Origin of the sequence: Streptomyces lincolnensis (assembly GCF_021173675.1) — a bacterium.
Taxonomy (GTDB): Bacteria; Actinomycetota; Actinomycetes; order Streptomycetales; family Streptomycetaceae; genus Streptomyces; species Streptomyces lincolnensis_B.
Genome location: NZ_JAIHON010000030.1, coordinates 1 through 44198 on the forward strand (window position 1 = coordinate 1; position 44198 = coordinate 44198).

Genomic DNA, 44198 nt, shown 5'->3' on the forward strand with positions numbered 1-44198 from the left:
CCTCACCCGCCGCCGCGTCGACGTCCTGCACGCCATGCTCAAGCACAGCACCCTCTACCAACCCGGGCACCAACAAACAGCCTGACCAAGCCCACAGACCTTGACCGAACAGATAGAAGCACCCCCCATGCTCATTCCGATCTGAGCGGATGCCTGTGCCGTCATGCAGAGGAGCATCGTCGCCATGCCGACCGCGATACCCGAACGCAGTGCGAGCTCCACATGGCTGCCCAGCAGTGCGTCCGCTACGAAGGCGGCTGAGGGCAAGAGGGCGAGGAAGCGTCGTTCGCCGGGCCGCGAGACAGTCGATCCCGACGACGAACCACCCACAGAAGTGCGAAGAACGCAGTGGAGACGACATCGGTACGGAACCCCACCGAGGACAGACCGTTTCCGGGGATGCCACCGTTCCCGCCGCCCGAACCACCCGTTCCCGTCCCCATGCTCTGCATCAAGCCCTTGGGCAGACGTACGGTGCCGTGGCCGAGCAGCGCCGATGCCGTGAACAGGACCAGGGTGGCGGCGAGTGCCCCGCCGAACCGCGCCCAGAGCAGATCGGGTGTCGGGCGGGCCCGGCGACGCAAAGGCCGGAGGAAGCCGACCGCGAGCACTATGGTCTCCAGGAACGTCAGGGGCAGTGGTAGCGCGGACACCTGCCCGCCCAGTTCGAGGGTGAGACCATCACCTGGCATATCGCCCGGCGTCCCGGTCTGACCTCCGCTGGTCGCGGCCGAGCCGGAGTCGAGTGTGAGGTGACCGCCGACGGCCATGCTCAAAAGGGCCGGCACCAGCCGGGACAGCGCAGTGCTGTTCTGGGCACCGAGCGCGAGTGCCGCGGTGACGCCGCAGGCCGACATCATCGCGGCCGCGGCGGTGACGGCGGCGCCGCCCTCCAGGGCGTGGCGACCGACGCTGCCGCGTGGTGCGGGGACAGGCGAGGACGAAGCGGGCATCGGAAGGCTCCTCCGAGGACGGGGGACCGGCTCATGGCCATGCCGAACGGCGCTTGACGGGCCGGAATTCATAGAGGTCGTGCAGGGCACCCTCGTCCGGATGGACGAGGCGGTACCGGAGTGACAGCCGACAGTGGCAGTTGCTGCTGGTTGTTCACCGGGAGATCTGTGGGAGTTGGCCGAGAGGCGGAACGGCGGCGGTGTCGGATTCGTGCCGAGACGAGGGCTGGCGTGGTCCGGGATCCGCTGCCGCCTCCAGCTGAGGTTCGCCGGCTGCCGCGACATTCCCAGGGCAATGATCAGCAGAACATTCCAGCCACTGGCGGTCAGGCACCGTGCCCTGGGTTGCGACGGACCCTGTATGGCAGCAAGGGGGGTAGAGGCAGCGCCGACCGAGGCTGCGAAGCCTGCCGTAGCGCTGTGATCAGGCCACCGTCACCTGACTCTCTGTCAGTTCTCGCATTTCTCTCCCGGGTCTCCCAGTGGAGTGGGTGAGAGTCGGGCTCTGCTCGCGTCCCCCTATGGAGCCGCACCCCATGTCCCGTCTCCGCCTGAGGAAGCCATGTCACCCACCCCGCACGGCACGGCTTTCACGCACAGCCCCGGCCGGACCGTCGCCTTCCAATCCCCTGGCGGGACCGCCCACGCCGGCTCCGGGAAGGCGAGCGTGGAGATCGTCGTGCCCGTCTACAACGAGGAACGCGCTCTGCCCGGCTGCCTGCGTACCCTGCACGCCCGGCTGACCGAGGGCTTTCCGTTCCCCTGGCGCATCACCGTCGCCGACAACGCCAGCACAGACGGCACGCTCACCGTCGCCCGCCGCCTCGCGGAGGAACTGCCTGGCGTTGATGCCGTGCACCTGGAACGCAAAGGCCGGGGCCTCGCCCTGCGCATCGTGTGGGGGTGCAGCGACGCGGACATCGTGGCCTACATGGACGTGGACCTGTCCACCGGTCTCGACGGGCTGCTGCCGCTCGTCGCCCCGCTCGCCACGGGGCACTCCGACATCGCGATCGGCAGTCGGCTGGCCCCGGGTGCGCGTACCGTGCGCGGGCCGCGCCGCGAGTTCGTCTCCCGCTGCTACAACGGAATCATCCGGCTCACCCACGGCGTCCGCTTCACTGACGCCCAGTGCGGCTTCAAGGCCGCCCGTACGGAGGTGCTGCGCCCTCTGCTGAAGGTGACCCGGGACGACGCCTGGTTCTTCGACACCGAACTCCTGCTGCTCGCCGAGCACAACGGGCTGCGCGTCCACGAGGTGCCGGTCGACTGGGTGGAGGACGTCGACACCAGGGTCGACGTGGTGAGCACGGCTACCGATGACCTCAAGGGCCTGTGGCGGATGGCGCGGCTCAAGGCCTCCGGCGCCGCCCGTGTCGAACTGCCCCGCCGCCCCGCACCGGCCGCCGAGCACCCGGACGCCGTTCTCGCGCCGCCCACGGGGCGGGGCGTGCTGTCGTGGGAGGTCGGCTGCTTCATCGCGATCGGCATCGCCTCCACCATCGGGCAGGCGCTGCTGTACTGGTTGCTGCGCGGCTGGTGGCAGCCCGCTGCCGCCAACCTGGTGTCGCTGCTGATCCTGACGGTGCTGAACACCGAGGCGAACCGCCGTCTCACCTTCCGGAAGGCCGCAACCCGGCCCGCGCGGGCGCATCTGGGCGCGGGCGCCCTGTTCGTACTCGGCTACCTGGTCACCTCCGGAGCGGTGCTGTGGTTCAAGCACACCGACCCCGGGGCCTCGGCGGCCGCCGAGACCGCCGTCCTGGCCGCCGCGTCCGTCGCGGTCACCGCCGTCCGCTTCGCCGTGCTGCGGCTCGCTGTCTTCCGCCGCAAGACCACCGCCTGACCCAAGCTGCGCCATCGAGACTTCTGACGAGAGCTGATTCCCTTCCATGAACGAGTCCCACCGGGCCCTGTCCGTCACCCCAGTGTCTGACGGTCTCTCGGAAACTCCTCCTCGCTCCCTGCCCGCCTGGGCGGCGCCGGCCGCTCTCGGCGTGATCCTGCTCGTCGCAGCCGTGCTGTACGGCTGGGCGCTCGGCTCGTTGGGCTGGGGCAACAGCTACTACTCCGCGGCCGTGAAGTCGATGGGGAAGAGCTGGACCTACTTCCTCTTCGGCTCCTACGACCCGGCCGGGGTCGTCACTGTCGACAAGCCACCGGCCGCGCTGTGGCCCCAGGTCATCAGCAGCAAGATCTTCGGGCTGCACGGGTGGGCGCTGATCCTTCCGCAGGTGATCGAGGGCGTGGCCGGCGTGTTCGTGCTGCACCGCACCGTGCGCCGCTGGGCAGGGGAGCAGGCCGCACTGCTCGCCGCCCTGGTGATGACCCTCACCCCCATCACCGTGGCCATCAACCGGGACAACAACCCCGACACGCTGCTCGTCCTGCTGCTGGTGTCGGCGGCGTACGCGCTCACCCGTGCCCTGCAGGCAGAGGGCCGGGCGGCGACCTGGTGGCTGTGCGCGAGCGGGTTCCTGATCGGGTGCGGCTTCCTCACCAAGATGCTCGCGGCCTGGATGGTGGTGCCCTCGTTCGCCCTCGCCTGGCTGGTGGCGGGGAGCGGTGCCTGGGCCGCGAGGGTCGGGCGGCTGCTGGGCGCGGGAGCCGTCCTGGTGGCGTCGTCCCTGTGGTGGGTTGCGATGGTGGCGCTCTGGCCGGGGGACCGGCCCTACATCGGTGGCAGCGAGAACGGGTCGGCCTGGGACCTGGTGGTCGGCTACAACGGACTCGGCCGGGTCTTCGGCTCCAGCGACGGCTCGTCGCAGGCCATGGCTGGCATGGGTGGGGGATTCGGCGGCGAGGCGGGTCTCGGCCGCATGTTCAACACCCAGGTCGGCGGGCAGATCAGCTGGCTGCTGCCGACCTGCGCCGTAGCCTTGGCGCTCGCGGTGGTGTGCACAGTCCTGTACCGCCGCGGGCGACTGGACCAGTCCGGCGTGCTGCCCGCCTCGGGTTGGCTGCTGTGGGGGAGCTGGCTGATCGTGTGCGTGGCCGTGTTCTCCACGCAGAAGGGCATCTTCCACCCGTACTACACCACCCAGTTGGCCCCGGCGATCGCCGCCCTGTGCGGTGGGATGCTGGCCACCCTGATCCGTGTTCACCGGGCCGGTGTGGCGTGGGCTGTCTGGGCCGGCGCGGCGGCCGTGGCGGTGACGGTCGGCTGGGCGATGGTTCTCGTCCGCCGTACGCCGGACTGGAACGGGTGGCTGATCTGGCCCGTGCTGCTGATCGGCTGCGCGGCGATCGCACTCCTTCTGTCCCGGCGCGGTGGCAACCTGCTCCTGGCCGGGGCGGCTGCCGCGGTGGTGTCCATGCTCGTGGCACCTGGGGCGTGGGCGGCGAGCGTGTCGGCTTCGTCGGGTTCGTCGAATCTCATGGGCGGCGCCAACCCGACAGCGGGACCGAGGAGTTCGCTGTCGGCCTTCGGATTGTCTGGCATACCTGGGCAGGGCTCGTCTGGGAATCAGGGGTCGTCGGGAATGCCTTCCGGGATGCCCTCGGGTATGGAGGGTTTCCCGGGCGGGGGTTCCGACTCGGGGCAGCAGAACGGGCAGCCGTCCGGGGGGATGCCGTCGGGGATGCCCGGTGGTGACCAGGGCGGTATGCCGAGCGGCCTCCCCAGCGGCATGCCCGGTGTGTCCGATGGCTCAGGATCGGCTTCTGGCGGTCTTCCCGCTTTCCCCGGCGGATCCGGCGCGATGTCCGGCGGATTCGGTGGTTCCAGCGGCTCGGCACTCACCTCCGACCAGCGCAAGATGCTCGACTACGCCGTGAAGCACTCACCGAAGGCCCGGATCAAGCTCGCTGTGTCAGGCGGCGCCAACGCCACCAGCGCGTTCATCCTGAACAGTGACGAGACGGTGATCGGCATGGGCGGCTTCATGGGCTCCGACGACGCGCCCTCGGTCGCCCAGCTGAAGAAATGGACCGGGAACGGTGAGCTGCGCTACATCGTTGGATCGGACAACGCCGGCGGTGGAGCGATGACGAGGCCCGGCATGTCACAGGAGAACGCCACTGGCCGCTCGGAGTGGATCTCCAAGAACTGCACCAAGGTCTCGGCGTCGGCGTACGGAGGCAGCACGACGTCTCAGCAGGAGACGGGTAGTGAGGTGCTCTTCGGTGCCTCGGTGCTCTACGACTGCGCCGCTCGGTGAACGGCAACAGAACGGACCGCACAGCACGATGACAGAGCAGCCCGGGGACAGGGCGCGATACAGGCTCCTCGTGGTCGAGGACGAACCCAGCATCCGCACCCTGTTGGAGTCCACCCTCCGGCTCACCGGATACGAGGTGAGCGCCGCGGAGAACGGCCAGTCCGCCCTCGTCGAGATCCAACGGCGGGAGCCGCACCTGGTGCTGCTCGACGTGATGCTCCCCGACCTGGACGGCTTCGAGGTCACACAACGATTGCGGGCGGCCGGAAACGACGTACCCGTGCTGTTCCTCACCGCCCGCATCGACGTCGACGACCGCATCACGGGGCTGAGCTCCGGCGGCGACGACTATGTCACGAAGCCGTTCCACATCGACGAAGTGCTGCTCCGCATCGAGGCCATCCTGCGCCGCACGGTCGTCCAGGGTTCGGAACCGCTCATTGCGGAGACCGTGCTGCGTTACGCCGACCTTGAGCTCGACGAGGGCGCTCACGAGGTGCACCGCGCCGGGCACTACGTTCCGTTGTCGCCGACCGAGTTCAAGCTGCTCGCCTATCTGATGGCCAACCCGGGCCGGGTCCTGACCAAGGCTCAGATTCTCGATCACGTGTGGAGCTACGACTTCGCCGGAGATGCCCGGATCGTCGAGACGTACGTGAGGTACGTGCGCAAGAAGGTCGACCGCCTCGGGCCGCCACTCATCCACACGGTGCGCGGCATCGGCTACTGCCTGCGGCTGCCGCGCGAGCCGGGTGGGACGGCGGAGCCGTGAGCCGGCTGCTGCCCCGAATCCCCGGGTCCCTGCGGCGGCGCCTGATCCTGGCGGCGGCGCTGCTGGCGACGGTCGCCGTCGCCGTCTCCCAGCTCATCGGGTTCTTGGTGCTGCGCTCATGGCTGTTGGACCGGGTCGACCAGCAACTGGCCGACTTCCACCCACCCGGACCGGCTTACTTCGAGGCTCTCAAGGACAACAACCCCGGGGACCGTCCCGACGTCCTGCCCTCGGACTTCCGTGTCTACTTCTACGACGGCTCCGGTCGGCGGATGGCCGTGTCGCTCGGTGCCGACGGCAAGCCAGGTCCACGGATCGGGGATTCGGTGGCGCAGCTCGGTCTGCACGTCGGCCGTCCAGGGACGGTGGCATCCGTCAGCGGCGACAGCCGGTGGAGAGTTCTGCTGAGTTCCGGTCCGCAGGACATGCACGCCGTGGTGGCTCTGCCGCTGGACACCGTCGACGCCACCACGTCCAAGATTCTCTGGCTGAACGCGGTGTTGCTGGTGCTCACCGTCGCCGCCCTGCTCGCGCTGGGCCGCTGGGTGGTACGGCTGGGCCTGCTCCCGCTGACTCGTATGGAGCACACCGCCGAGCGCATCGGAGCGGGGCAACTGGATCTGCGACTCCCCGACATCGATGCGCGCACCGAGATCGGCCGGCTCGGCCGGGTGCTGAACTCCATGCTGGAGAGGCTGCAGTTGGCGCTTCGTGAACGGGAGACATCCGAGGCGCGCATGCGACGTTTCGTCGCCGACGCCGGCCACGAACTGCGCACTCCACTCACCGCCATCCAGGGCTACGCACAGCTCGCACTCCTCCGGGAGCGCCTGTCGGCCCATGAGCAGACCGAGACCCACCAGTTGATCGCCCAGAACGCGGAGCGGATGGGTCTCCTCGTCGACGACCTCCAACTTCTCGCCCAGTTGGACAGGGAACCGTCGTACGACAAAAACCCGGTGGACCTGCTCTCCCTGGCGGCGGACGCCGTGCGGACCGCCGCCCTGCACGGGGCGAGCCATCCGGTCGATCTGGGCCCCCTGTCGGACCCGGCGGGCAACGGCGAACTGGATGTGGTCGAGGCCGTCGGCGACCCCCATCGGCTGAGACAGATCGTCGACAATCTACTGTCCAACGCCCGTGTCCACACCCCGGCCGGCACTGCGGTCCACGTCAGGGTGGGTGAGACCCGGGTGGGCGTGAACACCTGCGGATCCGACCGCCCGGGGGTCGTTGGCGCGTCACCACCCCTGCCGGACGGTACGCCTGCCGGCGTGGTGGAAGTAGCGGACGAAGGGCCCGGGCTCACGGCCCAGGACGCCAAGCACGTCTTCGAGCGCTTCTACCGTGCTGACCCTTCCCGCTCCCGCACCCACGGTGGTAGTGGCCTGGGCCTCTCGATTGCCGCCGCGGTCGCGGAAGGCCACGGTGGCCGCCTCGAACTCGACACCGCGCCGGGCAGAGGATGCACCTTCCGCCTTGTCCTCCCCGCGGGGCGTTCGGACGGGCGATCCAGCGGCGTCTCCGGCTGATCGCCGCCGGTCCTGCCACTGTGCGCCGGCCCGCCGGTGGGTGGCGAAGAGGGGGACCCTGATGTACCCAGGCCCTGCTCAGTCACTTCGCTCGGGTCGCCGCCCAGCCGTGCGTCCAGTTGCTACCGCTGTGGCGGCCGTCCGCCCGACGAGCAGGACAGCGCTGGTGACCGATGCGTCCTCTGCCTGGTGTCTGTGGGCTCGACGGTGCCCCACGAGGCTGCCCGCCCATCCCAGCAGGAAGGCGGCCGGGACGGAGACCAGAACCGGGGTGCTGTGGTCGAACCAGGCGAAGTCCGCGTTCGGCAAGAAGGCCTGAGAGCTGCCTGAGGCGGAGGGCGAGGACACGGCAAGGCCGCCACTCAGGATGATTCCGCCGTACACGGCCCACAGCAGCCCCGTTCGGTTGAAGCGGTCCCAGTAGAACGTGTAGAGCAGAACGGGGGCCACGGTCGATGCGGCCACTGCCATGGCGAGCTGAGCCAGGAAAGCGGTTGAGCGTCCCTGCGCCAGTACGGCGAGCAGGATGCCGAGGACGCCGAAGAGCAGGACGGCTATGCGCGCCACCATCAGTTCACGCGTGGGGTCGGACTGCCTGCGCTGAACGAGATGGTGGTACGTGTCCCGGGCCAGGGCGGCGGCCGCTGCCAGCGTGGTGGCGCCCACGACGGCGAGCACGCTGAGAAAGATCGCGCAGGCGAGCGCGGTGAAAAGCAGACGGCTCATGCCACTTCCCAGCCGGTCGTCCAGACTGCTGGCCACGAGCATCAGGGAGTCGTCCGCATTGGACTGCCCGGAGAGAATGGTGTCAGCACCGACTCGGGCCGATGCCCCCATGCCCAGAATGACCACGGTGACGCACACGAGCGCGACGACACCGGTCGCGTACCGGACGGAGCGGCGTGCTGTGGCGGTGTCCCTTGCCGCAGAGACGCGGCTGAGGACGTGAGGCATGCAGACGCCGCCCAGGACGGTCATGACCTGGCCCGCGGCAATGTCCAGACGTGGTGTCGGTCCGACGTTGATGAGGCCACCGGTACTCAGATACCGGCCGGGACGGATGCTGTGCGCGTCCGCGGCGGTGAGCAGGGAGCCGACATCTCCGTGGAAGAGGCGGAGCACGGCCAAGGACGCGAAGATCATGGCCGCGAGCGTGACGGCAGCGGCGATCACCTGTATGACGGTGAGCCCCTTGGCGCCGCTGAGCATGCCGCAGGTGACCACCAGGCCTCCGATGAGCACGGTGCACATCTGCTGCACCCCGATGCCGGAAAACCCGAGGAATGCCGCGGTGACGTTTCCGGCGGCCATGAGCTGAGCCACGAGGTACGGAGCGGTGACCGCGAGGGTGACCACCGCGGCGGCCACCCGAGGCGCGGTGCCCGGCGCCCGGAGCGAGAAGAGGTCGCCGAGGGTGAGGGAGCCGCTGAGCTGCAGAGGGCGTGCCAGCAGAAGGAGGACACCCATCGACAGAAGCACGCTGGTCGCGGCGGTGATGCCGTCGAAGCCGACGGTTGCCACCACACCGGTCACGCTGAGCAGCAAAGATGTCGAGACATAGCATCCCGCCAAGGCCAGGCCGTTCTTCAACGCCGAACCCTGCCGGTCACCGATGTAGAACTCCGACGGAGAGTCTCCGCGCAGGCCCGCGAAGACCGAGCCGAAGAGGGCGAGGACCATGAAGAGCATGAAGGAGCTGAGGACCAAGGCGTAGGGATCATCGGCCGCCGCCGCGAGGAAGGTGCTGCTGTGATTCATCTGAACCCTCCGATCTGCTGGACGGGCACGGCGGTTGCGTTCGCCTCGGCCGGTGCGTGCTGCAGCGGGTCCAGCAGGCGTGCACTGCGATGGTCGAAGCGGCGGGCCGTTGCCAGCAGGGCCACTGCCTGGAGCAGATACAGCGACAGGCCCACAGACATGTCGGTGCTGAACAGTCGCGTGGCGAGCAGATCGCCAGGGAGCGCGATCAGGGTGACCGCGGTGCCGAAGCACAGGGCGTTGGGTACGAGGTAGGACAAGTCCAGGTGCGCTGCCCGTCGACGCGCTTGGGACAGCGGCGACTGGGCGGCGTGATCGGGGAACCTGTGGTGCTTTGGTGGCTGAGCTGAGAGTCGCATCGCTACCTTCACGTGCTGGTCGGGTGTGGGTCGGTCGGCGGCCGCTCTGGGAGCCGACCCCGAGCCGCAGGGCAGCGCTTGGACAACGGGCGGCAGCGCCTGGCGGCCCGGACGTGGGGGAGGGCTGTCGTCGTCGAGCGGCCGGGGCAGCGGCAACCGCGGCGGAGAGCCGCCGGCGAGGCGTCGACGCAGGCGCAGACGATACCGGAAGCGTTCGTGAATGTCCTCTGATGTGAAACTTGAGTTCTGTCAAGCGGGACAATAGTGTCGGTGGCGTGGAGTGGTTGTATCGCCAGCGCTGAGAGCTGAGCACTCCTGTCGAGGACCGGTGAGCCGGTCGGATGTGTGGAACCAGCCTTTGGTCGGGGTGAGGAGGACCTGTGTGACAGAGCGGCAGCTTTCGTCCGAGCCGCAACCTCGGGTTCCTGCTTGCCTCACCGTGCTGACCCCTTCCGCTCCCGTGTCCGCGGCGACGATGACCTCTTCGGCATGGGCGGAGCGGAGGCACTTCCTGCTGACGCCGGGTGTCGCGGAGGCGGTCCGCTTTCGCCGAGGCGGGGGAAGCAGGCCGCGCCCGGTCAAGGGCCAGGGGCGTGCTCCCTGCGGTATCCAAAGCAAAAGTCCTGTATCAGCGCTGTTTGGGAAGTAGGTTTCCGCATGCCTTACCGGTGGAAGGTCGCCCCCGAGGACCTGTTCGTCGAGCGGTACTGGCAGATGGTGAACAACGGTTTGCCTTCCGCGGACGTCGACACCGTCCGATCGACGGTCACTGACATGTGGCTCGACGAGCCGGGCGGCTGGGTGTACGAGTGGTCGCGACTGGCCGCCGGATATGCGGAGCTTGGTGAGCATCAGCTTGCGGCGCTGGCCTACGGATGGGCGAAGTTTCCCACGCTGGCTGACGACGCCAAGCGTACGGCGCTGGAGCGCCAGCTCAAGCAATACCTGCTTGCCGCTCCCGGTTTCAAGGTCGGGTTTCAGCGCCGGGCCGTCCAGGTGCCCTGCGGCGAGGGGGTCACCGCTGTACCCGCGCACTTTCTCACTCCGCCGGGCTGGTCAGGCAACGCCCCCGTCCTGCTCGCCAGCGGCGGAGTGGACACCTGGAAAATGGATCTGCACGGGCTCTTCGAGGCGGTGGCCCTGCGAACTGGTATGGGCGTGCTGGCCTTTGACATACCGGGCACGGGTGAATGCGCTGGCCCCATGGACTCGGAGGACGGCGCTGACCTGGTGCGCGCCCTGGCCATCGAGGCGCGGGCGCTTGGCAACGGGCGCGTCCTGCATCTCGGCATATCGATGGGCGGTCATTTCTCGGCCTGCTCGGGCCTGGCGGGGGATGTCGACGCGGCGATCGTCATCGGCGGTCCCATCGAAGCGGCATTCGCCCGGGATCGGACCTTCGCGTATGGCATGGAAGGCAGCGTCGGCAATGCGTTAGGGTTCGACCATGAACCGAATGATGCGCAACTGGCCCGGATCTGGCCGCCGTTTGACCTGCGTCCACTGCTCAACCTGAACACGAACGTGCCGATGCTGGTCATCAATGGTGCCGGTGATGTCCATGTTCCACAGCAGGACACCCTTGTTTTCGTCGGCCGCCGGGACACGGAAGTCCACTTGCTTCCAGACACCGGACACTGCGCCGCTTCCAAGATGCCCCAGGTGCTTGAGTTGATGTTCGAATGGATCGACCGCCACCAGCTGTCGTCTGCGGGCAGGTGACGTGTTGGACATCGACCTGGCCGTGCGTCCATAACCCTTGTTTGCGGTTGCCCGCAGTGTTGCGAGTAATTGCCCTTCTTCATGACGGCGCGGAGCGGGGCTCCAAGTCAGCTTGTCGGCTGAGTTGTGACAGATGGCCTCGCCGGCCCATAGATGGAACGAGTTGCACAGTGACAAAGGTTGTACTGATCCATGGAGCTTGGCACGGAGCTTGGTGCTGGGACGGCGTCGTCGCCGAGTTGCAGCATCGCGGTGTCGAGGCGACAGCCGTCGAACTGCCACTGACCGGCTTTGCTGAGGATGTTGCCGCAGCTCGCTCAGCGATCCAGGCTGCGGGAGGCGACGCGATCGTCGTCGGGCACTCCTACGGTGGGCGGGTGATCACCCAGGCTGCGACCGGCCTTCCTGTGACCCGGCTCGTCTATGTCGCGGCGTTTCTCGGTGATCCGCGCGATGAGGACGTGCCGGCGACAAGCAGCCTCCTCAGCGCGTCACTCCTCATCGACGGACTGGAGCTGAGGGTGGATCCCCAGGCGGCCGCCGCCGTGTTTTACGGCGATGCCGACGCGCAGGCGGCCACCGCCTGGGTCGCGCGCCTGCGCCCCATGCCGCTGGAGGGCCCCAGCGTGTCGGACGCCGAAGCTGCGTGGCGCTCGATTCCGAGCACCTACCTCGTGTGCACGAACGACCAGGCTCTGCCGCCGGTGTCGCAGCGCAAGATGGCAGCGAACGCATCCGAGGTCATCGAGTGGCCCACGGACCACGCGCCGTTCCTGACGCGTCCGGCTGAACTCGCGGAACTGATCGTCGGAGGTACGCCTGCCGGTCGCGGCCGCCGCTGAAAGCAGCGTGGTGGCACAACGAACGCAGTGGTGGGGGCGATTGCCGACGTAGGGACTTCTGCGCAGTTGTGGCCCACGAACGTCCCCGGCTGTCCGGCGCTTCGGCCTCCCACTAGAGGCCAACGCCGTTCCCGGCACGCGTCGTGGTGTGCTTCGTGCTCGCCCTGCCTTCTTAGCTGGCACTTTCGTAAACACAGCGGCAGCGTCTGCACGTTCGACCGCCCCTTGGTTCGCACGGCGGCCCTCGTGGAGTGCGGGCACACGGGCTCTGGTGGGCTCGGCTTCGGAGCCGATGACGTCGATGAACTCACTTACGCGTTAGGCCTGTTGGTACACCTGCATGCATCGATGACGCTCCTGCCGACCGACGCCGACTACTACGCGCCCAACTTCTTTCGGGCAGTGCAGGACACCGGGGCCCGTTCCGTGCCGCGCTCCAGCCGCAAGTGGCGCCCGACTGTACGCCGCCGCTGCCCGGCAGCTCCTACTTCACCGCGATCCTGCCGCGCCGCCACCGAGCCAGGGACGACGGGTACGGTCGGCGCCCACGCGGACAACGCGGCCTGTGAAAGATCCACGCGTCCCTGTAACGCGAGACGCTCCCGGGCACCCGCGCCTACGGCGAAGCCGACACAAGAAGCGAACGCCGACGCCCGCCTCCCCAGCCCCACGCGGTGACGCACTGTGCACTTCCAGCGGTGCTGCTCTTGTGTGTGGGCGGCTGCGGCGAGGGACCGGAGCGTCGCGGTGGCCCACTCGGTGATCTATTCGCCGTCGCCGCCAGCTTGTGAGGCGGGTTCCGTGTGCGCAGCGCTGGGGGCCCTCTTCAACAGAATGACCGCAGTGCGGGACACGCCTGTCCCGTTTAGCGGTCATCCACCCTTGACTTGCTGGACCCCCTCGGCTTCACTTGTCCTATCGAGCGACATTGCAGTCCTATTATTCAGGACATAGCGGGGGGCTTGGTGAGGAGGTCATGCACGATGAGAGACGTTGCAGGCAAGGTCGCGTTCGTTACCGGAGCGGCCAGTGGCATCGGTCTGGGAATAGCCCGAGCCTTCGCGGAAAGCGGTATGAAGGTCATCGTCACTGACGTCAGCGAGGACCACCTGGCCAAGGCCCGCGACCTGCTGACGCAGGCTGGCGGCTCCTTCCACTTCATCCCCCTGGACGTAACCGATCGCATCGATTGGCAGCGGGCGGCGGATGAGGCTGAGCATGTGTTCGGGCACGTCCATGTCCTGGTGAACAACGCAGGGATCAGTTCGCTCGGGCGGATCGCGGAAGCGGGCTACGACGACTGGGACCGGATTCTCGGGGTCGACCTCGGTGGGGTCGTGAACGGCGTGCAGGCTTTCCTGGGCAGGATGCTCGCGCACGGCCAGGGCGGCCACATCATCTCCACGGCGTCCATGGCGGCGCTGACGCCCTTGAACATCTCCGGGATCTACTCGGTGGCCAAGCGCGGAGTGCTGGGCATGATGGAGGCCCTGCGCGCCGAACTGCTCGATTCAGACATAGGCGTATCGGTTCTCTGTCCGGGCCTGACACGCAACAACACCTGGGGGGACCGCTCCCCCCTGCCGTCAAACAGCCCAGGTGGCCCGCCGCTGCCGCCGCGGGGCTCGCCGATGGATGCGGGGATGGAGGCCGTCGAGGTCGGGCGCCGAGTGCTCGAGGGAATGCGTCGGAACGACATGTACGTACTCACCCACGCCGAGTTCCGCGAGGATATCGCGCGGTATTTCGATCCTCTGCTGACGGCCTGTGAGGCAGCGCCCGACCGCGCGCTGCCGGGCGGCGGTCCGCCGCCTGACCTGTGGGGCGCTGTCTACACAGCGCAGGGACGGACCGGAAACCGCGGTCCGGTCGGGGAGGGAGACTGAGATGCGGGACCTTTCGGGAAAGGTCGCGTTCATCACCGGGGGCGCCTCCGGTATCGGGCTCGGCATGGCGAAGGCGTTATCCCGAGCCGGCATGAAAGTGGTCGTCGTCGATATCAGGGACGACCATCTGGCGGCGGCCGAAGAGACTCTGGCGCGAGGCGGAGCGGAGTTCCACCTCATCAAATTGGACGTGGCCGACCGTGAGGCCTGGTCCAGGGCGGCCGATGAGGCCGAGCGGGTCTTCTCCCGTATCCACGTGTTGTGCAACAACGCGGGAATCGGCGTCCTCACCCCCATCGCACAGGCCACCTGGGAGGACTGGGACTGGTTGCTGGGGGTCAATCTCGGCGGCGTCATCAATGGTGTCACCACTGTTCTGCCGCGAATTCGTGCGCACAGGGAAGGCGGCCATGTGATGGCAACGGCCTCGCTCGGCGGTATCACGGTCGCCGGTGACGGCGGAGTCTATTCCACCGCCAAATTCGGCGTCGTCGCGATGATGGAGTGCCTGCGCGAGGACTTGGCGGCCGAGGACATCGGGGTCACGGTCCTCTGCCCTTCGGCGGTCAACACGAACATCCACGATCACGGCGACATGCGCCCGGAGCGATACCGGGTCGACAGTTCCGACCTCGGACCGCACGACGCCGGCCCGGACCCCGAGATGTTGAAGGGCATGCTCGCGTCGTTCGGCAGCGATCCGTTGGAGGTTGGCCGTCAGGTACTACACGCCATCCGCCACGACGAGCCCTACGTGTTCACCGAACGCATGGCCAAGGGCCTGATCGAACTCCGGCGGGAGGCGCTCCTCGCCCTGATACCGGATGAAGAACCCGATCTCGAACGCCTCGCGGCCGACAGGGCGATGCGCCGCGCCCTCACCGAATTGTTTGGCTGAAGCACCGGTCCGTTCTCGCCGACCCTGCTCTCGGTCTTCTCGCGTCGGGCTTACACGCGCGACAACCAGTAATCGATTTCTCGGAGGCAGCAGCATGCACATAGGAATAGCCACAGGTCTTCAGCACTATGGTCCGGACGGCGAGGAGGCCGACTACCCGGACGGCCAGTTCATACGCGAGGAGGTGGAACGGTGGGTGCTCGCGGAGGAGCTGGGTCTGGACTCGGTCTGGCTCACTGAGCACCACTTCACCCGCCACTCCCTCGCTCCGGACCCTCTGATGTTCCTGTCCTACCTCGCCGGCCGCACGCGGCGGATCCGGTTGGGTACCCAGGTGCTCGTCCTGCCCTGGCACGACCCGGTCCGTCTGGCCGAACAGATCATCACCCTCGACGAGGTGTCCAACGGCCGGGCGATCATCGGACTCGGGCGTGGCATGGCGCCGCGCGAGTACAAGGGCCTGCGCATTGACCCGGAGGCGGCGCGACAGCGCTACGACGAGATGCTGCAGCTCCTCGTGGACGGACTGGAGACGGGCGTGATGGAGGGCGGCGAGTTCTTCCAGCAGCCGCGGGTGGAGCTGCGCCCGCGACCGGGCCGTTCCTTCAAGGGGCGGTTGTTCGCGGCCCTCGGCTCTCCCGACAGCCAGCGCCAGGCCGGCCGGCTGGGACTGGGGCAGCTGACGACCACCACACTTCCGTTCAAGGTGCCCGAAGGCGGGCTGCCGATCGACAGCTACCTGAACGCATGGCGGGAAGCGCACGCCCCCGACAACAAGCCTCCGGCGCCTTTCGCCTCAAGCATCATCGTGGTGGACGAGAGCGCGGACCGTGCGCAGGAGATCGCCCGCCTGTACGGGGGCAACGCGCAGCGCGTCGGCATCTGGCACTACCAGATGCGTGGCCGTCCGGCCTACGGGCCCATCCCGGCGATCGAGACCGACGAGGACGTGGAGCGCATGGTGGACGGCTTCGTCTCGCAGATCATCGCGGGTACCCCGGACCAGGTGCTGAAACGACTGGAGGAGACGCGCGACCAGATCCATCCGCAGGGAATGTTCCCGCAGCTGTTCTTCGGCGGGATGCCTCACGATGAGGCGGTGCGTAACATGCGGTGCTTCGCCGAGCACTGCGTGCCGGAGATCAAGAGCTGGCCGGCGTGCAGCAGCATCGACGGGGATGCCACGGAATCCGCGGCGGTCGCCAGTGAGGCCGGTGTGCGATGACTACATCCGAACCGGTCCAGGTGAGCGGGCTTGACGGGACGTTGTTCCGAGCGGAAGCCATCGCGCCCGAAACAGCCGAGTTCAACCTACGACTTCGCGAGCTGGTGAAGGGCGGGCCCGGTCCCGAGGCGGGGGGCGGCATTCCGATGCCTCCCACACAGCCTTCGGAGCGGGCACGCACCATCCGGATAGCGGGGCGGGGCGGTCACGAACTGGCTTTGCGGGTCATCGCTCCGGACCGCCCCAAGGGCGTCTACCTGAACTTCCACGGCGGCGGGTTCGTCAGTGGCAGCGCGGCGCAGTCGGATCAGGAGCTGGAGCGGATCGCGCGGAACACCGGGCTCGCCTGCATCGACGTGGACTACCGGCTGGCGCCCGCGCACCCTCACCCCGCGGCATGGGATGACGCCGAGTCCGCGGCGCTGTGGCTGATCGAGAATGCGAAGTCGGAGTTCGGCACCGATGCGCTCGCGATCGGTGGCCTGTCGGCGGGCGCGACACTCGCGGCCTCCGTCCTGGTCCGGCTGCGCGAGCGCCTTGGGTCCACCGGGTTCCAGGCGGCGAACCTGGTCTTCGGGAATTTCGACCTCTCGATGACCCCGAGCCAGACCCTGCTCGGCGCCAACGCGCTGCCGGTTTCGGTGGACATGATCCGAGCATGCACGAACGCGGTCGCGCCCCTGAGCGAACAACGCCAGGATCCGGATCTGTCGCCTCTGTTCGCGGACCTGCGGGATCTTCCGATGGCGTTGTTCACGGTAGGCACTCTGGATCCGTTCCTGGACGACTCGTTGTTCATGCACGCCCGCTGGATCGCGGCCGGCAACGAGGCCGAAATAGCTGTCTATCCCGGCGGCGGGCATGTCTTCACCGCAGCCCCCATCCCTCTCGCGGACCAGGCGAACGACCGCATCGATGCCTTTCTCCGCCAGGTCGGGCGCGGGCCGGAGGCGCCTGCCCCCGAAGTCCGTCGGCAGTGACCACATCGCTGTTGACGAGCCCAGGGCAGCCAACGACGAGCGCCCTGGGCAGGCTGTCCGGGCGAAGTCACCCTTCTGCTCGTCGAAGTAAGCGTGGAGAGCGGCAGTGGCTGCCTGGCCCGGCTGCTGACGCGGGGACCGGTCCCGCGCTCAGTAGCAGGGCCAGGCCCTCATGGGCGCCCGCGACAGGGCGGGGAAACGAGCACTCGGAGGTGTAGTGATGACGGCGATTTCCACGACGAGCAGCTCTGAGAGCAGCTTTGATTCGGGCTACCTGTCACGGATGTTCCGCGACGCGATGGCCCAAGTCGTCACGCCGGTAACGGTCGTGACGGGAATCCAGGAGGGAGTTCCGCACGGTACAACGGTCAGCGCGTTCGCGTCCCTGTCGCTTTCCCCTCCGATGGTTCTCGTCTCCCTGGACCGGACGAGTGAGCTGTTGAGCATCGTGGGTCGGTCCGGCCGGTTCGGCGTCAACGTGCTGGGCTCGGCGCACTCGGATGTCGCCCTGCGCTTCGCCCGCAAGGGCGGGGCCGCCAAGTTCGCGGACACCCGATGGCTGCTCGACCATGGACTGCCGCGACTACCGAACGCGCTCGGCTGGCTGGCGTGTGAGACCGAGTCGATGGCCGACGGCGGGGACCATATGGTGCTGCTGGGGAAGGTCCTGCACGCCGACCATCGCGACGGCGCGCCCTTGACTTACTACGCGCGAAGGTTCGGCACCCACACGGTGCTGGACGGCGACCCGTGATCGTGGAGAACCGGAGTGAACTCCGCCCAGATGGCGCCGAAGGTGGCTCGGCTCGTCTCGGAACGTAGTGGTGTCGCGCTGACCCGACGGGCGAGTGAGCTTCAGGCGGCTCGGCCGATCGCACATCGCGTCCTGGCCAACTGCGTAGCCATCCGCTATGCACGCCACGGGAACGTCGGTAGCCGCTGTGCCGCGGGCCCGGCGCTGTACGAGGTGCCGCTGTGGATGGCCTCGGCGTGGCCGTCCACCGATACCGCCCTGCACGGCAGATGGCCACAGCGCATGACCTGGGTCCGACTCCACGCACGGGGCCTTCTGCGCACCGTTGAACGCGTCTCCTGCAGGGCACGCGGCGTTCTGCCTGTGGGTCAATGAAGTGATCGGCAGGCCTGCCCCTCGGGACTGGTACGCCCGCACGATCAGCCAGCCCTGGTGCTCACCCGTGGCCGTCGGGACATGGGTCGACAGGCCGGTCAAAAGTTGAGGCTGAGGCGGGGTCAGGTCAATGCTTCTGTCGTTTCCCCTTGGATTCTGTGTGACTGGAGGAGCCGTGATGTGGGCAGGCCGGGCATGGGTCTGCGCCGGGTCGCATCCCGGGGTGGATGCGACCCGGCGCGGTGACGGGAGCCGAGCTGTATGACGGGAGGTCGGCTCCGGTCACGTCAGGGGTGTCACCGATGGTGAGGTGACGTCAGGTAGTGCTGCCTGAGGAGTTCCCTGCCGTAGTCGTTGCCGTTGGGGGTGCGGATGATGGAGTGGACGTGCTTCTGCGTCGCGCCGCTGCCCTGCGTGGCGCCGTAGGCGCCGGCCAGCGGGCCCGGAGCCTGGCAGTCGACCTCGACCCAGACGACGGGGCTGTGCACGCGGACGTAGAAGGCGGAGTCGTCGGCGATGCCGCCGGCCCAGGTGACGTAGGTGTCGGAGATGTGCTGGGCGACCTCCGACATCCGTACCTTCGCGGTGTCCGCCTTGGCGCGGCCCACGAACGCCTCGACGATGCCGAGGAGCTTCTTGCGCTGGGCGGCGGTCAGCTTGCTGCCCTTCAGGCCCGTGTACTCCTGGACGGTGTTGTCGGAGAAGGCGCCGGCCTTCATCGATTCGTTGGACTTGGTCGTCGACTCGATCGCGACAGCCTGCTGATCCGCGGTGAGGGAGTTGATGAAGGCCAGTGACGCGACGACCTCCTCGTGGCAGACGGTGACCGTCTCGCCGTCGATCTCCATCGAGGTCGGTTCCGAGCCCCAGAAGCAGGGGCTCATGACGACCTGGCTGCCGAGGACGAAGTAGTTGATGACGAGGTGGTGGCCGTCGAACTGGAAGCCCCAGGGCTCGGTCGCCGACGGGGTGCCCATCACGGTCCAGTAGTAGGCGTCCTCGTTGAAGGAGTTCGTGTTGCCGATCGCCTCCCCGGCCGCCTGGTTGATCTTCCGGATCTTCTCGGTGGTCTCCAGGCCGTCGGCGCTGAGCGCGGCCTTCAGCAGGGCGGTGCCAAGGGCCTTCTGGTCGTCGCTGAGGTCGGCGAGGGACACGCCCTGGCGCTCGTAGGAGTCGATGTTGCTCCACAGCCGCCACTCGGTGGAGTGGATGGTGAACTGCGTGGACGTCTTCTGGTCGTCGGTGAGGCCGGCCAGGAACGCGTTCGCGGCCGCGATGACGGGAGCGGTGGCGACCTTCGTGGAGTGGATCGTGAACAGGTCGTCGATCCGCTTGCCGTCGGTGGTGAGGCCGAAGAAGTCCTCGGTGATCGTCTGGTTGCCGGGGCCTCCGGCACCGCCGCCCGGCCCGCCGCTGGGGGCACCGCTCGGGGCCGCGGAGGCGTCGGTGGTGACGTCGTCGGCCATCGCGGCCCAGGCGCCGGCACCACCCATGGTCACGACGGCTGTGGCACCGCTGGCGAAGAAGACCTTCCGCATGAAGTTACGGCGGCTCGCGTGAGCGCGGCGGCCGGACTCGGACTGCGGCTCCTCGGCGGTCGGCTCCCCGGTGTCGAGCTCGGTCATCGTCGCTCGTTCCCTTCGTCATGGGCGCGTCCACGCTGGACCGCCGTCGGCGATCACTGTGGAGGACCGAACTGAGGCTCACCTGAAGCGGTGGGCGACATCGCCGGCGGAGCACCTCAGGGGACGGCCGGAGAGTGGCTCTGAACTGGGTTTCTGTGGAACCGCTTAGAGTCCTTGACCGGGACGGGAACCGCCCTCGGGAGCGGCGTCGGCGCGAGGCAGAGTCACCGTGAACTCCGTGTCCCCCGGTTCGCTCTCGACGTGGATGCGGCCTCCGTGTGCCTCCGAGACAGCCGCTGCGATGGCCAGGCCCAACCCCGAACCGCTCTCCGAGCCGAGCGCGCGGGAACGGGAGGCGTCACCCCGGGAGAAGCGATCGAAAACCGAGGGGAGGAGGTCCGGTGGGATGCCGGGACCGTTGTCCTGGACGCGGATGACGCATTCTTCCTCGGTCGTTTCCACGCTGACGGTGATCTTCGTGCCTGCGGGCGTGTGCAGGCGGGCGTTGGCCAGGAGGTTGGCCACCACTTGGTGGAGCCGGGACTGATCGCCGATGACCGAGGCGTGGCCGTCCGGTAGGCGCAGCGCGAGGCGCCAGTCGTGGTCGGTTCCGGCCGCCCGCGCGTCCCACACCGCCTCGGCGACCAGGGTTGCCAGGTTCACCTCGGTCGACAGCAGTGGCCGCCCCTCGTCGAGGCGGGCGAGCAGCAGAAGGTCCTCGACCAGTCCCGTCATGCGCGCCGACTGGGCGGTGACACGCTGCCAGGCGAGTTCAGGGGGGATCTGCTGGTCTCCGTGGTTCATGAGCTCGGCGTATCCGGCGATCGAGGCGAGCGGGGTGCGCAGTTCGTGACTGGCGTCGGCGAGGAGACGCCGCATGCGTTCCTCGGTGCGCTGACGCTCGCCGAGCGAGGACTCGACATGGTCGATGAGACGGTTCAGCACCACGCCGACCTGGCCGGCCTCGGTACCGGGGTCGGTGTCCGACGTGGGGACACGGGTGAGCCCGGCGACTTCGCCGCGGTCCAGCGGCACCCGGGCGACTTCGGCGGCGGTGGCGGCGACCCGGCCGAGAGGGCGCAGCTGGCGTCGGATGACCGTGGTGGTGGTGGCGGCCGCGGCCGCCAGGCCGACGGAGGCGATGACGGTTTCGACGATGACCAGACGGTCCAGGACGCGCTGTATGCCGGCGGTCGGGAGCCCGGCCAGAACGGGTTCGCCGTCCCCGCCGATGGCGGTCACTCGGTAGGTGCCTAGGCCCGGGATGGTGCGGGTGTGCAGTGATCCGTCCGGGAGGATCCCGTCCAGGGCCGCACGCTGGGCCGCGGTGAGCATCCGCTGGTGCCCGTCCTCGGTCACCCACTCGGCGGCGACGATCCGATCGTCGACGAACCGGGCCGCGACGGTACCCGTGGGCTGTCCGCGCTCGTTGAGGAAACCCAGGTCCGTGGCGTCGCCCGGCCGGTGCTGCAACCCGCCCTGGCTTCGCTCGGCGGCGTCCGTGACGCGCTGGTCCAGATCTTCGTAGAGATAGACCTGCTGGACGGCCACCGTGGTGAGTGCCATGGCCCCGCAGACGACGGCCATGGTCACGGACACGAAGAGCACCAGGCGGAACCGCAACGAGTGCCTTCCCAGGCCGGGGCGGGACCGGCCACCCGTGCGGCGCAGGAGGCTTCTCATGCTCTGTTGTCCGCGGCTCTGATCGAGTAACCGACGCCGCGCACGGTGCGGATCATCGGGGCCCGCCCTTTGTCGATCTTCGAGCGGAGCCCGTAGATGTACACCTCGACCAGGTTTCCCTCGCCGTCGAAGGAGGCGTTCCAGACGTGGTCGAGGATCTGTGTCTTGCTGAGCACCTGGTGGGGGTGGTCCATGAGGAAGCGGAGCAGGTCGAACTCCTTGGCGGTGAGCGGGATCGGTGTGCCGCCCCGCTGTACCTCGTGGGTCTTCTCGGCCAGTACGAGGTCGCCCAGCACCCGTACGGACTCGTCATGCTCGGACGTTTCGGGGTGTCCCGCACGACGGAGCAGCCCGCGCAGGCGGAGCATGACCTCCTCCAGTGAGAACGGTTTGGTCACATAGTCGTCCGCGCCCGTGGACAGTCCGTCGAGCCGGTGTTCGAGCGCGTCCCGGGCGGTGAGCATCAGCACGGGCAGTCGGTGGTGCTCGCTCCGGAGATGGCGCAGGACCTGAAGGCCGTCCATGCCGGGCAGCATTCCGTCGAGGATGACGATGTCAGGGGCGCAGTCCCGTGCGATGCGCAGCGCGCTGTGCCCGTCCCGCGCAGGGAAGGGTCGCCATCCGGCCGCGGTCACGGCCGCGGACAGCAACTCGGTCAGTTCGGGCTCGTCGTCGACGATCAGCACGCGAACCGTGCCCTCGCGGGTTCCTGAGGTGCCAGACATGGTTCGACATTGTGGCAGCACTCGGTCGATCGGCCGGCGGCCGGTGAGCCGGACCACGCCTGCTCGCGCCGCTGCGCTACCCCGGCCAGTACGTCGATGCGGAAACGGGGCTGCACTACAACAACCGCTACTACGACCCCGACCTCGGCCGCTACACCACACCCGATCCTCTGGGACTGGCCCCAGCCGTCAACCACTACACCTACGTCCCCAACCCCTTCACCCTCGCCGGCTGCACGGCCGATCCGACCTGGGCGGGCGGGTCACCTTAACCCGCGACGAGCACGGGCGCCCCTACGAGATGAACGCCGTCATCACCAGGGACATGCTCGACGAGGGCACCCACGCCAGGAACTCGCTGGAGCCGCCCGGCTTCCTCGGCGGCGACTACAACCAGGCCCGCGGCCACCTGCTGGCCCGGATGCTCGGCGGATCCGGCGACACCCTTGTCAACACCCGAACCAAGAAGATCATGCGGCAGATGCACGGCCGAGCAGGATTCGACCTCCTCCGTCACCGCATCCTCCTGCAATAAGGAGAACGCACCGTCACACCGACTACGGAACAGAGCCGAACGTCTTACAGTCCCCCCTGGCTGCGTCCAGCCCTGGTGAGGCACGTATCGGCTGAGCCGAACCCGCCCTGCGCCGCTTGAGGAAGCGTCAGGGCGCGGTGCAGGTGTTGGTCATGGTGCCGAGTCCCTCGATGGTGGAGCACAGCACCCCGCCGGGGGCCATGAACCGGGGAGGCTTACAGGCGAGGCCGACACCTGAGGGGGTGCCGGTGAAGATCAGGTCCGCCGGCAGTAGTTCGCACACGCCGGACAGGTAGCTGATCAGGGTAGGGATGTCGAAGATCAGATCGCGAGTGCGGCCTTTCTGGACGGTGTCACCGTCATAGGTGGAGGACAGCGCGAGATCGGATGGGTCATCGAGTTCGTCGAGAGTGGTCAGCCAGGGGCCGATCGGGCTGAACGCCTTGTGGCTCTTGCCGAGACCGAACTGCGGAGGGGTTCCGCTCAGCTGCTTGGTGCGCTCGGAGATGTCCTGCCCGACACAGAACCCGGCGACATGGTCGAAGGCCTTGTCAGCGGGGATGTCGCGGCCGCCTTCGCCGATGACGACGACGAGTTCGAGCTCCCAGTCACAGGTATCGGTAGGCAGCGGTATCTTCGCGGCGGGCCCGGCCAGGCTGGAGGGGAACTTGGTGAAGACCAGCGGTGCCTCGGGGACGGGCGTGTCGGTCTCGGCGGTGTGGTCGACATAGTTCAGGCCGATTGCGAAGATCTGCCGCGGGTCGGTGACGGGAGGGCCGAGCCTGCTGGCGTCGGCTTTCAGCGTGGCCAGTGTCGTCCTGGTGTCCGGCTCAGGGCGGGTGGCGGCGAGCCAGCGGCGGATCTCCCTGATCCGGGAGACGACCGCGTCCGGCGAGGCAGAGAAGTGGCCGCCGGAGGCGGTGTGCAGGTCGATGACGCCTTCGGGCGTGACAACCACGGCGCGCCCGTCCAGGTTGGCGAGTTTCATGGGGGCCTTTCGGAAGAGGAGGGCCGGCGGCGTGGACCTGCCGCGGCCCTGGAGTGGGCAACGAGATCTACGACTTGGTTCGCGGCAGGAGCTCCTGCCGCGAACCAAGTTCCGGATCACGCCGAGGTCAGAGGGACCGGACCGTGCTGGGTGCGGAGTCGGCGAGGCTCATCCGTAGACCGGCGACGAGTTCGCGGACCAGGGACTCGACACCGTCGGAGGAAGCGGTGCCGAACACGTGGAAGTCGGGGCGGACCAGGATCACGTCACGGTCCCACTCGTCGAACCACTCGCCGTACACGTCCTCCACGTCGGTCACCGGTGCGTCCGGCCCGATGTGAACGGCGACGCCCCCGAGCCGTTCCCAGGCCTCGCGGGTCATGGGCGACAGCGATTCCATGGGGTCCCCGGCACGGCTGAGCAGCACATGCGCGCCCGCGCCGAACACGTCGTCGAAGCGGCCTTCGCGACCCTTGGTCCGCACGAGTCCCTGACGGCCCAGCCATCCAGCGTGCGGGTCGTCCGCGGCCAGCGACTCCGTGCCCATTCGCCACCCCGTCATCTCCGGCGCCTCGACGCGCTTCTCCCTGAGCAGCGCGTCCCGCTCGGCGCACGCCTCGGGGTCGATCAGGCAGAGGAAGCCGCCGACCATGACGGCGTCCGAGATGAGCCGGCTCACATGGGGAATGCGCTCGCGGGCGTAGTCATCGAGGGTGTCCGCGGGCGCCAGCCCGCGCAGGACCAGGTCCAGACGCCAGGAGAGGGTCGCGACGTCGCGGATCCCGGAGTTCATGCCCTGCCCCAGGAACGGTGGCGTCAGATGGGCGGCGTCGCCGGCCAGCAGGACCCGTCCCTGCCGCCATTGCTGCGCCCAGCAGGCACGGAAGGTGTACGCCGCGTAACGCACCAGGTCCGCGTTCGTCTGATCCACGCCGCGCTCGGCGAGGAGTCGCCACACCGTCTCATCGGTGGCCATCTCCTCCTTCCGCTCCCCGGGCAGCAGCATGAACTCGAGACGGCGTCGTCCCGGCCCGGACGGCACCGAGGTCGTGGGACGCGGCGGGCCGAGTACCTGCCCCATGTACGGCATCCAGTCCCGTTCCACCGTGGGCTTGAGGTCGACCACCAGCCAGTCGGAGGAGAACTGGAGGTCGCCGTCCAGTGGGATGTCCATCAAATTCCGGACGGTACTCTGCGCTCCGTCGCAGCCGACGACGAACCGGGCGGTGTGCGTGACGTGGTCCGCCCCGGTGCGGGGGCCGCCGAGCTCGTCGGACGGGGCGAAGCGAACCCCTACGGCGTCCTCGACCTCCTCCAGCCCGGTCACCACCTGGCCCCTGACCAGCTGGATCCGCGGATGCGCTCTGACCTGTTCCTCCAGGACCGCCTCGAGATCCGGCTGGTTGAACGTTGCGTCGGGCCCCTCCGAGCGTCGGGGAAGCGGGACGGTCTGTGAGAGGAGGACCTCTCCCTCGGCGGTGACGTAGTCCAAGCTGTGGTTCTGCCCGTTCCATTCGAGGTGGGGCTTCAGCGGCTCGGAGGCCCCGGCCATGTGCAGCACGCGCAGCGACTCACGGCTGATGCCCACGGCCCGGGGGAGCGGGTAGGCGGAGGGCCGTCGCTCCACCACGAGAACCCGATGCCGATTGCGGGCCAGTAGCAGGCTGAGGGTGAGCCCCGTGGGCCCCGCGCCCACCACGATCACGTCGGCAGACTCCGCTACCGAGTCGGCGAGCGACCCCAGTTGTCCGTTGTTCTTTTCCATGGCGACTCCAATGGGTCGGTTGGTCACCAGGCTTGAGACGGCCCGACCAGGTCGATCCGCTCGGCCGGGAACAGGTCGCTCACGTCAGACGACCGCCAGTCCAGGTCCACCGGGTGGGCGACCTCGGCGAAGGTCAGGGCGAGGTCGAACAGCGCCCGCTCCTGGGGGGGCAGGTCGTCCACCGGAAACTGGTTCAGATGGGCGACGATCGCGTCGATGCGCGGCAGCAAGGCGTCGTAGAAGGTCCGCAGCTCCGGCATGTCGGCGGCGGCCATCGCACGCATCCTGGACTGCTGGCCGGTCAGCCGCCACCGGTCCAGGAACGGCGCGAGGTCGGAGAATCCGCCGGGAAGCTCGTTGTGGAGTTCCATCACCGCGCTCCGATCAGCTCGTCGATGATGGCGTAGCGGTGCTGCAGGGCGAACTCCTGCAGGGAGAGGTTGATGCTGTCGATGGCGCCCGACTCCAGGCCGCGCTGTACGTCCTCCATGGCCGACAGGTCCTCACGGGCGACGGTGTACTGCAACCCGCGCGTGTAGGCCTGGGCCAGCCGGTCTCCCGCATGCCGGGCCGTGCGGGCATAGAGATCGAAGATCAACCGTGTGTTCTCCCGGTCGATGGGCCAGACGGTGACCACGCTGTACCAGTGCGGGCCGTTGAGGATGGCGACGTTGGGGAAGTACTGGACAATGTCGAAGAACCACGGCTGACTGCGCGTCCGGTTCACCCCGGGCGGCAGCAGGCTGAAGTCGGTCTCCACCGCGGGCGTGAGCTTGCGGCCCTGCGCGAACAGGGCTCGTTCGGCAGGCGGCCCCAGGTACTCGGGATTGGCCGGGGTGACGACGCGGATGTGCCGGTCGTAGACGTCGATAAGGGGCGTATGGCGCATCGGGTTGTCCTTGCCGGCCAGCTTGGGCTGGGTGCGCCGGTGCAGGAAGACTGTGTGATAGCCCTCCGAGAAGGAGTCCATCGCGATGTTCCAGTTGGCCCGGACGTCGGCGGAGAAGGTGCCGATCTTCTCCATCTCGGTGTAGTAGCCCTCGAATCCGTCGGCGAGTTCGCCCAGCCACTCGGTGAGCCCGACCCCGTCCTCGCCGCCGAAGTACATGAAGATCAGTCCCGCCCACACCTCGGTCCGTACCGGGACCAGCCCCGTCTTCGCCTTGTCCACGCTGAGGAACTGACCCTCGTCGGGAACCGACCGCAACGAGCCGTCGGCGCTGTAGGACCAGCCGTGCAACCAGCAGGTGTGCGAGCTTGAGGTGCCGGCGGCCCACCCGCACTCGGTGGGCACGACCTTCTTGCCGCGATGACGGCACACGTTGTGGAAGCCCCGGATCACCCCGTCCTTGCCGCGCTTGACCAGCACAGAGGTTCGGAAGGTGGGGATATCCCGGACGAGGAAGCTTCCCGGCCTCGGCAGCTCGTTGGCGTTGCCGATCAGGAACCAGGACGGCCGGAAGACCTTCTCCAGTACCGCGTCGTAGTAGCCCTGCGTCAGCTTGTCCCGGACCGTCACCACGTCACGGAGCCGCGGGGGCGGCGCAGCCCCGGGGACGGAGCTGACGACAACATCGGACATGTTCACTCCCGTGAAATAGGATTCAAATCTCGCTTAACAGGACACTACTTATGAGGCGTCGGCCCTGGCGCCCTGGGCTTGCGGTCCCCGCCCTCGCGCGGCAACCACTGCCGACAGGTCGGGTCAAGCCGCCGCGGTCTCAGGCTGCGGCGGGTCGCCGGCCGGGCCGTGGTGTCCCCAGGCGCTGATGCGGTCGTAGGTCAGGACCTTCCAGGTGTCGTCCACCTCGGCCCCGCCGAACCCGAACTCCATGTGGAAGCCGGCCGGAGTGACGCTGTAGAAGCCGAAGGTCCGGTCATTGGCGTGCTTGCCCAGCTCCATGGCGATCGGTACCCCGGCAGCCCTCGCGCGGTCGTAGGCGAGACCGACGTTGTCCTGGGAGACGGTCTCGACCATGATGTGATTGAGGGTCTGCGGAAGCGTGACCGGCAACTCGATCAGGGCCAGCGAGTGGTGGCGGCGGTTGCAGTGGTAGAAGCTGCCCCGGACGACCATGCCGTGCTGCTCGACCACAAGGGTGTCGCTGAGGGTCAGGCCGAGGGCTTCGGTCGCGAACTTGTCGGCGGCATCGAGGCCTCCGTTCGCGGCGGACACGAAGTACACGACGTGCCCGAGTCCCTTGTTCTCGGTGACGAACCCGCCGGGCACCAGCTCCGACTCGAACGGGGTCTTCGCGTCGGCGAGGCCCCAGGCGAACTCCAGCACCGCTCCCCACGGCGCGCGGGTGCGGACGAGACCTCGCACCCGGCGGGACTCCCGCTCTTCGTCCGTGCCCTGGATCACCTCCGCGCCGGAGGCCGTGAGCGTCTCCACCGCCTCGTCGAAGTCGGCCTCGCTGTGGGCCACGAATCCGGCGTATGCGGCGTCGTCGGCAGGGCCTTCGTGCACGATCAGCCGATGCGCCTTTCCGTCGAGGCGCCAGGTGGGGGCTCCCTCGGTGGTCGGCTCGCCCGACTTCAGGCCGAGGATCGAGCTGAGGTAACGGCCGAGCCCGGCCGGGTCCTTGACCTCCACCCCGACGTATCCCAGTTCCAGCGACTTCTCCATCGGTCCTCCTTGAAACCTCTCGGAGCCTCTCAAGTGATGTGGCGCCGCGCGTGAGCTTGTGAAGGAGCAAGCCCTGTATGCAGATATCTCTCCTCAGGATGCACCAGTGGGTCAATCGGGCAGCTAAATACTGCAATGTTCTGGTAGCGCGGCACGGCCCGCTGGCACCATCAGGTATATCTGCATACAGTTATGCCGTCAACACTTCACCAAATGCTTATGCGTGAAGAATGTGGAGATGGCATGCCTAAGCACACAAAACGCGCAGGCGGGATATCTAGCACCCAGCAGGCCGCCTGGGGGTTCCACGCGACCGCCCGAAAGACTGCGAGCGCATCGCCGCGTAACCTGCATACAGATTCTGGCTTCATCCCAGCAAGCGCACGAGAACTGCCCGCCTTCCGGGCTAAGCTACATACACAAGTGTGGAGACAGAGGTTGAGAAGAAGGTGGGATCATGAGTCCGTCCGACGGTGGGTCGACGGCGGCGCCGGGCGTGGACGATGAACCCACTCAAGGCCACATCAACAACACGGCACAGGCCTACGCGCAGGTGCGACGGGCCATCATGACGTCCGAGCTGCGTCCGGGCCAGATCATTTCGCAGGTCCGGCTGGCCGCACAGCTCAACATCAGCCGTACCCCACTGCGTGAGGCCCTCCGGCAGCTCCAGACCGAAGGGCTCCTCGAAGGGGACTTCAACCGGCGGGTCCGGGTCGCGCCCATGAGTATCGACGACCTGGAGCAGATCGCGGCAATGCGGATCACCTTGGAGTCTCTCGGCGTACGGTCCAGTGTTCCCCGCCTCACCCACGCGGACCTCGCGCGCGCGGAGGCGGCCTGCCAGGCCATGGACGAGTGCTACGCTGCCCGTTTCAGCGAGGGCCGGAACTTCCGCGACCCCCACCGCGTCTTCCACACCACGCTCTTCGGCCAGGTCGGATCCCGGATGCGCGCGCAGTTGGAGGATCTGTGGGACCACGCCGAGCGCTACCGGACCTTCTACTTCGAAACCGCCCCGAGCGTGGACACGATCGCCCACATCGGCCATGACGAGCATGCCGCCATCCTCGCCGCCGCTCAGCGCCGAGATGGGCAGGAGTGCGGCATCCTCATCGCCCGGCACCTCGCGCGGACGGCGCTGACCAGCCTCGCCAGAATCGACGCCGCTCATGATCCGTGGCTCGTCCGTGATGCCGTCCGCCTCGCCACCAGCGGCACGGCCACGAGTACGAAGGCGAACTGAGCGCCCTTAAGGTCAGCCGCAGTTCGGCGCGGCGCCGGTCTCCGTGTCCCCTCGCCCGTGATCTGCGTCTTCAAGGCGCCGACCACGCCGCGGGGCGGCCTCGATCCCAGGCATCTCCGTCTGCTGCACCGAACCTGAGCCTGATCTTCCGCGTATGCGGCGCGCACCGCTCAGTGTGCGCCACCCCGATACGAGCCAGGAGGCCCGGCCATGCGCCTGGCGAACTACGACAATGGCTCTGTCCCGCGTGCCGCACTGCAAGTCGGCATAGGCACCGACCTGATCGACCTCGAGCGGGCAGCACTGTTGTACGGACGTGACGCGGCCTTCGCAGCGACACTGCGCGACGTGCACACGGCCCTGCGCGAGGGGCTTGCCCTCAAGCCGGTCGCCGAGAACGCCGTGGACCGGATCGAGCAGTTGAGGGAGTTCGGAACCCTGCACGCGCCGAACTCCGTAAGGCTGCCGGCGCCGGTTCCGGTCCCGCAGAAGTTCATCTGCCTGGGCCTCAACTACCACGACCATGCGGCCGAGGTGGGCGCTCCGATCCTCAAGGAGCCAATATTCTTCGCGAAGTTCGCCAACTCCCTGATCGGGCACCGCGAGACTGTGGTGCCGCCAAGGATCGCGACCTCGCTGGACTACGAGGCCGGGCCGGCCGTCGTCATCGGCCGGCCCCAGGCCTGGCGTCCCCGTGGAGCAGGCCCTGGACCACGTGGTCGGCGTCATGGTGCTGAACGACGTCACCGCCCGCGACCTCCGGTTCGCCAACCCCTTCGACACCCAGCAGCTCGCCATCCGGACCCGAGTCAACGGCGAGACGGTCCAGGGCTCCAGCACCAGTTCCATGATCTTCTCGGTGGCCGGGACCGTGTCGTTCCTCTCGCGGACCATGACCCTGGAGACCGGCGGCATCATCGCCACCGGCACCCCCGCCCGTGTCGGCGTCGCCCGCAAACAACAGCGGTTCCTCCAGACTGGGGACGTCATGGAAATCGACATCGAAGGTGTCGGAGTGCTGGCGAACCTCATCGGCGAGCCCGTCCAGCCCGTCGCGACCATCAGCCCGCGGTTTCAGGAGAGGCCAGCGCCCCCGGTCGCCGCGCCGATACCGAGGTCGACAACGTCCGGGGGTGGGCACCGGTTCGGCGTCTGGAAACACCACAACGACGTGGAGTCACGACGACACCTTCAACGGGCATTGCTTACAACGGAAGTGAGATCGAGTACGACGTAGCCATCGTGGGCTTCGGCCCCGTCGGCCAGCTGCTGAGTGCTCTCCTGGGACGTGCGGGCCATCGTGTGGTGGTCTTTGAACAGCATCAGGAAATCTACAGTCCGCCCAGGGCGGTGCGCTTCGACGGCGAGGCCATGCGGACCTTCCAGTGGCTCGGCATCGTCGGGGAGGTCGAGCACGAGATTCTCCGAGTCGCACACGCGCAAATGTGGGGTACGGACGGGAAGCCCGTGATCGATCTCGCGGGCGTTCCCGGCGACGGTGGTGGGCACCAGTCCGGCTGGGCCAGGTCCTACGCCTTCTACCAGCCCGTCCTGGACGGCGCCCTCGACCGTGCGGCCCGGGCCGCGGCCTCCGTGACCGTGGAACGCGGATGGGCCGCCGAGGCACTGGTGCTGCACGACGGGTGGGCCGAGCTCGTGGTGCGCCGCCGACCGGGCGAGGGCAAGGCCCCCGACCCCGCTGATCAGCCCAGGTCGGTCTCCGCGCGCTATGTCGTGGGAACCGACGGCGCCAACTTCTTCGTCCGGCGGACCTGTGGGATCGAACGCGTCGACCTCGGCTTCTCCGAGAGGTGGATCGTCGCCGACGTGCGTCCGCACGACATGTCGGAGTTCGAGCAGCTGCAGATGGTCCAGTACTGCGACTGCACCCGTCCCACGACCATCGCACCCAACGGGTGCACCCACCGGCGCTGGGAGTTCGTGCTCCTGGAAGACGAGCGTGCCGAGGACTTCGTCGGCAACGAGGACCGGATCTGGGAGCTTCTCGCTCCGCACTGTCGCCGGGACCAGGGCATTCTGATCTGGCACACCGCCTACGCGTTCCGCTTGCTGCTCGCCGCTACCATGCGCGAGGGACGAGTACTGCTGGCCGGTGACGCGGCACACCAGATGCCCCCGTTCATCGGCGAAGGCAGGTGCAGCGGTCTGCGGGACGCGGCGAACCTCTCCTGGAAGCTCGAGGTCGTCCTGCGTGGCCGTGCGTCCGACGCGCTGCTGGACACCTACCACTCCGAGTGTTTCACCCAGAACATGGCCGTCGTCGAGTCGGCCATGGCGATGGCGATGGCGATGGCGATGGGCAGGGTGTGCTGTCTGCTCGACCCGGGGGCGGCCGCGGCACGCGACGCCGCGATGCGTTCGGGCCGGGCGCCGTCGTTGCCGCGGATGCCGGGTATCGGAGCAGGCCTCTGCCACAGCTCCGACGACGCCCGACTCGCGGGCTCTCCGGCGGTGCAGGCCCGTCTCGACGGGCCGTGGGGAACGGCTTTGGCGGACGAGGCCCTGGGGACGGGCTTCGGTGTGCTGACAACAGTGGGTGACCCGGAGGCGATCCTGCCGACAGATCAGCTGGCCTTTCCGAAGTGGATCGGCGGGTACGCGGTGCCTCTCGACGGGGCTGTGCCGGGAGCGCGCCGGGACTCGGACGGACGGCTTGCCGCCTGGCTCGCCGGCGCCGAGGCCGTGGCCACCCGACCGCACGGCTACACCTTCGGCAGCGTCCCGACGGTCGATCAACTGCCGTCACTGGTCGCGGAACTCCAGGGGGCAGAGGATTGGACGAGACAGTGAATGACGAATTGGATCATCTGGTCGGTACCTGGACCCTCGCGGGAGTCACCGAGTACAGCAGCGAGGGAACATCCAGAGAGCCGTACGGACAGCAGCCCAACGGGCAGTTGATCTACACCGCGGAAGGCTTCATGGCGGTCGTCATTCTGGCCGGCGGCGATGCCCCCGCGGTGAACTACGCTGGCGAGGTGAGCACCGACGGCATCGTCGTGTGTCATCACGTAAGAGTCGGCGCCCCGCCCTTCACCGGGGATCAGGTTCGCTTCGTGCGCTTTGACGGAAGTGATCGACTCGTGCTGGCCAGCGATCAGCCAGGCCGACCCCGTATCGAGCTCAGGTGGGTGCGGTCGCGAGCAGGGCGGCTGACAAGGGCTGTGGCGCAATCGAGATGACCTCTCGCCTCACCGAACCTGTGCTCCTGGGCCTGGCAGTCCTCGCCGTCGCAGCCGCGTGAAACCCTGACAGCCCTGCCCTGGCCAAGCGTGGCCCTGTGAACGAGACGACCGACCCAGTTCGTGGACATGCCGACCGGCGCCTGACGCGAGTCCGTCCAGGAAGTGTTTCGATCGGCAGCAGGGACCGCCTCACCAGCCGGGTCCGTTCCGCCGACCGCGGGGGGTTCCTCATGCGGATCGTCAACCCGCAGGGATCACTGATGGCGGCGGAAGCGATGGGCGCGGGGTACGCGGCGGTTGAGTGTCCTGCAGAGCTCGGTGTCGGGAAGATCGGGGAAGGGCATGCCGGCGGCGCGGTGATGGGTTCGGGACTCCTGGAGGGTGTGGAGGGCGTCGTGCTGCCGGCCGGCGGCGCCGTAGAGGCGGGCAAGGAGGAAGCTGGTCTGAGCGGCGCCGACGTGGTCGCGAGGGCCGGTGAGGGCTTGCTCTGCCAGCGTGATGGCGTCGCTGAGGCGATGTGCCTCGGCGTATAGCAGGACTTGCAGGGTCAGTGCCCTGCTGTGGCCTCGGTGGTCGCCGCAGGCGTCGGTCTCCTGGAGCGCGCGGCTGATCAGTTCGGCGGCGGTGGGGTCGCCGTCGTAGAGCGCCATATCGGCCAGCCCCAGGGTGGTCCAGGTGTGCCCGCGGTGGTCCTGGACGGCGTGCAGGAGTTGGGCAGCGTGTTCGTAGTGGGTGTGGGCCGCGGCCCACCGGGGATCCTGTGAGGGAGGGCTTGTGACGGGGCGCCCGGGCCAGGGGCCTGTGTACCAGCGGCGGGGGAGCGGGCAACCGCCCACCGTGCTCTCTTTCTCGGTGTCGGCGCGGGTGCGCAGGATCCAGCCGACACCGCGGGTTTCCTCGTTGGCGGCGAACAGGGCCTCGGCTTGGTCGAGTTGGGCGAGGGCTTCGGTGTAGTGAGTGTGGTGCCGGCTGATCACCGCCTTTTCCCGCAGGGTCCAGGCCAGTCCGCGTTCCAGCGGCAGGGCTCTGAAGAGACTTTCGGCCGCGGTGAGGGTTTGCGCCGCGTTCTGCAGCTCGCCCTGCTGGCGTTGCAGGATTCCCAGGTTGCCCAGGGCGTCGCTTTCGCCGTGTGCGTCGCCCGAGCTGTGGAAGAGAGCGATCGCTTCGCTGAAGCACTCTGCGGCCCTGCCCACGTCACTGCCGCCGTCACGCAAGGCTTCGCCGAGGTTGCGCAGCAGCGCGGCACGGGCCCCGCCACCCCCCAGGCGGTCGGCCGCGTCCAGAGCCAGCTCATGGAGCTGGCAGCTGATGTCCCAGCGCCACTGATGCTCCAGAGCGATGCTCATCGCGTCGGTGAGCTCCCAGCACAGCTCCCACCACCTGCGGGCGTGACCTGCTCCGAGAGGTAGTCCGGAAAGGCGGTCCCCTGGCCGGACGGGCTGACCGGATGGTCCGCGAGATCTCCGCTCGTGTCCCCTCGCAGGATTAGCCCCATCGTCCTTGCGGCGACTGGCAACCAGATCAGATGCGTGGCCCATAGGTGAGATGGACGGCAGGGCAACCTTCCCGCGCTCGGCGAGACTGATCCGGTTATCCGCCTACGCCCCGGGCCGGAGTCGGGGTCAGCTGGCTGGCAGGACGCGCACTGGCAGCGAAGACCACGAGCGCAGGGTGTTGTTGAGGTGCCGCCTCGGCTCGCCGGCCAGCTCCAGCTGTCCGACGCGGCGGGCGAGGGCGCTCAGCAGGGCCTCCGCTTCAAGGCGGGCGACGTGCTGGCCGACGCACTGGTGGATACCCATGCCGAAACCGACGTGGCCGGAGGGATCGCGGGTGAGGTCGAAGCGGTCGGGGTCGGCCCAGCGATCCGGGTCGCGGTTGGCGGAGCCGAGGAACATGAGGATCTTGCCGCCTGCGGAGATGCGGGTACCCGCGATGTCGACATCGGTCGTGGCGGTACGGAAGAACGTCTGCACCGGCGACTGCCATCGCACCGCCTCGTCGAACGCCACCCGCGCCAGCTCGGGGCGCTCACGCAGCCGCTGCCACTCCTGCGGGTGCGTGGCGAAGGCGTACAGCGCGGCAGCCAGTCCGTGCACGGTGGTGTCGACACCGGCGGTGAGCAGCGACCGCACGACCAGGGGCGCCTGCGCATGGGTGAGGTCACCGCGCTCGGCAGCGGCCCATATCCGGGCGCCGAAGCCGTCCTCGCTCAGCGCCTCACGGGCGCACTGGGCGTTCACCCAGTCCGACAGCGCGCCGACGCGGTGCGCGTCGGCCTCGACAAGGGCGTTGCGCGGCCCGAAGGCGTTGAAGGCCATGTTGCCGTAGGGCAGCAGGTTCTCCCGCCCGTGCGGACCGAGGCCGACGGCGTCGGGGAAGACACGCAAGGGGAATGCCGCCGCCAGCGCCTCGAAGGCGTCGAACTCCCTCCCGTGCTCGGCCAGTACGGTCGCGACGAGTTCCTCGGCCACCGCCTGCCACGTCTCCTGCAGCCGGCGCAGGGTGAGCGGGGCGAGGATGTCGCGCAGCACGCGGCGCGGCGCGTCGTGGTGGGGCGGGTCGGCCTCCAGCAGCAAACTCGGCGGGCGCCACGGCCTTTCATGCCGGAAGTTGGCCAGTCCCACTCCGGCGCCGGACTGAAAGGTCTGCCAGTCGACGAGGGCGGCGTACACCTCTTGGTAGCGGGCCAGGGCGTGGACGCCGTAACGCGACAGGCGGACGACGGGGCCGGCTTGGCGCAGCTGCCGGTGCAGGGGCTCGGGGTGTTCCAGGTGCTCGGGAGCGAACGGGTCTGCGTCGCTGATCGGCGGCGACGTGGGAACGGCGGCTGTCTCGGTCATGGCGGCTCCACGAGATGTGGCTGAGGCGAGGGGGTTCAAGGCGACGTGGCTCGGAAGTCCGACGGCGCGGCGCGGCGCGGTTCGGTACCGGTCACCGGACGGTCAGAGGTCCAGGACCAGACGGTCGGAGTGCGAGCGGGACACGCAAGGCAGCATGCAGTCGCCCGCCGCACGTTCGTGGTCGGCCAGCACCGCGTCCCGGTGGTCGGGCGCGCCCTCCAGCACCGGGACGAGGCAGGTGCCGCACGTGCCCTGCTCGCAGGAGGACAGCACCTCGGCACCGGCCCGGCGCACGGCGTGCAGCACGGACACGTCCGGGGCGACGGTCACCTTACGGCCGGTGCGCCGCAGTTCCACCTCGAAGGGCGTGCTGCGCGCGGGCTCGGACTGGTCGGCGGCGGTGAAGCGCTCGGTACGCAGGCTGTGGTCGGGCCAGTGGGCGCACGCCTGCTGGACGGCCGCCAGGAGAGGAGCCGGTCCGCAGCAGTACACCTTGGTACCGGGCAGCGGCTCGCCCAGCCACGCGGCCAGATCGAGCAGGCCGCACTCGTCCTGGGGCCTGATGTGCACCCGCTCGCCGTAGGCGTGCGTGAGGTCCGCGCGGAACGCCATCGAGGCGCGGGCACGGCCCCCATAGAGCAACTCCCACTCCGCGCCGACCAGTTCTGCCTGCTGGATCATCGGCAGCAGCGGGGTGATCCCGATGCCGCCCGCGATGAACAGGTAGCGGTCGGCCGGCACCAGGGGGAAGTGGTTGTGCACCCCGCCGACGCTCACCCCGTCACCGGGCATGAGCCGGTCGTGCACATACGCCGACCCTCCGCGCCCGGCGGACTCACGCAGGACGGCAATGCGGAAACTGTGCGGGTCCCACCGGTCGCCGCACAGGGAGTACTGCCGGGTCGTCCCGTCCGGCAGCACGAGATCGATGTGCGCCCCCGGCGTCCAGTCCGGCAGGCGGACACCGTCGGGATGGTCGAGCGCGAGGGACACGACGCCGTCCGCGACGACGTCCTTGGCGCGGACCCGCAAGGAGAGGGTGGGGCTGGATCGAGGCATTGCGGGCAGCAGGTTGTGTACGACCACGTTGTCGCCTCCCGTCTGGGGAATGCAGGAAGGATGCCCGTGGCCGCCGGCACGGCGCGACGGCATTCTCACTGGGTGAGAGACGCTTTTCGCACCGATGTCACATTGCCGTCACGCAGCGGGCCCCTCTCGTCCGGTGGGCGCGCCGAGCGCACGGGCCACGCCTCGCGCGGCCGTCCGTACGACGGGAACGACCGCCTGGGCGCCCGCGTCATTGGGGACGATGACCGACAGGGCCGCCAGCACCCTGCCGTCCGCACCACGCACCGGGGCGGCCACACCGAGGGCGTCCTCGTGGACATAGCCGGGGCAGTAGGCGTACCCCTGCTTCCGGACGTCGGCCAGGATCGCCCGCAGCCGGCTCGGCGTGGCCGGGGTCGTCGGCGTGTAGGCGGTGAGCGGGCCTGCCAGCAGCCGTTCCCTCAGGTCTGCCGGGCCGTGGGCCAGAAGGACGAGGCCGCTGGAGGAGGCGTACAGCGGTAGACGCCCGGCGATCCGTGTGTAGTTGACCACCGCGTTCGGCGCCGAGAGGCGTTCGAGGAACAGCACCTCGTCACCGTCGAGGACACTCAGCTGCACATGGTGGCCCACCACGTCGTGCACGCCCTCCATGAACGGCATCGCAACCTCCCGCAGGGACAGCACGGGCGAAGCCCGGACGGCGAGTTCCCAGAGCCGGACACCGATCCGCACCCGGCGATCGTCGTCGCGGCCCAGGAAGCCGTGGGCGACCAGCTCGCCCACGAGCCGGGAGGCCGTGGCCACGTGCAGCCCCGTACGGCGCGCGATCTCGGAGACGGTCAGCGCCGGCTCCTCCTGGCTGAACGCCTCCAGGATCCGCGCGGCACGGGACAGGACCGACTCCTGGTGAGGTGCCTTCATCCTGTAACTCCTCGCTTGTACGGGGCGGCCGTGCCCCGACCCGCGTGGCCTCACTCAGCCGCATGTGCGCCGTGTCATGGGCATGGACCGGATGCCATGACAGCGCCTCCCCTCGCGGCACCGCATCGTACGGTGGCTCCACCACCCGCACCGCAGCGATGGTTGTCAGCATCCGCGCAGGACGCGCCTCGATCAAGGCGATGCGGCGGTGCCGCGGATTCGAACCGGCTGTAACACAGATGAACCATCGGCGGGAGCACGGGAGCACGGGACTCCGGCCCGGACCGTGAGAAACGGTCGGGGTGCATCGACGAGTGAGTTATCAGGACGCTGGTGGCTCAGGCGGGAAGAGGCTCGTTGAGGTCTTCCCCGATCTGGTCGAGGGCGCCCGACCCACGGCGTCCTCTGCCTGAGCCACCACATCGGCGCGGCAGAGTGCCGCGCGGGCGTAGGAACCCGCCTGCGAATCCCGGCAGTTGGCGGCTCACTGGGGCGTGACCTGTACCTTCCCGACCTCTACGCTGGACATTTCAGTACACAGGGGGTTCGAGGTGACACGGTCGGTTCCATCCCTGCAGTACATCGCTCGCACTCGTGAACAGGCGCGGTTCGTCGGCCGACAGGCGCAGACCGCTCAGTTCCGCCGCAACCTCTCGCTGCCTCTGGATCACCCAGAGCGGCGTTTCGTTTTCAGCGTCCATGGTGATGCAGGCGTGGGGAAGACCTACCTGGTACGCCACCTGCGCAGACTCGCCGACGCAGAAGGAGCAGCCACTTCCCGCGTCGATGAGACCTCACGCGACGTCCTCGCGGTGATGAGCCGCATCGCCACCGACCTGGCACACGCCAACAGCCCCTTGCGTGCTTTTGAGAAACGCCACGCACACTACGAAGAACGCCGCAACGAACTCGAGAGCGACCCCCAGGCACCCGAAGGGGCCCCGACCTTCCTCACCCGTACCGCCGTGGGCATTGGCCTGGGAGCCGCCAAAAGCATCCCGGTTGCCGGAGACCTCATCCAGCAGGTAGACCCGGCTGCTCTCGCGGAGCAGGCAGAACGAATCCGCAAGTACCTCAGCAAGCGGATGCGCAGCAACGACGTACGCCTGCTGATGTCGCCGGTGGAGGAACTCTCCCCGCTCTTCGCCCAAGGCCTCGCCGAAGTCGCCCAGGATCGCCAACTTGCGCTGTTCTTCGACTCCTACGAACAAAGCCGCAACCTTGTGGAGGACTGGCTGCTCGACCTCTTCGACGGCAAATACGGAGAGCTGACCAGCGCCCTGACCATCACCATTGCCGGCCAACGCCCCCTCGATCTGGCCCGCTGGTCCCCTTACTTGGACCTGATCGAGGAATTTTCCCTGGCCCCCTTCACTGAAACGGAAGCGCGCCAGCTCCTGCTGCACAATGGCGTGCACGACGAGTCACTCCTGGCCGTGATCATCGCGCTGACCGGCAGACTGCCGCTGCTCCTTGCGATGCTGGCCCAGAACAAACCGCTCAATCCCCAGGACATCGGTGACCCCACAGGCAGCGCAGTCGACCGCTTCCTCAGATGGGAGCAAGATCCCGACCGGCGTGCTCTGGCCAAGGCCGCGGCCCTGCCCCGCAGCCTCAACATGGACGCCCTACGGGTCATCACCGGCGACACGGACGTTGAGGACAGCTACGCCTGGCTGGGCCGACAGCCCTTTGTCACAGACGACTCGGGGCGCTTCGTCTTCCACGACATCGTGCGCACCTCCATGCTGCGAGTCCTACGGCGCGAGTCCCCGCAGGACTGGCGCACCCGGCATCGGGCGCTGGCCGCCTGGCACCGTGACACTCGCGAAGACCTGGGACTGAACGAACAGGCCGCTTGGAGCGACACTGTCTGCAGTCAGCATCTGATCGAAGAGACATATCACTGCCTCTGCGCAGAGCCGAGCACAGCCCTGCCGCAGGCCCTCAGCCTGGCCGTGCACGCCTGCCGGGCAGGAGACACTATGGCCCAGCTATGGGCGGAGATGATCGAACAGGCCGGTACCGATGCGGACGTCGTGAAAGCCCGCGACTGGGGACAGCAGCTGCAGGCCGCGTTGGCCGTACCAGGAAGTCACGGCGCCGAGTACCTGACCCTGCTCATCAGACAGGGAGACCTGGAACGCACCGCCCGCACTGCCGCCCTCGTGGCCCGCGCCGGCACGTACCAACTGATGCGTCGTTACGAAGCGGCCATCGCCGACTTCAATGAAGCACTCGACCTTAATCCGAAGCTCTCCTGGACGCTCGCCGCGCGCGGCGAAACCTACCGCCTCATGAAGCAACACAGTCACGCACTGCGCGACCTCGACCGCGCTGTAGAACTTGATCCAAACCTGGCCTGGGCCGTCAGCAGCCGCGGCGTTGTCTACCGAGAACTGGTCCGCTACGACGATGCCCTCGCTGACTTCAACCGTGCTCTCAGCATCGACCGCGGCTACGCGTGGGCGATCGCAGGACGGGGCGAGACCTACCGGCTCATGGGCCGCCTCGATGCCGCAGTAGCCGACTTCGACCATGCCATCGACCTCGATCCGGACTACGCCTGGGCCATCGCCAGCCGTGGGCGAGTCCACCTGAAACGAGAAGAGTCTCAGAGTGCTGTCGCAGATTTCGACCGGGCACTCAGCCTCGACTCCGCACTCGACTGGGTCCTTCTCCTGCGGGCTCGAGCACACCGAAAATGCCGACGGTACGCTGACGCGCTCGCAGACTTCGACCGACTGGTGCGCAAGCACCCAGACAACGCCGAATACGTCGCCAAGCGAGGTCGGATCCTCCTGGCGATGAGCTCCCTCCACGAAGCCCAGGCGGACTTCGACCGTGCTGTCGACCTCGTCCCCTCCCTGGACTGGGCCATCGCGGGACAGGGCGAGGTTCAGCTGCGTCTGGGGAACTTCTCTCAAGCCGTGGCCTACTTCGACCAAGCCCTGGCTGTCGACGGGACCAACGAGTGGGTTGCCCAGCTGCGACGTGAGGCGCTCAGCCTGCTCGCCGGCGCCTGACTGGCGTTGCGAGGCCAGTTCGGCACAGACAGCAGCGGATGCCACGGCCGCTCTCTGCTTGAGGTGCCTTCGTGAGCTAAGGAGAAGCCCGATCGGCCCCGGACGCCGATGTTCCCGTTGGCACTCCTATGCCGTCAGGCTTGCCTGGAGCCGTCGAGCGAGGGCTGCGGGATGGGGACTGGCAGCACGGTCCGCGATGCGTGCACGGCCCGGACGGCCTCAACGGCCTGCCCTCGCTGGTCAGAGCCTGCCCGCGTGCCTGGCCCTGCCCACCACAGACCAACCGCCCCCTCACCGGCTCACTACCAGCGCATCCCAACTGCTGACAGCTCCTCCACTCGTTCGGGGGCAAGACTGGCCTTACGAGCACGGCAGTTGGCGATGAACACACCCAGCGCCAGCTCGGCTCCTTCCACGGTTTCAGTGTGCGATCGGGGTACGTTCAGGTGCCCTTCCCGGGTGCGGTACTGGCGGGCCGCCTCCAGGTTCGCCTCCCATTTCTGCGCCCGGCTGCGCCGAGGGACAACCGTCGGCGGAGTCAGTTCTTCCGCGCGAGGTTCGATGCCCAGCACCTCGCCGAGCAGCCACTGCTGCACGCCACTCAGCGCATCCCACTCCTGCCGCTGTACCTGTACCCAGCGTCCGAGGTCCTCGCCCTGCACCAGCAGCACGTCCTCCCTCTCCGGCAGTGAACCCCCGGTCTGGCGGTGCATGCGGGCAAGGTGGAAGCAGCGCTGCCATGCCACCGGCCACGCCGGACACCACGCGGGATCGATCTCCTCCAGCGCCCGGCGACGCTCCCGGCTCAGCCCACCCGCCCCAGCGGCCGCCTGCGGCCCCTCCGCCCGGTGGTCCTCGGCGCGTCGGGCAGCGGCACGCTGGTTCTTCAGCCAGATCCCGACCGGGTAGTTCTCCCAGGTGGCCTCGGTGGGGGCCAGCAGGTGGCCGTGCTCGGCGGCCCAGCCGCGGGCCGCGGCCAGGCCCTCGTCGAAGGCGACCGTGAAGTGGGACCACACCATCCCCAGTTCGTCCAACTGCGCCACCCGCTCCGGGTCGAGCCTGCCCTGGCGATTAAGGCGCCGCTGGTTGGAGATCCACACCCCCAGCGGGAACCCGTCAGGAGCGGTGTGCCCGTAGGGAACGCGCAGATGCCCCTGGTCACTGTGAAACGCGAGTGCCGCCTGCAGGCCCCGCCGCCAGAACTCGCCCTCCGGCCGCAGCACCCGCGCACTGATGAACGCCGCCAACTGGGCCGGATCCCGCCGCGACGAGAACGACAGCAGCCCCTGCGCCGCACCGCCAACCCCGCCTCCCACGCCCGATCCGCCAGAGGTCGCCTCGGACCGGCTGGCGGCCTGCGGGACAGCGAGCTGCTCAACCGCCTCCGCATCGTGCGCCCGCAGCGCGGTCAGCAGCTTCGCCAGATCCTCATACGCCTTCGAGGCGAGCATCTCGTCCGGCTCTTCACCCGGCCCCAGGAATACCGGCACCACCAGCGAGGCGATCTTGCCCTCACCCGGCTGCATCCGCAGCGCACGGCCCACCGCCTGGACCACGTCGGGCACCGAACCCCGCACGTCCGCGAAGACCACCGCGTCACAGCCCGGCGTGTCCACCCCCTCGCCCAGCACCCGCACCGACGACAGCACACACCGCTCCCACACCACACCGTCCGCACCACACCCCGACGAGAACTCCTCCAACACCTCCCGCCGGTACGCCACCTTGTGCTCCCCACAAAGCCACCGCGCCCACACCGCCCCCGGCTCCGGATAGCCTCCCTCGCCGCTCTCCCACAGCGCCTTCGCCACCGCGCCCAGCCCACTCGCGAAGGCCTCCGCCTCACTCGTACGCGAGTGGAACGTCAACAACCGCCTCAACTTCTGCTCGGCCGCCGTCTTCAGCACCGCCGTCTGCAGCGCACCCAATCGCAGCCCCCGTACCGCGTCACTGCGCGCATTCGACCCCACCAGCTGCATCGCCTGCACCTGCGGATCAGCGATGTCCACACACACCACCTGATACCGCGCGACCAGCCCCCGCTCGATCGCCTCCGACAGCGGCAACCGGTACACCACCGGCCCGAACACGCTCTCGTCATCCATCGACGCCACCAGCGCCGCCGACCCACCCTCACCCCCCGAAGAGGCATCCCACAACCGCGGCGTCGCCGTCATATACAGACGCCGCGCCGCCGGCACCTTCCCCTGGGCATGCACCGCCGCCCACGGCTTGCCCAGCACACCCGACGTTCGGTGCGCCTCGTCCACCACCACCAGGTCCCACCGGCCCAGACCACCTGCATGCGCCCGCTCCAACACCCCCAAACCCAGCGCCGCATACGTGGCGAACACCGTCACCCGCTCACGGCCGGACAGCCACGTCACCAACTGCTCGGCATCGGTCGTGCACGGCACTTCCAACGCCCCACCCTCGCGCGGTGAGCACACCCCAAACATCGGCCCCGTACGCCCTGCCGCCCGCCATACCCCCACCATCTGCCCCAGCAGATCGAGCGTGGGCACCAGCACCAACACCCGCCCTGCACGCAGCTCCAGCGCCGCGTGCACCCCCACCAGACTCTTGCCCGCACCCGTGGCAGCAACCACCTGAGCCCGCAGCCCGTTCTCAGGCCACACCCCACCCGGCGGCTGAGCCAACGCCCGCACCACCGCATCCACGGCCTCAATCTGATGGGGACGAAGCCGATGCCGACCCGACACGATCTTCCGCCTTCCACGCCGCACCAACAGGGGCAGTAGCCCCTCACTACAGACTCTATCCCGAGTAACTTTGATGCAATCGCCCTATCGAGCGACAACAGTGCCTTGCCCTCGAAGGCCGCACCCATCACCGTCCCACCCAGACCTCGCCCCTCGCGGGAACTGCCCCGGTCTTCCGCGCACGGCGGGTGCGGAGTGGGAGAATGCCCACCCCGCACCCGCCGTGCCTCAACCGCCCGCAAGCGGCAACAGGCTGAAGAGCCGTCAGGACGGGGGAGAGGCAGGTGCCTCCGGAAGCCCCTCCATCCCGAGCTTCGCCAGACGCGACCGGATCGCACTCGGCTGCCGAGCAAACCGTTCAGTCAGCTCGTCAACACCACTCCCAGAAGTGTGGAGCCGCAGCAGCAACTGGTCATCCTCCGGCGTCCACCGCTCGTAGGCCTTCGGATACTGCTTGCGCACCTCGTCCACCGAGTACACCCGCGAAGCCGGCTCCAACCCCACCGGCAGCTCCACCCCGTCCAACACGGAAGAGGGGAAACTACACACTTCAACACCCCGCAACCAGAAGGTGATTGAACCGCCCTCGAACGTCAGCAGATCCGCCTCAACATCCAGCACCCGCCGCATGACATCCGCATCCGAAGGATCAACCACGAACTCCGAGAAACGTAACCGGATCTTCCCCTGAGAAACAGCACCAGACATGCCAACCACCCTGCCCAACACGGCGCCTCAGCAAGCCCGGCACCACTCCTTGCAGTCTGCCAGGCCCGCAACGCGGGCCTAAGGCAGGGGAGCGAAGCGGACCTGCCTCCGAGCCGCGGAGCGGATCGGTCCCGGGCGTTCACGCCCGGGCACTTCCTTGGGTCCGCAACGCGGACCCATCCGGCGGGCTTGCCCGCCGGCAGGCCGCGCAACGCGCGGCCCCGAGCCGCAACGCGGGCTCGGTTCGGGGGCGCCGCAACGCGGCGCCGTTCACTTTGGGGGGGTGCGCAGCACCCCCCCAACCCGCTCCGCGGG

The 44198-nt window shown here is 68.4% G+C and carries 35 protein-coding genes and 1 pseudogene; 19 read left to right on the forward strand and 17 right to left on the reverse strand.

Going from position 1 to position 44198, the window contains the following annotated elements:
- Positions 1-245: 245 nt before the first annotated feature.
- A complete protein-coding gene (locus K4B79_RS46665; RefSeq protein WP_232033569.1) occupies positions 246-953 on the reverse strand; it encodes a streptophobe family protein in 708 nt (235 codons plus the stop codon).
- A gap of 562 nt (positions 954-1515) precedes the next feature.
- On the opposite strand from K4B79_RS46665, the gene K4B79_RS46670 reads away from it, so the two are divergent.
- The 4 genes from K4B79_RS46670 (at position 1516) to K4B79_RS46685 (ending at position 7417) form a co-directional block, all read left to right on the forward strand.
- Positions 1516-2799, forward strand: coding sequence for a bifunctional glycosyltransferase family 2/GtrA family protein (locus K4B79_RS46670; protein WP_232033570.1), 1284 nt, complete (start codon positions 1516-1518; stop codon positions 2797-2799).
- Between the two features lie 82 nt (positions 2800-2881).
- Positions 2882-5113, forward strand: a complete 2232-nt coding sequence (locus tag K4B79_RS46675; RefSeq protein ID WP_232033571.1) for an ArnT family glycosyltransferase — start codon at positions 2882-2884, stop codon at positions 5111-5113.
- A gap of 28 nt (positions 5114-5141) precedes the next feature.
- A complete protein-coding gene (locus tag K4B79_RS46680; protein ID WP_232033572.1) occupies positions 5142-5885 on the forward strand; it encodes a response regulator transcription factor in 744 nt (247 codons plus the stop codon).
- Complete coding sequence (locus K4B79_RS46685) at positions 5882-7417, forward strand: sensor histidine kinase (RefSeq protein ID WP_232033573.1); 1536 nt, start codon at positions 5882-5884, stop codon at positions 7415-7417. Before K4B79_RS46680 ends, K4B79_RS46685 begins: the two co-directional genes overlap by 4 nt.
- Positions 7418-7495: 78 nt before the next feature.
- Here the strand turns inward: K4B79_RS46685 and K4B79_RS46690 are convergent, their stop codons facing one another.
- Together K4B79_RS46690 and K4B79_RS46695 are read right to left on the reverse strand one after the other, a co-directional pair.
- Positions 7496-9175: a sodium:solute symporter family transporter gene (locus K4B79_RS46690; RefSeq protein WP_232033574.1), complete on the reverse strand. Its 1680-nt coding sequence runs from the start codon at positions 9173-9175 to the stop codon at positions 7496-7498.
- Positions 9172-9435 (reverse strand): hypothetical protein, encoded by a 264-nt coding sequence (locus tag K4B79_RS46695; RefSeq protein WP_232033575.1) that lies wholly within the window; start codon positions 9433-9435, stop codon positions 9172-9174. The genes K4B79_RS46690 and K4B79_RS46695 overlap by 4 nt, the downstream gene beginning before the upstream one ends.
- Positions 9436-10191: 756 nt before the next feature.
- Between K4B79_RS46695 and K4B79_RS46700 the strand changes: the two genes are divergently transcribed.
- From K4B79_RS46700 to K4B79_RS46730, 7 genes are all read left to right on the forward strand, one after another.
- On the forward strand, positions 10192-11256 hold the full coding sequence (locus tag K4B79_RS46700; RefSeq protein WP_232033576.1) for an alpha/beta hydrolase family protein: 1065 nt from the start codon (positions 10192-10194) through the stop codon (positions 11254-11256).
- A gap of 170 nt (positions 11257-11426) precedes the next feature.
- Positions 11427-12098, forward strand: a complete 672-nt coding sequence (locus K4B79_RS46705; RefSeq protein WP_232033577.1) for an alpha/beta hydrolase — start codon at positions 11427-11429, stop codon at positions 12096-12098.
- 983 nt (positions 12099-13081) lie between these two features.
- Entirely contained in the window at positions 13082-13984 is a 903-nt protein-coding gene (locus tag K4B79_RS46710) for an SDR family oxidoreductase (protein WP_232033578.1), read from the forward strand.
- Position 13985: 1 nt separating this feature from the next.
- Positions 13986-14882, forward strand: coding sequence for an SDR family NAD(P)-dependent oxidoreductase (locus K4B79_RS46715; protein ID WP_232033579.1), 897 nt, complete (start codon positions 13986-13988; stop codon positions 14880-14882).
- Between the two features lie 94 nt (positions 14883-14976).
- A complete protein-coding gene (locus K4B79_RS46720) occupies positions 14977-16107 on the forward strand; it encodes an LLM class flavin-dependent oxidoreductase (protein WP_232033580.1) in 1131 nt (376 codons plus the stop codon).
- Entirely contained in the window at positions 16104-17087 is a 984-nt protein-coding gene (locus K4B79_RS46725; protein WP_232033581.1) for an alpha/beta hydrolase, read from the forward strand. The genes K4B79_RS46720 and K4B79_RS46725 overlap by 4 nt, the downstream gene beginning before the upstream one ends.
- A gap of 220 nt (positions 17088-17307) precedes the next feature.
- The gene (locus tag K4B79_RS46730) at positions 17308-17841 is read left to right on the forward strand and encodes a flavin reductase family protein (RefSeq protein ID WP_232033582.1); all 534 of its coding nucleotides are present in this window, start codon (positions 17308-17310) and stop codon (positions 17839-17841) included.
- A 671-nt stretch (positions 17842-18512) separates the two neighbouring features.
- Here the strand turns inward: K4B79_RS46730 and K4B79_RS46735 are convergent.
- From K4B79_RS46735 to K4B79_RS46745, 3 genes are all read right to left on the reverse strand, one after another.
- On the reverse strand, positions 18513-19841 hold the full coding sequence (locus tag K4B79_RS46735) for a DUF3500 domain-containing protein (protein ID WP_232033583.1): 1329 nt from the start codon (positions 19839-19841) through the stop codon (positions 18513-18515).
- 165 nt (positions 19842-20006) lie between these two features.
- Positions 20007-21524, reverse strand: a complete 1518-nt coding sequence (locus tag K4B79_RS46740) for a sensor histidine kinase (RefSeq protein ID WP_232033584.1) — start codon at positions 21522-21524, stop codon at positions 20007-20009.
- On the reverse strand, positions 21521-22249 hold the full coding sequence (locus K4B79_RS46745; RefSeq protein WP_232033585.1) for a response regulator transcription factor: 729 nt from the start codon (positions 22247-22249) through the stop codon (positions 21521-21523). The genes K4B79_RS46740 and K4B79_RS46745 overlap by 4 nt, the downstream gene beginning before the upstream one ends.
- 110 nt (positions 22250-22359) lie before the next feature.
- Between K4B79_RS46745 and K4B79_RS46750 the strand changes: the two genes are divergently transcribed.
- Positions 22360-22521 (forward strand): RHS repeat-associated core domain-containing protein, encoded by a 162-nt coding sequence (locus K4B79_RS46750; protein ID WP_232033600.1) that lies wholly within the window; start codon positions 22360-22362, stop codon positions 22519-22521.
- Positions 22522-22550: 29 nt separating this feature from the next.
- Positions 22551-22784 (forward strand): hypothetical protein, encoded by a 234-nt coding sequence (locus K4B79_RS46755; RefSeq protein ID WP_232033602.1) that lies wholly within the window; start codon positions 22551-22553, stop codon positions 22782-22784.
- A 127-nt stretch (positions 22785-22911) separates the two neighbouring features.
- Here K4B79_RS46755 and K4B79_RS46760 read toward each other — a convergent pair whose 3' ends face one another.
- The 5 genes from K4B79_RS46760 to K4B79_RS46780 all read right to left on the reverse strand — a co-directional run bounded on the left by K4B79_RS46760 (position 22912) and on the right by K4B79_RS46780 (position 28166).
- Complete coding sequence (locus K4B79_RS46760; protein WP_232033586.1) at positions 22912-23772, reverse strand: fumarylacetoacetate hydrolase family protein; 861 nt, start codon at positions 23770-23772, stop codon at positions 22912-22914.
- 127 nt (positions 23773-23899) lie between these two features.
- Positions 23900-25537 carry a bifunctional 3-(3-hydroxy-phenyl)propionate/3-hydroxycinnamic acid hydroxylase MhpA gene (gene mhpA, locus K4B79_RS46765; RefSeq protein WP_232033587.1) on the reverse strand — a complete coding sequence of 546 codons (1638 nt, stop codon included), beginning with the start codon at positions 25535-25537 and terminating at the stop codon, positions 23900-23902.
- A gap of 23 nt (positions 25538-25560) precedes the next feature.
- Positions 25561-25908: a hypothetical protein gene (locus K4B79_RS46770; protein ID WP_232033588.1), complete on the reverse strand. Its 348-nt coding sequence runs from the start codon at positions 25906-25908 to the stop codon at positions 25561-25563.
- Entirely contained in the window at positions 25908-27119 is a 1212-nt protein-coding gene (locus K4B79_RS46775; RefSeq protein ID WP_232033589.1) for an aromatic ring-hydroxylating oxygenase subunit alpha, read from the reverse strand. Before K4B79_RS46775 ends, K4B79_RS46770 begins: the two co-directional genes overlap by 1 nt.
- Positions 27120-27242: 123 nt before the next feature.
- Positions 27243-28166: a VOC family protein gene (locus tag K4B79_RS46780; protein ID WP_232033590.1), complete on the reverse strand. Its 924-nt coding sequence runs from the start codon at positions 28164-28166 to the stop codon at positions 27243-27245.
- Between the two features lie 457 nt (positions 28167-28623).
- Here K4B79_RS46780 and K4B79_RS46785 point away from each other — a divergent pair, with 457 nt between their 5' ends.
- The 5 genes and pseudogenes from K4B79_RS46785 (at position 28624) to K4B79_RS46800 (ending at position 32615) form a co-directional block, all read left to right on the forward strand.
- Complete coding sequence (locus tag K4B79_RS46785) at positions 28624-29412, forward strand: GntR family transcriptional regulator (RefSeq protein WP_232033591.1); 789 nt, start codon at positions 28624-28626, stop codon at positions 29410-29412.
- 210 nt (positions 29413-29622) lie between these two features.
- Positions 29623-30078: pseudogene (locus K4B79_RS48815) on the forward strand (fumarylacetoacetate hydrolase family protein); the annotation flags it as partial.
- 28 nt (positions 30079-30106) lie between these two features.
- On the forward strand, positions 30107-30649 hold the full coding sequence (locus K4B79_RS48170) for a fumarylacetoacetate hydrolase family protein (protein ID WP_308280644.1): 543 nt from the start codon (positions 30107-30109) through the stop codon (positions 30647-30649).
- Between the two features lie 5 nt (positions 30650-30654).
- Positions 30655-32223 (forward strand): bifunctional 3-(3-hydroxy-phenyl)propionate/3-hydroxycinnamic acid hydroxylase, encoded by a 1569-nt coding sequence (locus K4B79_RS46795; RefSeq protein ID WP_232033592.1) that lies wholly within the window; start codon positions 30655-30657, stop codon positions 32221-32223.
- Positions 32208-32615, forward strand: a complete 408-nt coding sequence (locus tag K4B79_RS46800; protein ID WP_232033593.1) for a lipocalin-like domain-containing protein — start codon at positions 32208-32210, stop codon at positions 32613-32615. The genes K4B79_RS46795 and K4B79_RS46800 overlap by 16 nt, the downstream gene beginning before the upstream one ends.
- 257 nt (positions 32616-32872) lie before the next feature.
- Here K4B79_RS46800 and K4B79_RS46805 read toward each other — a convergent pair whose 3' ends face one another.
- From K4B79_RS46805 to K4B79_RS46820, 4 genes are all read right to left on the reverse strand, one after another.
- Complete coding sequence (locus tag K4B79_RS46805) at positions 32873-33964, reverse strand: hypothetical protein (RefSeq protein ID WP_232033594.1); 1092 nt, start codon at positions 33962-33964, stop codon at positions 32873-32875.
- 276 nt (positions 33965-34240) lie between these two features.
- Entirely contained in the window at positions 34241-35458 is a 1218-nt protein-coding gene (locus K4B79_RS46810) for a cytochrome P450 (protein WP_232033595.1), read from the reverse strand.
- Between the two features lie 102 nt (positions 35459-35560).
- The gene (locus tag K4B79_RS46815) at positions 35561-36517 is read right to left on the reverse strand and encodes a PDR/VanB family oxidoreductase (protein ID WP_232033601.1); all 957 of its coding nucleotides are present in this window, start codon (positions 36515-36517) and stop codon (positions 35561-35563) included.
- 138 nt (positions 36518-36655) lie between these two features.
- A complete protein-coding gene (locus tag K4B79_RS46820) occupies positions 36656-37426 on the reverse strand; it encodes an IclR family transcriptional regulator (protein WP_232033596.1) in 771 nt (256 codons plus the stop codon).
- Between the two features lie 713 nt (positions 37427-38139).
- Here K4B79_RS46820 and K4B79_RS48475 point away from each other — a divergent pair.
- Positions 38140-40452 (forward strand): tetratricopeptide repeat protein, encoded by a 2313-nt coding sequence (locus K4B79_RS48475; RefSeq protein ID WP_232033597.1) that lies wholly within the window; start codon positions 38140-38142, stop codon positions 40450-40452.
- Between the two features lie 302 nt (positions 40453-40754).
- Here K4B79_RS48475 and K4B79_RS46835 read toward each other — a convergent pair whose 3' ends face one another.
- Both K4B79_RS46835 and K4B79_RS46840 read right to left on the reverse strand, forming a co-directional pair.
- On the reverse strand, positions 40755-43199 hold the full coding sequence (locus K4B79_RS46835) for a Helicase associated domain protein (protein WP_445276272.1): 2445 nt from the start codon (positions 43197-43199) through the stop codon (positions 40755-40757).
- A 240-nt stretch (positions 43200-43439) separates the two neighbouring features.
- The gene (locus K4B79_RS46840) at positions 43440-43883 is read right to left on the reverse strand and encodes a hypothetical protein (RefSeq protein WP_232033599.1); all 444 of its coding nucleotides are present in this window, start codon (positions 43881-43883) and stop codon (positions 43440-43442) included.
- Positions 43884-44198 lie beyond the last annotated feature (315 nt).

Coding starts and splice junctions, on each gene's coding strand:
- K4B79_RS46770 (WP_232033588.1), bottom strand. CDS start 25,908: ATGGAACTCCACAACGAGCTTCCCGGCGGATTCTCCGACCTCGCGCCG.
- K4B79_RS46665 (WP_232033569.1), bottom strand. CDS start 953: ATGCCCGCTTCGTCCTCGCCTGTCCCCGCACCACGCGGCAGCGTCGGT.
- K4B79_RS46740 (WP_232033584.1), bottom strand. CDS start 21,524: ATGAGAAGCCTCCTGCGCCGCACGGGTGGCCGGTCCCGCCCCGGCCTG.
- mhpA (WP_232033587.1), bottom strand. CDS start 25,537: ATGGAAAAGAACAACGGACAACTGGGGTCGCTCGCCGACTCGGTAGCG.
- K4B79_RS46810 (WP_232033595.1), bottom strand. CDS start 35,458: ATGACCGAGACAGCCGCCGTTCCCACGTCGCCGCCGATCAGCGACGCA.
- K4B79_RS46670 (WP_232033570.1), top strand. CDS start 1,516: ATGTCACCCACCCCGCACGGCACGGCTTTCACGCACAGCCCCGGCCGG.
- K4B79_RS46755 (WP_232033602.1), top strand. CDS start 22,551: ATGAACGCCGTCATCACCAGGGACATGCTCGACGAGGGCACCCACGCC.
- K4B79_RS46820 (WP_232033596.1), bottom strand. CDS start 37,426: ATGAAGGCACCTCACCAGGAGTCGGTCCTGTCCCGTGCCGCGCGGATC.
- K4B79_RS46775 (WP_232033589.1), bottom strand. CDS start 27,119: ATGTCCGATGTTGTCGTCAGCTCCGTCCCCGGGGCTGCGCCGCCCCCG.
- K4B79_RS46745 (WP_232033585.1), bottom strand. CDS start 22,249: ATGTCTGGCACCTCAGGAACCCGCGAGGGCACGGTTCGCGTGCTGATC.
- K4B79_RS46720 (WP_232033580.1), top strand. CDS start 14,977: ATGCACATAGGAATAGCCACAGGTCTTCAGCACTATGGTCCGGACGGC.
- K4B79_RS46735 (WP_232033583.1), bottom strand. CDS start 19,841: ATGACCGAGCTCGACACCGGGGAGCCGACCGCCGAGGAGCCGCAGTCC.
- K4B79_RS46805 (WP_232033594.1), bottom strand. CDS start 33,964: ATGAGCATCGCTCTGGAGCATCAGTGGCGCTGGGACATCAGCTGCCAG.
- K4B79_RS46700 (WP_232033576.1), top strand. CDS start 10,192: ATGCCTTACCGGTGGAAGGTCGCCCCCGAGGACCTGTTCGTCGAGCGG.
- K4B79_RS46730 (WP_232033582.1), top strand. CDS start 17,308: ATGACGGCGATTTCCACGACGAGCAGCTCTGAGAGCAGCTTTGATTCG.
- K4B79_RS46725 (WP_232033581.1), top strand. CDS start 16,104: ATGACTACATCCGAACCGGTCCAGGTGAGCGGGCTTGACGGGACGTTG.
- K4B79_RS46690 (WP_232033574.1), bottom strand. CDS start 9,175: ATGAATCACAGCAGCACCTTCCTCGCGGCGGCGGCCGATGATCCCTAC.
- K4B79_RS46815 (WP_232033601.1), bottom strand. CDS start 36,517: ATGCCTCGATCCAGCCCCACCCTCTCCTTGCGGGTCCGCGCCAAGGAC.
- K4B79_RS46715 (WP_232033579.1), top strand. CDS start 13,986: ATGCGGGACCTTTCGGGAAAGGTCGCGTTCATCACCGGGGGCGCCTCC.
- K4B79_RS46840 (WP_232033599.1), bottom strand. CDS start 43,883: ATGTCTGGTGCTGTTTCTCAGGGGAAGATCCGGTTACGTTTCTCGGAG.
- K4B79_RS46760 (WP_232033586.1), bottom strand. CDS start 23,772: ATGAAACTCGCCAACCTGGACGGGCGCGCCGTGGTTGTCACGCCCGAA.
- K4B79_RS46780 (WP_232033590.1), bottom strand. CDS start 28,166: ATGGAGAAGTCGCTGGAACTGGGATACGTCGGGGTGGAGGTCAAGGAC.
- K4B79_RS46785 (WP_232033591.1), top strand. CDS start 28,624: ATGAGTCCGTCCGACGGTGGGTCGACGGCGGCGCCGGGCGTGGACGAT.
- K4B79_RS46710 (WP_232033578.1), top strand. CDS start 13,082: ATGAGAGACGTTGCAGGCAAGGTCGCGTTCGTTACCGGAGCGGCCAGT.
- K4B79_RS46680 (WP_232033572.1), top strand. CDS start 5,142: ATGACAGAGCAGCCCGGGGACAGGGCGCGATACAGGCTCCTCGTGGTC.